Source organism: Enterobacter sp. PTB (genome assembly GCF_051130085.1).
GTDB classification, from domain to species: Bacteria; Pseudomonadota; Gammaproteobacteria; order Enterobacterales; family Enterobacteriaceae; genus Enterobacter; species Enterobacter ludwigii.
Map to the genome: position 1 here is coordinate 1 of NZ_JBDKEE010000029.1, position 47,663 is coordinate 47,663.

General features: G+C 52.2%; 35 protein-coding genes and 2 pseudogenes. 35 read left to right on the plus strand and 2 right to left on the minus strand.

Features of this window, described 5'->3' with window-relative positions; genetic code table 11:
• The 29 genes from AAIR21_RS23575 to AAIR21_RS23715 form a co-directional block, all read left to right on the plus strand.
• The coding region (locus AAIR21_RS23575; RefSeq protein ID WP_434682361.1) for a type VI secretion system contractile sheath small subunit at window positions 1-263 on the plus strand (263 nt) is incomplete at its 5' end.
• 29 nt (window positions 264-292) lie between these two features.
• Complete coding sequence (gene tssC, locus AAIR21_RS23580; protein WP_434682362.1) at window positions 293-1,834, plus strand: type VI secretion system contractile sheath large subunit; 1,542 nt, start codon at window positions 293-295, stop codon at window positions 1,832-1,834.
• A 12-nt stretch (window positions 1,835-1,846) separates the two neighbouring features.
• Entirely contained in the window at window positions 1,847-3,181 is a 1,335-nt protein-coding gene (gene tssK, locus AAIR21_RS23585) for a type VI secretion system baseplate subunit TssK (RefSeq protein ID WP_434682363.1), read from the plus strand.
• Window positions 3,178-3,831 carry a type VI secretion system protein TssL, short form gene (gene tssL / locus AAIR21_RS23590; RefSeq protein ID WP_434682364.1) on the plus strand — a complete coding sequence of 218 codons (654 nt, stop codon included), beginning with the start codon at window positions 3,178-3,180 and terminating at the stop codon, window positions 3,829-3,831. The genes tssK and tssL overlap by 4 nt, the downstream gene beginning before the upstream one ends.
• Window positions 3,832-3,836: 5 nt before the next feature.
• The gene (locus tag AAIR21_RS23595; protein WP_434682365.1) at window positions 3,837-5,555 is read left to right on the plus strand and encodes an OmpA family protein; all 1,719 of its coding nucleotides are present in this window, start codon (window positions 3,837-3,839) and stop codon (window positions 5,553-5,555) included.
• Between the two features lie 13 nt (window positions 5,556-5,568).
• Window positions 5,569-6,060, plus strand: coding sequence for an Hcp family type VI secretion system effector (locus AAIR21_RS23600; RefSeq protein ID WP_434682366.1), 492 nt, complete (start codon window positions 5,569-5,571; stop codon window positions 6,058-6,060).
• 180 nt (window positions 6,061-6,240) lie between these two features.
• Entirely contained in the window at window positions 6,241-8,946 is a 2,706-nt protein-coding gene (gene tssH / locus AAIR21_RS23605) for a type VI secretion system ATPase TssH (RefSeq protein ID WP_434682367.1), read from the plus strand.
• Window positions 8,943-11,534: a type VI secretion system Vgr family protein gene (locus AAIR21_RS23610; protein WP_434682368.1), complete on the plus strand. Its 2,592-nt coding sequence runs from the start codon at window positions 8,943-8,945 to the stop codon at window positions 11,532-11,534. The genes tssH and AAIR21_RS23610 overlap by 4 nt, the downstream gene beginning before the upstream one ends.
• A complete protein-coding gene (locus tag AAIR21_RS23615) occupies window positions 11,527-12,066 on the plus strand; it encodes a hypothetical protein (RefSeq protein WP_434682369.1) in 540 nt (179 codons plus the stop codon). The genes AAIR21_RS23610 and AAIR21_RS23615 overlap by 8 nt, the downstream gene beginning before the upstream one ends.
• Window positions 12,067-12,074: 8 nt before the next feature.
• Entirely contained in the window at window positions 12,075-13,979 is a 1,905-nt protein-coding gene (locus AAIR21_RS23620) for a LysM peptidoglycan-binding domain-containing protein (protein WP_434682370.1), read from the plus strand.
• Entirely contained in the window at window positions 13,976-14,644 is a 669-nt protein-coding gene (locus AAIR21_RS23625) for a hypothetical protein (protein ID WP_434682371.1), read from the plus strand. The genes AAIR21_RS23620 and AAIR21_RS23625 overlap by 4 nt, the downstream gene beginning before the upstream one ends.
• 50 nt (window positions 14,645-14,694) lie before the next feature.
• Window positions 14,695-15,378, plus strand: coding sequence for a hypothetical protein (locus tag AAIR21_RS23630; RefSeq protein WP_434682372.1), 684 nt, complete (start codon window positions 14,695-14,697; stop codon window positions 15,376-15,378).
• A gap of 29 nt (window positions 15,379-15,407) precedes the next feature.
• On the plus strand, window positions 15,408-15,674 hold the full coding sequence (locus AAIR21_RS23635; protein WP_434682373.1) for a PAAR domain-containing protein: 267 nt from the start codon (window positions 15,408-15,410) through the stop codon (window positions 15,672-15,674).
• 3 nt (window positions 15,675-15,677) lie between these two features.
• The gene (locus AAIR21_RS23640) at window positions 15,678-16,838 is read left to right on the plus strand and encodes a hypothetical protein (protein WP_434682374.1); all 1,161 of its coding nucleotides are present in this window, start codon (window positions 15,678-15,680) and stop codon (window positions 16,836-16,838) included.
• Entirely contained in the window at window positions 16,825-20,238 is a 3,414-nt protein-coding gene (locus AAIR21_RS23645) for an ImcF-related family protein (protein ID WP_434682375.1), read from the plus strand. Before AAIR21_RS23640 ends, AAIR21_RS23645 begins: the two co-directional genes overlap by 14 nt.
• Window positions 20,238-21,830: a type VI secretion system protein TssA gene (gene tssA, locus AAIR21_RS23650; RefSeq protein WP_434682376.1), complete on the plus strand. Its 1,593-nt coding sequence runs from the start codon at window positions 20,238-20,240 to the stop codon at window positions 21,828-21,830. Before AAIR21_RS23645 ends, tssA begins: the two co-directional genes overlap by 1 nt.
• 50 nt (window positions 21,831-21,880) lie before the next feature.
• Window positions 21,881-22,564, plus strand: a complete 684-nt coding sequence (locus AAIR21_RS23655; protein ID WP_434682377.1) for a CDP-alcohol phosphatidyltransferase family protein — start codon at window positions 21,881-21,883, stop codon at window positions 22,562-22,564.
• Window positions 22,557-23,210, plus strand: a complete 654-nt coding sequence (locus AAIR21_RS23660) for a lysophospholipid acyltransferase family protein (protein ID WP_434682378.1) — start codon at window positions 22,557-22,559, stop codon at window positions 23,208-23,210. The genes AAIR21_RS23655 and AAIR21_RS23660 overlap by 8 nt, the downstream gene beginning before the upstream one ends.
• Entirely contained in the window at window positions 23,207-24,142 is a 936-nt protein-coding gene (locus AAIR21_RS23665) for a phosphatidate cytidylyltransferase (RefSeq protein WP_434682379.1), read from the plus strand. The genes AAIR21_RS23660 and AAIR21_RS23665 overlap by 4 nt, the downstream gene beginning before the upstream one ends.
• 33 nt (window positions 24,143-24,175) lie before the next feature.
• The gene (tssF, locus tag AAIR21_RS23670; RefSeq protein ID WP_434682380.1) at window positions 24,176-25,915 is read left to right on the plus strand and encodes a type VI secretion system baseplate subunit TssF; all 1,740 of its coding nucleotides are present in this window, start codon (window positions 24,176-24,178) and stop codon (window positions 25,913-25,915) included.
• Window positions 25,870-26,970, plus strand: coding sequence for a type VI secretion system baseplate subunit TssG (gene tssG, locus AAIR21_RS23675; RefSeq protein WP_434682381.1), 1,101 nt, complete (start codon window positions 25,870-25,872; stop codon window positions 26,968-26,970). Before tssF ends, tssG begins: the two co-directional genes overlap by 46 nt.
• The gene (tssJ, locus tag AAIR21_RS23680) at window positions 26,951-27,487 is read left to right on the plus strand and encodes a type VI secretion system lipoprotein TssJ (RefSeq protein ID WP_434682394.1); all 537 of its coding nucleotides are present in this window, start codon (window positions 26,951-26,953) and stop codon (window positions 27,485-27,487) included. Before tssG ends, tssJ begins: the two co-directional genes overlap by 20 nt.
• Window position 27,488: 1 nt before the next feature.
• Window positions 27,489-27,920: a type VI secretion system baseplate subunit TssE gene (gene tssE, locus AAIR21_RS23685; RefSeq protein ID WP_434682382.1), complete on the plus strand. Its 432-nt coding sequence runs from the start codon at window positions 27,489-27,491 to the stop codon at window positions 27,918-27,920.
• A gap of 17 nt (window positions 27,921-27,937) precedes the next feature.
• Window positions 27,938-29,311 carry a VasL domain-containing protein gene (locus tag AAIR21_RS23690; protein WP_434682383.1) on the plus strand — a complete coding sequence of 458 codons (1,374 nt, stop codon included), beginning with the start codon at window positions 27,938-27,940 and terminating at the stop codon, window positions 29,309-29,311.
• Window positions 29,308-29,979, plus strand: a complete 672-nt coding sequence (locus AAIR21_RS23695) for a hypothetical protein (RefSeq protein WP_434682384.1) — start codon at window positions 29,308-29,310, stop codon at window positions 29,977-29,979. The genes AAIR21_RS23690 and AAIR21_RS23695 overlap by 4 nt, the downstream gene beginning before the upstream one ends.
• A gap of 251 nt (window positions 29,980-30,230) precedes the next feature.
• A complete protein-coding gene (locus AAIR21_RS23700) occupies window positions 30,231-30,398 on the plus strand; it encodes a hypothetical protein (protein ID WP_434682385.1) in 168 nt (55 codons plus the stop codon).
• Between the two features lie 592 nt (window positions 30,399-30,990).
• A complete protein-coding gene (locus AAIR21_RS23705; protein ID WP_434682386.1) occupies window positions 30,991-32,676 on the plus strand; it encodes a dynamin family protein in 1,686 nt (561 codons plus the stop codon).
• Between the two features lie 13 nt (window positions 32,677-32,689).
• Complete coding sequence (locus AAIR21_RS23710) at window positions 32,690-34,924, plus strand: dynamin family protein (protein ID WP_434682387.1); 2,235 nt, start codon at window positions 32,690-32,692, stop codon at window positions 34,922-34,924.
• The gene (locus AAIR21_RS23715) at window positions 34,921-36,639 is read left to right on the plus strand and encodes a dynamin family protein (RefSeq protein WP_434682388.1); all 1,719 of its coding nucleotides are present in this window, start codon (window positions 34,921-34,923) and stop codon (window positions 36,637-36,639) included. The genes AAIR21_RS23710 and AAIR21_RS23715 overlap by 4 nt, the downstream gene beginning before the upstream one ends.
• 24 nt (window positions 36,640-36,663) lie before the next feature.
• Here the strand turns inward: AAIR21_RS23715 and AAIR21_RS23720 are convergent.
• Window positions 36,664-36,801: pseudogene (locus AAIR21_RS23720) on the minus strand (hypothetical protein); the annotation flags it as partial.
• 436 nt (window positions 36,802-37,237) lie between these two features.
• Between AAIR21_RS23720 and AAIR21_RS23725 the strand changes: the two are divergent.
• From AAIR21_RS23725 to AAIR21_RS23750, 6 genes and pseudogenes are all read left to right on the plus strand, one after another.
• The gene (locus tag AAIR21_RS23725) at window positions 37,238-38,983 is read left to right on the plus strand and encodes a VasL domain-containing protein (RefSeq protein WP_434682395.1); all 1,746 of its coding nucleotides are present in this window, start codon (window positions 37,238-37,240) and stop codon (window positions 38,981-38,983) included.
• Between the two features lie 168 nt (window positions 38,984-39,151).
• Window positions 39,152-44,107, plus strand: a complete 4,956-nt coding sequence (locus tag AAIR21_RS23730) for an AAA domain-containing protein (RefSeq protein WP_434682389.1) — start codon at window positions 39,152-39,154, stop codon at window positions 44,105-44,107.
• Window positions 44,104-45,537, plus strand: coding sequence for a hypothetical protein (locus AAIR21_RS23735; RefSeq protein WP_434682390.1), 1,434 nt, complete (start codon window positions 44,104-44,106; stop codon window positions 45,535-45,537). Before AAIR21_RS23730 ends, AAIR21_RS23735 begins: the two co-directional genes overlap by 4 nt.
• Before the next feature lie 52 nt (window positions 45,538-45,589).
• Window positions 45,590-45,805 carry a hypothetical protein gene (locus AAIR21_RS23740; protein WP_434682391.1) on the plus strand — a complete coding sequence of 72 codons (216 nt, stop codon included), beginning with the start codon at window positions 45,590-45,592 and terminating at the stop codon, window positions 45,803-45,805.
• 77 nt (window positions 45,806-45,882) lie between these two features.
• Entirely contained in the window at window positions 45,883-46,185 is a 303-nt protein-coding gene (locus tag AAIR21_RS23745; RefSeq protein ID WP_434682392.1) for a Dabb family protein, read from the plus strand.
• 177 nt (window positions 46,186-46,362) lie between these two features.
• Window positions 46,363-46,488, plus strand: a pseudogene (locus AAIR21_RS23750) (winged helix-turn-helix transcriptional regulator); the annotation flags it as partial.
• 548 nt (window positions 46,489-47,036) lie between these two features.
• On the opposite strand, the gene AAIR21_RS23755 reads toward AAIR21_RS23750, so the two are convergent.
• Window positions 47,037-47,663: IS30 family transposase (locus tag AAIR21_RS23755; RefSeq protein ID WP_434682393.1), on the minus strand; the 627-nt coding region annotated here is incomplete at its 5' end.

Below are 47,663 nucleotides of genomic sequence, written 5' to 3' on the forward strand. Positions count from 1 at the left end.
AGCATACAGACGGTGATGAAGAAACGGAAGAGAAGATTAACCTCACGTTCCGTCACATGAAAGATTTTACCCCTGAGTGCGTTGCACAGCAAGTGCCGCGACTGCAGGCGATGCTCACGATGCGCAATCTCCTGCGCGATCTGCGGGCTAATCTGCTGGATGATGCCAGTTTCCGCCGTGAATTACTGGAAATCCTGCGTAACCCCGACCTGAGCGATGAGCTTCGCGCTGAAATTGCCGCGCTGGCCCCTCAGGACGTCTGAGCCTCCCCTACTTTCACGAGATGAATATCATGTCAGCAGAACAGAATACCACCGCCGCGACGGCTGAAGTCCTGGAGCAGGAACCGTCTGCCGGGGTCTATGCGTCATTACTTAAAAAAATCAACCTGTCCCCCGTGGAGCAGCTCAACGATATCAGCGCCTGGAAAGATGAAGCCGATATGGCGGAGGCCGGTGCAAACCAGCGCGTGACCGCTGCCCTGGGTGTCTTTCTGGAGCAGTTGCGCCAGTCGGGTACCCGTAAAGTCGATAAGCTGGATAAAGCCCTGCTGGATCAGATGATCGGTGAACTGGATCGTCAGCTCAGCCAGGACCTGGACAAAATTCTGCACCATCCTGAGTTTCAGAAGGTGGAAAGTCTCTGGCGCGGCGTGGAACACCTGGTCGATAAATCGGATTTCAGAAAAAATATTCGCGTAGAATTACTTGATTTGTCCAAGGACGCGTTGCGGGAAGATTTTGAGGATGCGCCGGAAATTATCCAGAGTGGATTATACCAGCACGCGTATGTTAATGAGTATGATACTCCGGGCGGAGAGCCTATTGCAGCATTAATCTCTGCCTACGAGTTTGATGCCTCTTCGCAGGATATCGCGCTGCTGCGTAATATTTCCAAAGTGGCAGCCGCCGCGCATATGCCGTTCATTGGCTCGGTGGGCCCGGCGTTCTTCATGAAAAGCACGATCGATGAAGTGGCCGCGATCAAAGATGTTACCAACTACTTCGATCGCGCAGAATATATCAAATGGAAGAGCTTCCGGGATAGTGATGATTCGCGCTACATCGGCCTGACGATGCCGCGCGTGCTGGGGCGCCTGCCGTATGGCCCGGACACCGTACCGGTGCGCAGTTTTAACTATGTGGAAGAAGTCAAAGGCCCGGACCACGACAAATACCTGTGGACCAGTGCGTCCTTCGCCTTTGCGGCCAACATGGTGCGCAGCTTTGAGAACAATGGCTGGTGCGTGCAAATTCGCGGTCCGCAGGCCGGTGGCGCAGTGGAAGACCTGCCAATCCATCTGTATGACCTCGGTACCGGCAGCCAGGTCAAAATCCCGTCCGAAATCATGATCTCCGAAACCCGCGAGTTTGATTTTTCAAACCTCGGGTTGATCCCACTATCCTACTACAAGGGTCGTGACTACAGCTGCTTCTTCTCGGCCAACTCCACCCAGAAACCGGCGCTGTATGACACCCCGGACGCCACGGCCAACAGCCGCATCAACGCCCGTCTGCCGTATATCTTCCTGATGTCGCGCATTGCGCATTACCTGAAGGTTATTCAGCGCGAGAACATCGGCACCACCAAAGACCGCCGCGTACTGGAGCAGGAGCTAAACCGCTGGCTGAGCGGCCTGGTGACGGAGATGACCGACCCGGGCGATGCGCTGCAGGCCTCTCATCCGCTGCGCGAAGGTAAAGTGGTGGTGGAAGACATTGATGACAACCCGGGGTTCTTCCGCGTGAGGCTGTTTGCGGTGCCGCATTTCCAGGTGGAGGGGATGGACGTCAATCTGTCTCTGGTCAGCAAGATGCCGAAGGCCAAAGCATAACGGGTTGGTACCATGAAGATTTATCGTCCGTTATGGGAAGACGGGGCTTTTCTGGCCCCACAACAGTTTCAGCAGCAGGCACTGTGGGATGCCCACGTGTCGGAGACGGTAGCCCGGATGGCGCTGGCCAGTCCGTGGGGCGTGGTTACGGCGGAGTTTGATGACGGGGCGCTTGCACTTTCCCGTCTTAATGCCACCCGTCTGACAGTGCGTTTTCAGGACGGTACGCTGGTGGATACCGATCTCAGCGAGAACCTGCCGCCCGTGTGCGATCTTCAGGGGATCACCGGCGAGTCTGTCGGGGTGGTACTGGCGCTGCCGCTTCTGAACGCCAACGGCGGGAATCTGGATGATGGCAGAGACAGCGAACGTCCTCACCGCTGGAAGTCGGACAGGGTGACGGTGCAGGAGCTGGCGGGTCATGAACAGACTGCCATTCCGGTACTTCGGCATGCGCTGACGTTGCGCCTTGCCCATCAGGAGAATACCGCCTGGCTGACCTGCCCGGTGGCCCGTCTGGTGCGTAATGCGCAAGGGCAATGGGTACGTGATACCGGCTTTATCCCACCGATGCTGGCACTGTCGGCAGCGCCGTCGTTGCTTACCCGTCTACGTGACTTATTACACCGTCTGCAGGCCCGGCGTCTGCGGCTGATGAGCATGCGCCGTGAAAGCAATGCCCGTCTGGCGGATTTTGCCGTGGCAGACGTATCGTTGTTCTGGCTGCTCAGCGCCCTCAATAGCGCCGAACCGGTGCTGACCGAACTGCTGGAGAACCCTCACCGTCATCCTGAACTGGTGTACCGGGAACTGGTCAGGCTGACCGGGAGTCTGCTGACGTTTTCCCTGGAGCACGACGCCCGGGATATTCCCGCGTACCGGCATGACACCCCTGAACAGGTTTTTAACCCCATGCTGACGCTACTCGATCAACTGCTGGAAGCCAGTTTACCTTCCCGGGTCGTGGCCATTGAACTGAAACAGGACGGGGTGATGTGGAAAGGGGCGCTGCACGATGCCCGCCTGCGCGAGGGGGCCGATTTTTGGCTGTCAGTACGTTCATCGATGCCGGCACATGAGTTGCAGACACGTTTCCCTCAGTTGTGTAAGGCGGGCAGCTTCGATGATGTGTCGGAGGTGGTGAACGTGGCGATGAGCGGGATGGCGATAAAGCCCGTCAGCCATGTCCCTGCCGCTATTCCGGTGCGTCTGGAGAATCTCTATTTCGCGCTGGATCTGAACACCGATGCCGCCCGGGCGATGCTGGACGCGGGCAACTGCACGTTCTATACCCCTGAGTCGCTGGGGGACGTGAAGCTGGAACTGTTTGCGGTGTTACGCTCATGACACAGACCCCCGTGACCCGAACTGAACAGATATTTTATCCCGGCTGGCTGATGGCCTGCCAGTTACGTAACGGACATCCGATCCCCGACGGTCAGGCGCTTTACCGGCGCGCCCGTCAGAGGGTCACTGATATGCGCAGCCAACTGTCTGAAGCGGGGTTCAGCGAGTCAGCCAGTGAACAGATGCTGTTTGCCCTGTGCGCCCTGCTGGATGAGAGCGTACTTAACCGGGGGCAGGATGATGACGCGTACCGGACCTGGCAGAAAGATCCGCTTCAGGCACATTTCTTTTCCCGTCTCGATGCCGGTGAGGCCCTCTGGGTGCAAATCCGTGAGTTGCTTAAATCCCCTGCGCCGGATGCCGCGGTGTTGACCTGCCTGTACCGTACCCTGCAGCTTGGTTTTGTCGGTCAGTACCGTGAGCAGGACGACGAGCGCCGCGAGGATGTGGTGCGTGCGCTGGCGGAGCGGGTACCGCCCTTTACCCTGAGCCAGGACAGCCCTGTGGTGGTACGGCCCTCAACGCTGCGTGGTGGCCGGTGGTGGTACTGGCTGTCATGGGGTGCGGGTCTGGTGGCGCTGGTCGCGCTGTGGTTCGTGTTCTCCACGCTCCTGGATGGTCAGGTGGCGCAGATTATCGGACCGGGATAATGCCCATGCGCTCTATGTTCCTCCATGCGTGGGGGTTGCTGACCTTTATCCTGTCCCTCTGGCTGGTCAACGGCTTTTTGATGGTGTCACTCAGCACGCAACGGCTGCTCAGCCTGCTTGTTCTGCTTTCCACTGGCGGGCTGTTATGGCGTCAGTGGCAACGTCGTCCATCAGCGGGTGAGGCCCATGAACAGTTGGCTGATGATGTCCTTCCGCCGGATACCTTTACCGGTGCGGTTATCCTGGTTGCCGGGGATACCGTGTCCCTGTTTTTACCGGAACAACGCTTTCGTGAAACGTCTCAGGGCTGGTATCTGCGAACTGATACCCCGGAGCAGTTGCCCCGGCTGGCTGAGCAGCTTGCGCATACGCGTCCTGCACTGCTGCCCCGCGTGGCTGTGTTACTGGCGGTCACGCCGGAGCAGCATACCCGTGAAGAGGCTTTTCAGCAGACGTTGCGCAGCTGGCAGCGTGCCATTGTGCAGTGCCATGAGTGGCTACCTGGGCCGCCTGCCTTACTGAGTGCGGTCTGGCTTTCGCCGCCCGATGTTTCTGCACTGGCGGAAGCCCGCTGGTTTACCGCGATCCCCGGCCCTTCAGGGCTGCGGGCCCATCTCCCCGGTGAAGGTGTACTGACGCTGGCGGACTGGCAGCGGGAAGCGGCGCCAGCGGTACGTCTGTCCCGACTCAGCCAGAGTCTCTGGCTCGATAGCCTGCAGTCATGGTATCAGCGCGTGGTGGTTCCGGTATTGCAGAACGCCACCCATGGTCAGAACGGCCTGCGCCCTGCGGCACTGGGGTACTGCCTGACGTCCGTTAACGGGGAGCACGATAATCTGTGGCAACAGCAGGGGGCAACACTGACCACGATGATGCCTGCCGCTATTCCACAAGCGTCATTGTTACCGCTACCGGATGTGCTGCTCAGCTCGCTCTCCCGTCACCGTGGCGTCAGTCGCCGGATGCAGCACTGGCGGATCGCCGGGCTGATAAGCAGCGTGTTTCTGCTGCTGGCGATGACGTGCTCCTTTGTGAATAACCAGCGCCTTATTCGCACCCTCAGTGACCACCTGACGTTGTATGCCCGTCTGGGTGAGCAATCCACCGGTCCCCGTCTGCAGGCACAGGCTACCCTGCGTAATGACCTGCAACATCTGAATGACTGGCAGCGCAGGGGCGTTCCGCAGCACTACGGGCTGGGACTTTATCAGGGCATGCGTCTGATAGCCCCGGTGAACGCGGCGGTCAACGGCTGGACGCCTGAGGTGTCGGCCGTGAAACAGCCTGTGGTTAAAGCCACGCCTTCCACCATTCGCCTCGACAGCCTGTCGCTGTTCGACACCGGCAGCGCCACCCTGAAATCCGGCTCCACAAAAGTGCTGGTGAATGCGCTGGTCGGCATCAGGGCTAAACCGGGCTGGCTGATTGTGGTCAGCGGGCACACCGACAACACCGGCAACGCACAGCTCAATCAGACACTTTCCCTCAAACGCGCTGGCGCGGTACGGGACTGGATGCGCGACACCGGCGGCGTGCCGGAAAGCTGTTTTGCGGTGCAGGGCTACGGGGCCACCCGTCCCCTGCAGACGAATGACACGACGGCGGGCCGGGCGGCCAACCGTCGGGTTGAAATCAGTCTGGTACCGCAGGCGGATGCCTGCCGGATACCGGGCGTAACCCCTGCGTCATCACAGGATGATGGCGCGTCTCAACATCATGAATAAAGGAAGCAATCCAATGGCAATTCCGGTTTATCTGTGGCTGAAAGACGACGGCGGTGCGGACATCAAGGGCTCTGTGGACGTCAAGGACCGCGAGGGCAGCATCGAAGTGGTCGCACAGGAGCACAAGCTTTACATCCCGACCGACAACAACACCGGCAAGCTGACCGGTACCCGTATCCACACGCCATTCATGCTCACCAAGGAAATCGACGCCTCCAGCCCGTACCTGTACAAGGCAGTGACCACCGGTCAGACCCTGAAGTCTGCCGAATTTAAGTGGTACAAAATCAACGACGCCGGTCAGGAAGTGGAGTACTTCAACACCCTGCTTGAGAACGTCAAGGTAGTGAAGGTCAATCCGGTGATGCACGACATCAAGGACCCTGCCAAAGAGAAACACAACCACCTGGAGCAGCTTGAGCTGCGCTACGAAAAAATCACCTGGACCTACAAGGACGGCAACATCATTCATTCCGACTCCTGGAACGAACGCGCCACCGCGTAAGCCTTCTGGCGGACAGCCCTTTCTGTCCGCCTTTTTTGTTCAGTTTCTGCCTGGCGGGTGCTGAGCAAAAAAAACACCACAATCCGGACCTCTGACCTCATGCGCTTACAGGCTCCTTATCCCCAGGAAACAGCGACGGGCGGTAGCGTGTCTCAAATCCCCGACTGCGAGTAAATGAACATGGAAAATCCCGCTGTACTGTTACGTCGTCTCAACCCGTTCTGCGCCCGGGCGCTGGAGAGTGCGGCCACGCTGTGCCAGACCCGCGCCCACGCGGAAATTCATCCCGAGCACTGGCTGCTGAAACTGCTGGAGCAGGGAGAGGGCGACCTCACCGTGCTGGCCCGCCGTTATGCGTGGGACATGGATGCCGTCTGGCAGGATTTACTGGCATACCTGGACCGTCTTCCCCGGTCGGTCAGAAGCCGCCCGCAGCTGTCCGCGCAGTTTAACGAACTGCTGCGTCAGGCCTGGCTGTGTGCGTCGATGGCGGGAGAGGAGCAGATACGCAGTATCCATTTACTGATGGCGTTTCGCAGTCATCCCTCGCTTCTGCTCTGTGATGGTCTCTGGCCACTGCTCTCCCTGACGGCCGGACAGATAACACAGCTGCGCCCGCTGCTGGATATGCACTCCGATGAACGCCCGGCGGTTCAGCAGGAAGAAGCCGCACTGATGGCTGATGAGAGCCATGAGACCGGCAACGGTAACGTGACCTTTGTCGGTCGTCCGGTCGGTGCTGACGGGGCAGCAGCCTCAGCCACAAAAGAAGGTAAACCCACCACCGCCCTGCTGGCGGTGCTTGACCGCTTCACCACAGACGTGACCGCCAGAGCCCGCGACGGGAAAATCGACCCGGTATTCGGGCGTGACACTGAAATTCGCCAGATGGTGGACATTCTCTCCCGTCGTCGCAAGAACAACCCGATACTGGTGGGGGAGCCGGGCGTGGGTAAAACCGCCCTGGTCGAAGGGCTGGCGCTGCGTATCGCTGAGGGCAATGTCCCGGCGAGCCTGAAACCGGTCATCCTGCGCACCCTCGACCTCGGTCTGCTGCAGGCCGGTGCGGGCGTTAAGGGTGAGTTTGAGCAGCGCCTGAAAAACATCATTGATGCCGTCCAGCAGTCGGACCATCCGGTGCTGCTGTTTATCGACGAGGCCCACACCATCATTGGCGCGGGTAACCAGGCAGGCGGGGCCGACGCGGCCAACCTCCTCAAGCCCGCTCTGGCCCGGGGCGAACTGCGCACCATTGCCGCCACCACCTGGTCGGAATACAAACAGTACTTTGAGCGCGACGCTGCCCTGGAGCGCAGGTTCCAGATGGTGAAAGTGGATGAGCCGGATGACGACACGGCCTGCCTGATGCTCAGGGGCCTCAAGTCCCGCTACGCCGAACACCACGGGGTGCACATCTCCGACGAGGCGGTGCGCGCGGCGGTCACGCTCTCCCGTCGCTACATTACCGGGCGCCAGTTGCCGGACAAGGCGGTGGACCTGCTGGACACGGCGGCGGCTCGCGTGCGCATGAGTCTCGACACGGTACCGGAGGCCCTCACCCGGCTGGCGGCGCAGGAGAATGCGCTGGTGCTGGAAGAAGCGGCCCTGCTGGAAGACCAGGCGGTGGGCCAGTCCGTGCCCGATACCCGACTGACGGAGATTGCACGGCAGACCCGCCAGCTCACTGCCGAACAGCAGCGGCTTGAAGCCCGTTATCACCAGGAGAAGCAACTGGTCACGCAACTGCTGGACAGCCGCAAGACCTCCGGGCAGCAGGCCGAAACCGCTGCCCTTGTGCAACAGCTACACACCCTGCAGCAGAACAACCCGCTGCTGTGCCCGGATGTGGATGTCCGCACGGTGGCAGAGGTTATCGCCGACTGGACCGGCGTGCCGCTCTCATCACTTCTGAAAGACGAACAGACGGAACTCCTGCATCTGGAGACGCTTTTGCAGCAGCGTGTGGTGGGGCAGGAGACTGCACTCACTGCCATTGCACAACGCCTGAGGGCATCAAAAACCGGACTGACGCCGGAGAACGGCCCGCAGGGCGTGTTCCTGCTGGCAGGCCCGAGCGGCACCGGCAAGACCGAAACAGCCCATGCCCTGGCCGATGCGCTGTTCGGCGGCGAAAAGTCGCTGATTACCATCAACCTCTCCGAATACCAGGAGCCGCATACCGTTTCGCAGCTCAAAGGCTCACCGCCGGGCTACGTGGGTTACGGGCAGGGCGGCATTCTGACCGAGGCGGTGCGCAAACGTCCCTACAGCGTGGTGCTGCTCGACGAGGTGGAAAAAGCCCATCGAGACGTGATGAACCTGTTCTATCAGGTGTTTGACCGGGGTGTGATGCGCGATGGCGAAGGACGGGAAATCGATTTTCGCAACACCGTCATCCTGATGACCTCGAACCTGGGCAGCGAATACATCATGCAGCAATTAACGGAAAACCCGGAGACCACCGACGGCGAACTGCACGCGCTCGTCAGGCCGCTGCTTCGCGACCACTTCCAGCCTGCACTGCTGGCACGTTTTCAGACCGTGCTGTACCTCCCGCTCGGTGAAGCGCCACTGCGCACCATCGTGGCAATGAAGCTGGAGAAAGTGACGCAGCGGCTGACGCGCCACTACGGTATCACCACCCTGATTGATGAAAGTCTTTACGACACGCTGGCATCCGCTTGCCTGCTGCCGGACACCGGGGCGCGCAACATCGACAGCCTGCTTAACCAGCAGATACTCCCGGTGCTGAGCCAGCAGCTGTTGCATCACCTCGCCGCAGGGCAGAAGCCGCAGCACCTGACGCTGGGCTGGCACGACGAGGAAGGGATAGTGATGGAGTTTGGCAAGACACAGCATGACGCGACGGAGAATAAATCAGCATGAATAACACCCTGAACCGTTACCGACTCAATGTGGACACCTGTCCATCCCCGCTGGACGTGGAAGATTTTACCGGCGCAGAGAAGCTGAGCGGGACGTACCGGTATGTCATCCATTTTACCAGCCCGGATAAGGACATTCCGGCAGACCAGATGTTACGCAAACCCGCCAGCCTGACGATGGCCGGGGGACTGCTGAAGCTGCTGACGGAGCAAAAGCGGGTGCATGGTGTGGTGACGCAGTTTGAACGCCTGACCCGCTCTGCCGACCAGGCAGAATACCGCATTACGCTGGAGCCTAAGCTGGTGCTGCTGGACAGACAGTTTCGTACCCACCGCTTTTTTATCAACAAGTCGGTCCCGGAAGTGGTCACGCAGATTCTGCAGGAGCATGGCCTGAAGAACTGGGAGTATGCGTTTTCGCTCAGACGTACTTACCCTAAGCGTGAGCAAATCAACCAGTACCAGGAAAATGACCTGCAGTTTATTCAGCGGTTGCTGGCCGAAGTGGGCATTTTTTACGGGTTTACCCTGCAGCAGGATACGCAGACGGAAGTGGTCAACTTTGGCGACACGCAGTATGCGCTGACGGCCCGCCATACCCTGATGCTGAACAGTCCGTCCGGCATGAATGACAACGCTACCGATTCAGTGTGGGGACTGGGGCTTACCCACAACGTGGTGGAAGCATCCGTCTCCACCAAGGATTACAACCACCGGGAAGCCCAGTTCCGCCTGGAGTCCACGCCGGCAGACATGACCCGCGGCGATGGGGAAGGGGTGACGTACGGGGAGGTGTACCACTATAAGCCGCGTCATCTTGAACTGGGTGAGCGGATTCACTCAGAAACCGAAAGTGCCAACTTCTACGCCCGCCTGGACCATGAGCGTTTTCTGGTAAACCAGACGCACATCACCGGGACCAGCACCGATGCCACCCTTTCACCGGGACAGGTGGTTACTATTACCGGGGACAGTCACAACTCGCTCCCTGAACTACTGCAGGGTGAAATTCTGCTGACCGGCGCACAATACCGTGCCAGCCGGAAAGAAGCCCTGCTGGTGAGCCTGCACGCGGTACCGTACAGCGACACCCTCTGCTGGCGCCCGGCACTGTTACCCCGTCCTCAGGTGACGGGCACAATGACCGCCTGGGTCACCAGTGCAAAAGCTCATGATATCTACGCCTGGCAGGATGCATCAGGCCTCTACCGCGTGAAGTTTGATGCCGACATGGACGATAAGGACGCGGGGCTGGAGAGTATGCCGGTGCGTCTGGCGAAACCCTACGGCGGGGACAGGTACGGTTTTCACTTCCCGCTGATCCAGGGTACTGAGGTAGCGATTGCGTTTCATGAAGGTGATCCGGACCGCCCTTACATTGCCCACGTGATGCATAACTCCCGTTCGCACGACCACGTGACCGACAAAAACGGCACGCGCAACGTCATCCGTACCGCCGGACTGAATAAGCTGCGGATGGAAGATAAGCGCGGCGAAGAGCATGTCAAGCTCAGCACCGAGTACGGCGGCAAGACGCAGCTGAATCTGGGTCACAATGTCAACGCGGCTCGCGAATTACGTGGCGAAGGGGCTGAACTTCGTACTGACCGACATGTATCTGTGCGCGGTGGTGATGGTGTCTTCATCACTGCCGACAAACAGCCTTCGGCTGGCGACAAGATGCTCTCAATGCAGGAGGCCATTGCTCAGTTGGAAAATGCGCTGAGCATTGCCCGAAGTATGTCTAATGCAGCAGAGGCTGCAAATGCACTACCTTCCGATATCCAGAATCAGGTGAAGTTAACGGATGCACTAAAAGACCTGGTTCAGCCCGGGATGGTGTTAAATGCTCCGGAAGGTGTAAGTATCACCAGCCCTCAGGCCGTCCGGGTCGCTTCAGGTAGTGCCAGCGTGGGCATTATGTCCCAGCAGAATACTGATATCAGCGCGCTTAAACGATTTACAGTGGCGGCAGGTGAAGCGGTCAGTTTACTGGCCCGGAAGGCCGGTATGAAGCTGTTTGCGGCACAGGGCAAAGTGGAAATCCAGGCTCAGGACGATGCACTGGAAGCGATAGCCAAAAAAGATGTCACTGTGACCAGTACGGAAGGGCGGGTTGAAATCACGGCAGCGAAAGATGTCGTGCTGAAAAACCTGGATGGATCGTTCATTCAGTTGCAGGGTAAAAATATTATTCTGGGCTGTGAAGGCAACATCCTGTGGAAATGTGCCAATGCGCAGAAAATGGGTAGTGTAAGCATGAGTAGTGTTATGCCCCAGTTTCCATCTGGATATAGCGGGAAATTTACGGCGTCGTCTGATGCCGGAGTTCCAGTTGCAGCTGCGGCATACATGTTGACATCGAGTAATGGGCAGAAATTATTTGGTAGAACAGACGAGAACGGTGAAACAGTCCCGGTTTACTCATCAAACCCGAATGAGCCTTTTGAACTTGAAATGATTCAAAGTGATTATTGGTACGATAGTGAGAATATTGTGGATAGAGTACATTGTTCATCATTTTCAGATATGTCATTCCAGGACGATGGTTGTCAATGTAGTGATTGTGAGGGGAATAAAGGTGCGTGATATTACTTTTAAGTTTAAATTTTTGTTATGCATGTTGCTGGCTCCATTTTTTTCTTTTGCAAGTGGCATATGGAATGCTAAATCAGCACAAATGCAATGTGGTTCGGCTTTGATAAAGGTCAGTGCTCAATGCCAGGTGAATCAAAAAAGTCCAACGGAGAATATATGCAAAAATTACCACTTGGAAATAAAGAGCGGCACGAATAATAAAGAGTTTTCTTTACCATATATCCCAGTCAACCAAAAAACTCTCCTGGAAGGACAGGGTTATTCCTTTAATAATGTAGTTAAGCCTGGTGATTGGGCTCCCTCCACAATGAAATGCTATGATAATGAAAATATTGTCATCGGATACCATCTTGGGTTGGATGAAGAGGAGAGCGTTAAGGGTTCATTATTGTCTTATGTTGACGCCCCATTCATTGATCTTTCAGGGAGTTTTATTACAGGCAAGAAGCTTTCTGAGCTTAGAACTCGAGAAATAAAAAAACCATACGACAATACAAATATAGACTTTATTAGCAATCGCTGAGGTAGGGTATGTCTGATTTATATGAGTATTTAAATGCCAAGAAGGGAAAAGCATATTTTGATGACCAGATTAAGCCATTTTCGTTAATCGCAATCTATCCGGATATAGATACATCCCGAAAGCTAAGAGGTAACAGCCGTACAACAGGAGATGCTGATAAAGATGTCCAGGATGCTATTATAGATATGATAATTACCATAGCGGTCCGCTATGGATTAAGTTATAAAGAAATATCATATATATTATTAACCACTAAGGTTGAGTCTGGATTTAACCCCGATGCGGCAGCGGGGACTACTAGTGCAGCTGGTTTAGCACAAGGAACAGTTGGTTTTATCAAAGACGCATTGGCACAATCTGAAGACATTCTTGGTTTTCAGCTAGATCTTCGTAATGAAGAAGTTTTTGACGCTGAAAAAGGATGTTACGCGGTAATTTATTCATTCTTACTTAACAAGTCTAAAGTGATGGAGAGCTACACATCAGATCAAAGTGAATACTGGGAATGGCTTTACTTGTTGCATCATGATGGTGCCTATAGTTTAGGGAAATATCTTGATGGTACGCGTGAGAAAAGTGCAGATGGCAAGAAGTGGGCTCTTTATATAACTAACCATTTATCAGTTGTGGAAGGGTTACTCAAAAATACTGAAGTTGATACTAAATTTAAATTATCAACGGGAAATAATACGGCATTCAAAAATAAAAATTATATTGCTACAATTTCGCCATTTCCAAGTTTAACATGCCCAAATTTAGTGTCAGACTATGAGAAACCTCTTGTTTTTATCAAAGGGGTGACTGATGCAAACGGGATGACTGAATCAGTTAATGCTATCGCAGGTTCAGAAATTGTATTCACTATTCTTTCAGATAATTATAAAGAGTTAGCTAAGGCGGCTAGTGAAAAAAATACAAATGAAAAGCCTGAAACTCTAACTTATATTGTTAAAAAAGGTGACACCTTATCGGCAATAGCGAAGAAACATAGTGTATCAGTGGAGAAATTGGCAAGAATTAATAAGATCCATAACGTAAACATGTTGCGCATTGGTGCGAAATTGAAAATGCCTGATGGTAATCAAAATCATGGGTATGTTAGCCGCTATGTTTCTGAGCAGACCAAGAAAGAGATACTCAAAAATGTTGGAATTGAAAATGCTAATGCTAATGCAGCCATAGAGTATTCAAAAAGTCATATTGTGTTGCCTAAAGGAAGTAAGTCTGCGGACTCAGAAAAGAAAAGCAATGTAATTCATATTAAAACTACGACGACGGATAAGTCTGTTGCTGGTCGAAGTAAAAATGAACCAGAGAAGCATCAGACTACTTCCGAGGGGAAAGCTAAAAATGTTTCTGTTGATAAAGACTTTGAGCCGGTGGTGGATTTTTCTAAAGATATTCCTCTCAGCTTGAAAAATCTGGTAACTAATCATTCTCTTGATATTATAAAAGGAATAATGAAATCGTCAGGGGTGCATAAAATCATGATAACTAGTACGTTACGTTCTGTTGAAAAGCAAGTGAATGCTATGTACGGTAATATGCAAAGCAATGGGATAGATTCACAGTTAGCATATTATGCGAAAGCTGGGAGAGAGGTCATTAAAGCAGCCATAGATGCTGGTGGGAATGATCATAGCAAAACAGCTGCAGTTAAAGCAGCTATGACAGAAAAAGTAATTCAACTTCAAAGTGAGGGGCGATTAGTATCACGTCACTGTGTTTCAGAAGAAATGTATGCTGAGAGAAATGTATTTGATATTAGTAAAAACCTATCAAGTAAAAGAAGTGTGTTATTAGCCTTTGATAAGGCTCTTACGGAATATGCTGCCAATAATGATGGCTTTAAATACATCAGCCCTTTTTTGCATAGCGGTGAGCCGGCGTTCCATGTGGAGGTTGTACAATGAAAATATTTTTAGTGATTTTTCTGTTTCTTTTACCTTTTTTTTCAAATGCAAGTACTCTTTCTTTAGAACCTGGATTATACCATCTTGAATGGGCATATGGACCTAATGATAATTATAAAACTGTAGCTGGCGTTGTTGGTGATATTGATGAGGTTGACGGGGTTTTTTATTTAAAAAATAAAATTGACGACCAGTCCAACGATGAAGTTTACATTGTAATAAGTAAGTACTCTGATGTTGTTTTCTTCAAGCATGAAGAAATTGAAGGTGGGCCAACTATTGGGTGGGCAAACATTCAATTGAATGATAAAACGATAGTAATTAATACCCCAATCACAAAAAATTTTTATGATAATACCGATGGTGATAGTGATCGCGACGTAAAGTATAAGGTAGGCATTAAATTTCCCGGAAATAATAAATCTAAAAACACTCCTGAAATTGCTCCTATAGAAATTTTAAAAAATGATGTTTTCAAAATTGACTGTTCTGAATATTTTAAATCAAACGAAGATTATGGAAGTAAAGAGAAAAAAAATGATTCTATGCAAGACTATAGTAGTAGTGTTTTATTGAGTAGTGATGGCTTGTGTAACTCCACTTTAAATAAGAGTAATAAAGTTGAAATTTTAAATGGATGGATGCTTTTTAAAAGGATTGGCTAAATTATCTATCTGGAAAGCCTGCACAACTCATTCTGTATTGAGATGATTTTATGTTTAAAACAGCGATCTTTCTCGCTCTATTTTTACCTGCTATTGCATTCAGTAATGGTATCAAAATAAAAGATGGTTTGTATTATGGTTATTGGGTTTATAAAGATCATGGTGCTATGAAAGAGTATGGTGTTTTAGCTAACGACCCCAGAAAAATTATGGGTAAATATATCTTAAGTCCTGTACCTAAGTTTACTGATGATAATGAAATATATATTAAAGTTAAGGGTGGTGTCCCGACTGTATATTTTTATCAGAAAAGTGTTGAGTCTGATTTGAATACGGTTGGATGGGCTGGCGCTAGATTTGCTGAGGGGAATATAGTTATTTCTTCAAGCACTATTCGAATGGTCACAGAGGATACCACAGAAAATATATTTGTTGGTGAGAAAATTCTAGGGAAAAAGATAAGGTTTGAAAAGGATGAATTGGTCCCGTTGTCATTAATTGATGAGAGTAATTTTAACGTAAACTGCAATCAATACTTGGATGTTAATGCTTATAGAGAGAATGGCCTTCCTTATTACTCTGAGCCTGACCCTGAGGGGCGAAAGGGAATAGAAATAGGTTACCCTACAACGATTTTCGCAGTCGGTGAACTCGGCATTTGTTCTGCATTTCTCGATGATGATATTGTTCCACAAATCAAAAAAGGGTGGATTCAATTTCGTCGCCTCAATTAAAGCGTGTAAACTAATTTGTTAGGTGTGATATGTCCAAAGGATTTGTATTGCTCGGTGATAAAACTACTCACGGCGGTGAGGTTATATCTGCATCTTCGACCATGATTGTGAACGGTAAGAAAGTAGCTCTCGTTGGCGACGAAATTAATTGTCCTGTCGAGGGACATGGTGTCAATGCCATTATCGAAGGGTCATCTGAGTGGATCTCTGATGGGAAATCCGTGGTTGTGGATGGCTGCGAATGTGAATGTGGTTGCCATGTTATCTCCAGTGCGCCGGATTGTTCAGTAGGATAAGTTATGAGCTGGGAGCGTCAGAAAGCCACAATTGCTGCAGAACCGGATGAGCCGTCACTGGTCATTTGGCTGATTGCAGGCCTTGTTGCTGTTATTGCGGGAGTGTTGCTCTTTGTACTCCACGCCAATCAGTTTCTGGGTGAATTGCAAAAATTTAACCTCTGGATTGTTTCCGGAGGCCCTCTCTTTCTCTGGTTCGTAACGATTTGTATTCGCGGCTGGATGTATAACCACGCAATGGACCGTCATCAGTTTGAATCCGATGAGGCAGACTATGCACAGCAGCAATGGACTTCCTGGGCCGGGCGTTATCTGGCTGTTCTGTATAGCCGGGTTATCCTGCCGGATGAATTGACACCATCCACATTTCTGCAGGCCCCCAAAGATCTCGAGCAGAGTAACTCTCTTTCTCGGGGAATAACGTTACCTGCGGGTGAAGATGCTTTTTCAGTATTGATTGGGGGTCTGGGCATATCAGAACTACAGCGCTTATCTGACCTCCCTTTCCACGCAACCTTACTGACTGATTCACACAATCCTGATGAGACATTACAGAGAGAATTTTCAGCGTGCTGGCTCCAGTTTGTTGGACAGGCGTATCCCGTACCGTTACTGACGATTCTTAAAGACCGGGCCTTCGATTGGGTGGGTGAACGCCTTAAAGCCCCGATTCTGGATGTTGAGCTTTTGTTGGTTCACCAGACTCAGGGAGGAAATGAGTACAGTGATTCGCTCTCGGCTTTAATGCTGACCTCTGACGATGTAGCAACGAAATATCAGCTAAACCATCACGCTCGCCTGCTTCGGCCTATGTCGCTTGAATCAACCCAAATGCTGAGTGAAGAGCTCGATACCTTTTTCTCAACCCAGTCACAGGCTATTGCTGTGCGTGCGATTGTGGGCGACAGCATGGAGTGGGGTGATGATTTTTCCAGTCTTCTGGGCAGTGCAAAACAATATGAAGGCAGCTGGAAACCCCAGCAGTGCCATTGGCTGGAGAAATATGCCGGACTCAGCGGTCCTTTCTCACCGTGGATTATGGCCGCCGTCGTTAGTGATATAGCCATGCTCACAAAAGAAGATTGCCTGATGCTTTCGGGTGACAAAGAGCAGCGATTTGTAAACACCGTAACTACAGGGAATCTGATGAATGGCGAAGGATAACTCAGTGTGGCGTGGTAACTGGGGACGTATCAGTATTACTGCGCTGATTGCTGCCGCGATCGGATTGGCCATCTGGAAAAAAGGTGATGCGTTCGGACTGACCAGTAATGGCCTTAAGCTGCTGGTATTTGTGGCGGTGATAATCCTTCTGCTGCTTGTCCGCCATGGCAAAACTATTAGCCTTGCGATTAAACAACAGTGGTCACGTTTTCAGGCAAAGCATAAAAATGTGCTGCCCGCCGATGAAGGGCGTGTCGAACAGATCGCACCACGCAGTGTCACCGTTGATACCATCCGTGCAGCCATGCGTAACCTCTATGGTCGACGCTGGGGGAGTAAAATGCGCATCCTGCTGGTAACCGGCACCGTCGCTGAGGTGGAGCAGTTAACCCCTGGTCTTACGGCCCAGCTCTGGCAGGAAGACCGCGGTACACTGTTGCTGTGGGGCGGTGACCTCAATACGCCAGCAGACAATACTTGGTTGAGAGCGCTGCGCAAACTGCGCCGTCGTCCGGTGGACGGCCTGGTGTGGGTCACCTCGGCTTTCGATCAACTGTCAGCACCTGGCATGGAACAGCCGCTGCCAGTGCCCTCTGAAAGCACCATGGATACGCTGGCGCATGCCCTCAGCGACCGCATGGATGTACTGGGCTGGAAACTCCCGTTGTATGTCTGGTCCCTGCACCCGCGCGCTGGTAAACCGGAAGGGCGCATCACGCAGGCAACCGGATGTCTTCTGCCTGCTGGGTGTCATGTCGAAGCGCTGATGCAACAGCTTCAGACGCTATCACCGGATCTGGTTGCTCAGGGGATCCAGCAAGTCTGCCATTCAATGCAGCACAACTTCCTGCTGATGCTGGCCGAGCAACTGCTGCACGAGCCGCAAAGCCTGGTCGCCCCTCTGTCGGTGATGCTCAACCCGTACCGCCCTCTGCCACTGGCGGGAATGGTGTTCAGCCAGATTTCTGAGGATGCGGGACGCAGCGTGCTGCATCATTGGGGGCTGGATAAACGTTGGGATGTCCTGCCTGATTCTGTTCGTACGCTGCCTGCCGCACTGCGCCCGCGTAAACTGGGTTTGCCCTGTCGTAAAGTGACGCTCTCTGCCGTTGCGGCCCTAATGATTCTTTGGGGAAGCTGGATGGTTCTCTCCTTTATCAGCAACTGCAATACGATTCAGGAAGCTCAGGAGCATGCTGCTCTCGCCGTAGAGCAGAAGCAGCCGCTGGCTGAGCGGCTTCGTGCCTTGCTGGCGTTGCAGAAAACCCTGGCCCGTCTGCAGTACCGTGCTGAGCACGGTGTGCCGTGGTATGAGCAGGCCGGGTTGAGCCAGAACAATGCCCTACTGGCCGCACTCTGGCCACGTTATCAGGATAGCGCGCTGCCGCTGGTCCGGGATGCTGCTGCCGGGCATTTGCGCTCGCAGCTTGAGGCGTTTGTACAACTGCCGCCGGACAGTCCGCAGCGGGCTCGACTGGCAAAACCGGCCTACAACCAGCTGAAGCTCTGGCTGATGCTGACCCGTCCCGACAAAATGGACCCGGCCTGGTTTCACGACACGCTGATGCAGGACTGGCCGACACGCGAGGGGATGGCGCCGGGAGCGTGGCAGGGGGACGGGCCAGCCCTGCTGGCTTTTTATGCCGCCGCCTTACCTTCGCATCCGCAGTGGCGCTTAAATAACGATGATGAACTGGTCAGCACCACCCGTGGGCTGCTGGTCCGCCTGACGGGGATGCGCAACAGTGAATCTGGCCTGTACCAGAAGGTGCTGAAACAGGTATCCCACCTCTACGCCGATATGCGTCTGGAGGACATGACCGGTGAGACGGACGTGGCGCGGCTCTACACCACAAAAGCTGTGGTGCCGGGCATGTTCACCCGCCAGGCCTGGGAAAATGCCGTGCAGCCTGCGATTGAAAAGGTGGTGAAAGAGCGCCGGGATGAGATGGACTGGGTGCTGACCGACAGTAAGAAGTCCGCCTCGCAGCAGGTCTCCCCTGAGACCCTGAAACAACAGCTGACTGACCGCTATTTTGCCGATTTCAGCGGTGCCTGGCTGGCGTTTCTCAACAGCATCCGGCTGCAACCCGCGCCGACGCTCTCTGATGTCATTGATCAGCTTACCCTGATGGCGGATGTGCGTCAGTCGCCGCTGATTGCGCTGATGAACACCCTGAATATTCAGGGGCGTACTGGCGAGACAAGAGAAGCCATCACCGATTCACTGGTGAAATCCGCGAAGGATCTGCTCTCCCGTGAGAGCGTTCCGGCCATTGACCAGCGCGCTGCCACGCACGGCCCGCTGGATGACACCTTCGGTCCGGTACTGGCGCTGACGGGCAAACAGACCGACGGCAACAGCGACAGCCGCCAGAGTCTGCAGACCTTCCTTACCCGGGTTACCCAGGTACGCTTGCACCTGCAGCAGGTCACCGATGCCTCGGACCCGCAGGCGATGATGCAGGCGCTGGCGCAGGCCGTGTTTCAGGGGAAGAGCGTAGATTTAACGGACACCCAGAACTATGGCAGTCTGGTGGCGGCAGAGCTGGGTCAGGAGTGGCGCAGCTTTGGGCAGACCCTGTTTGTTCGCCCGATGGCACAGTCCTGGCAGCAGGTCCTGACGCCGGCTGCTGAAAGTCTGAACGCACAGTGGCGCGCCTCTGTGGTGAACGACTGGAACCGCGCCTTTGGCGGGCGCTATCCGTTTAAGGACACCGACAGCGACGCGTCGCTGACGCTGCTGGCAAAATACCTCGATGCGGACTCCGGAAGGGTGGCCGCGTTTATGAAGACCAGCCTGAACGGCGTGCTGCATCAGGAGGGCAGCCGCTGGGTGCCGGACGCGCTCAACAGTCAGGGGCTGACCTTTAACCCCGCATTTCTGGATGCGATTAACACGCTGAGCCATGTTTCTGATGTGGCGTTCACGACGGATACGGCCCGCCTGCAGTTTGACCTGCGTCCGGGGACGGCGGCAGGGGTGGTGGAGACCGATTTTCGCTCCGACGGTCAGACGCTCAATTATGTGAACCAGATGCCGGTCTGGAAACACTTCACCTGGCCGGGTGATACCACCTCACCGGGGGCTTCGTTAAGCTGGATAAGCGTGCAGGCCGGTACCCGCGCGTATGCTGAGTTACCCGGAGAATGGGGGCTTATCCGTCTGCTGGATAAAGCGGAGGTTAAGGGGTATCCCGGACTGAACAGCAGTTACCGGCTGCGCTGGGACGCTCAGGACGGGCGGGCGCTGAATTACACCCTGCGAACGCAATCCGGTGAGGGACCACTGGTGCTGCTGAAATTGCGGCACTTTACCCTGCCGGACACCGTCTTCGTTGTCAAAGATACACACGCGGACCGGACAACGGCGGATGAGCAGGCGGAGGACTCGGACTGATGGCGACGCTGCATTCCCTGCTGGCGGCCTGTCAGGCCGAACAGAATACGCTGACTGAACAGACTCAGCAGCGCCTGACGCTGTGGGAGAACTGGTTGTTACCGGTTTCGGAACAGGCCCCCACCGGCGATGATCCCGGCTACGACGATGATTTTCAGCAACTGCGCGAGGAAATGGACAGACTGTCCGGCATCGACCCGGAGCAGATTTGTCGTCTGTGTGAAAAACTGCTGACCTCCGTCACCAAAGATATTCGCATTGTGACCTGGTACACCTGGGCGAGGCTTGCGATGGATGGTGAATCCGGTCTGGCCGACGGACTGGAGTTACTCGCGGCCCTCCTGCTGCGTTTTGGTTCGCAGCTTCACCCTCAGCGTGAGCGTCCCCGCACGGCGGCGCTGGACTGGCTGGCCGGTACGCGGATGCTGGACAGCCTGGCGCTGTACCCGGAAGTGTCGGTGGAAGATTCACGGCGTATCGCCGGGGCGTTGCTGGTCATCGGGCAGGCAACCACGGCTGAAGATGGAGAGCCCCGGATACAGGCTGGTGCGCTGTATGCGGCGCTGGAATCCCGGCTGATGACCTCCGGAGGGCCGGAAGCCGTGGTGTCGCAGAACGCGTCAGACAATTCATCGACCTTTTCCGCGACAGCCACTGCACATCCTGGCGGTGCTGCCATTGCTTCCGGTCGTGACCTGCTGGACCAGGCCCGAAAAATGGCCGCCTGGCTGAATGAGCAGCCGGATGGCTGGCTAGCCGCACATCGTCTGATGAAGACGCTGCGTCATGACACGTTGCAGCAGTTGCCGCCTTCGGACGGCGATGGCCGGACCCGTATCGAGCCCCCCAAAGCGGATGCCCGTGCACTCCTGAAACGGCTTTACCAGCAGCAACGCTGGAGCGAACTGCCGGAACAGGCGGACAGTCTGTTCTCACGTGGGGCCGGCCATCTGTGGCTGGATGTGCAGTGGTATATCCATCAGGCGTTACTGAAACTGGGCCGTGAGACGGAAGCCGCCATTATCCAGGACGACCTGAAAGGGCTGCTCAGTCGCCTGCCCGGTCTTGAAACGCTGGCCTTTAATGACGGGTCCCCCTTTGCCGATGCGGTGACGCTGAACTGGATACGCCAGCAGGTACTGAACGACGCGACAGACTGGCAGGAACCCGCCATCAGCACGGTCAGCACCCCCGAAAACGCTATTCTGGCGCTGGAAGGCGAGGCACAGGAAAAAGCCGACGCCGATGGCGTGGAAGCGGCGCTGACCTGGTTACAGCAGCGCCCCGGCGTGGTCTCCCGTCGCGAGCGCTGGCTGTTGAGGCTGCTGATGGCCCGCATTGCTGAACAGTACGGTAAAAATGAACTGGCGGTGCATCTGCTGGGGGAGTTGGATACGCAGGCGGGTAACCTGACGCTGCAACAGTGGGAGCCGGAGCTGCTGTTTGAGGTGAAGGCTCGAAAACTGAAGCTACTGCGAATACTTGCCGGGCGCAGCGAAAGCGAAAGAGCGCGGCTGCAGCCGGAAATAGCGACACTGCTTTCTGGGCTGATCTCACTCGATCCTGCTCGTGCGGCAGTGCTGTGCGGATGATCCGCAGCCCTCTCTCTATCACAACATAAACTTGTAACGAGAATGGAATTATGGCGTTAAAAATTAACGATCGTCGGCCTGTTACGACGCGTGATAAAACCTGGGCAAAAGAAAGCGCATATTGGCTAAAAAACAGAGGGGTTACCCCAAATCAAATTTCACTGGCAAGTACTTTTTTTGCACTGTTTTCCGGCCTTTGCTTTTTATTTGCCTTTTACTTTGCATCCTGGCTAATCCGGGACGGCTTATTGCTGTTGGCTGCTGTTCTCATTCAGGGAAGGCTTATCTGTAATTTGCTTGATGGCATGGTAGCTGTAGAGGGTGGTCTGGCAACACCTGCGGGACCGGTCTACAACGAATTACCCGACCGGGTGTCAGATACGCTGATTTTTGTCGGTGTCGGATATGGACTGAGCGCTTTTTCGTTCGCCGGAACGCTGGGTTGGGTAGCGTCACTGCTGGCGTTGATGACCGCTTATCTGCGCCTATTGGGTGGAGCCTGTGGTTTGCGTCAGCACTTTTTTGGGCCAATGGCAAAACAGCATCGTATGGCGCTACTGTGTGGATGTACTGTGCTTGCGCTTTTTTTGCCGACATTCTACGGGCAAACTCTGCTTTTTCTATGTCTGGTGGTCATCAGTCTCGGTTCGCTTTTCACCTGCTGGCGGCGTGGGAAACGCATTCTGGATGAGTTGTATCAGAATGCGGCGGCACAGGAGAAGACCAATGAATAATGCTGTGAGGTCCCCCATGGACAGCCGACTGGTTGCCAGATGTCTGATTCGGATCTGCCGCTTACTCACGGGTATTCGCGCCCGTTGGCTATCTCCGGTACCGGAGAACACCCAGGTCAGAATTTATTATGCCAATCACTCCAGTCACCTTGATGGTATTGTGATTTGGGCAAGTATGCCTCCTCAACTTCGGCCTTCTGTTCGTCCGGTTGCCGCGGCCGATTACTGGCTAGCCTCATCGCTGCGTCGCTATATTGCCCGTCGTATTTTTAATGCAGTGCTGATTAAGCGCCGTCCCTCAGCTGAGGAAGGCAGTCAGCCGAATAATGCGTTGGCACTGATGAGTGAGGCGCTTAATAACTCGCAGTCGCTGATTATTTTTCCTGAGGGTACCCGAGGAAATGGCGATGAAATTTCATCGTTCAAAAGTGGCCTCTGGCATCTTGCCCGTATGAATCCCGACGTTCAACTGGTGCCTGTATATCTTGAAAATCTTAACCGTGTTCTGCCTAAAGGTTCCCGTCTGGTGGTGCCGATATTGTGCTCCGCGACTTTTGGTGAACCCATCAACTCGCCGCAGGAAAAGGAAGAAAAAAACGCATTTTTGCAACGTGCCTGGGAAGCTCTAGAGGGACTCAAATCATGAATTTTCAGGATCAATCCCTGGTTTATTTACTGGTGGGTTTATTTGGCTTACTGGTATTTGCCAGCATTGTGGGTTTCATTATTGAAAAAGCCAAAGGTAGTTCACCGGTTATTGTGAATCTTAATGCCCGTATTCGCGCCTGGTGGATGATGTGTCTGCTTTCGGTGGCGGCGATGTGGTTTGGACCCATCGGTTCAACATTGCTATTCGCGATAATGTCTCTGCTGGCTCTAAGGGAATGTGTCACGCTGACACCGACTCTCCGTGGGGACCATGAAGCGCTTTTCTGGTGTTTCTTTATTCTTCTGCCGCTGCAATATGTGCTGGTTGGCATGCAGTGGTACGGCACCTTTGCCATTTTTATTCCGGTTTATGCATTCTTATTTATTCCCACCCGAATGGCTCTGGCCGGGGATCCGAATAACTTTCTGGAAAGAAGCGCCAAGATACAGTGGAGCATGATGATCGCGGTGTATTGCATCAGCTATGTACCCGCCTTATTGATGCTACCCATACCGGGATATGAGCATCAGAATATCAAGCTGTTGCTGTTCCTGATGATTGTCGTGCAGATTTCAGACGTTTTACAGTATGTGTTTGGGAAGCTGACAGGCAAGCGTCCTGTCGCACCGCGCCTGAGCCCCAATAAAACGGTTGAAGGATTTGTCGGCGGAATAGCGTCGGCAACGCTTGTCGGGACATTGCTTTGGTGGGTAACACCTTTCGCTCCGTGGCAGGCCGCATTGATTTCACTGGTGATAACGCTTCTGGGATTCGCGGGAGGGCTATGTATGTCAGCCATTAAACGAGACCGTGGCGTAAAAGATTTTGGTGCAATGATTGAAGGTCACGGCGGCATGATGGACCGGATTGATTCCCTTTGCTTTGCTGCACCTATTTTTTTCCATCTCGTCCGGTTCTGGTTCACCTGATCCCCGAGACATTAAGCCCCACACAGAGGAATTATGGAAGATTTAACCCTGCGCTATTTTGACGCCGAAATGCGCTACCTGCGCGAAGCCGCGAAGGAGTTCGCTCAGACCCACCCGGACCGGGCGATGATGCTGGATCTCGATAAGGCAGGAACGCCGGATCCGTACGTCGAGCGCCTGTTTGAAGGCTTTGCCTTTTCCATGGGACGCCTGCGGCAAAAAATCGATGATGACCTGCCGGAGCTGACGGAAGGGCTGGTCAGCATGCTCTGGCCGCACTATATGCGTACCATTCCATCCCTGTCAGTGGTGGGCTTCACGCCGGAACTGCGGGAGATGAAGATTGCCGAAGAGGTTCCCGACGGGCTGGAGGTGTACTCTCGCCCTGTAGGCATAAAAAACACCGTCTGTCGCTATCGTACCACCCGGTCCATGATGCTTAATCCACTCACGGTGCGAAACGTCTCCCTGATCGCTGAGCCGGACGGGCGCTCTAAGCTCATTACGCGATTTGCCTGCGCCCCCCAGATTGACTGGGCGCAGACTGACCTGAAGCGCCTGTGCCTGTATCTGGCCGATGATGCCCCGGTCAGCAGTTCGCTGCACCTGTGGCTGACAAAGCGGCTGGATGCGCTGTATCTGCGTCTGCCGGATTCCGGGGAGCGTATCCGGCTGGACGGCGGGTTCTCACCCGGGGGTTTTACGGATGAGGACCGCCTGTGGCCGAAGGGGGACAGCGCCTTCAGTGGCTATCAGCTTCTGCTGGAGTATTTCACCTTCCGCGAAAAGTTTATGTTTGTGCACCTCAACGGTCTGGAAAACATCACGCTCCCGCCGGGTATCACACATTTCGATATTGAGGCGGTTTTCAGCCGGGTATGGCCGTCCGATTTGCCGGTTGCCACCGATGCCCTGCGGTTGCACTGCGTGCCGGTGATAAATCTGTTCACGCTGGACGCGGACCCGCTGAGGGTGAACGGCCTGGAAAGCGAGTACCTGCTGCGCCCGAAACTGCTTCAGGACGGTCATACCGAAATTTACTCCGTGGATGAAGTGACCGGCACCGGTACGACCTACGTCCCGTTCAGCAGCTTCCGCCATCAGGGGGGCATGCTGCGCCGCCAGGCCCCGGAACGCTACTTTCATACCCGGGTGAAGCGGAGCGTCACCGGCATGTATGACACCTGGATAATCCTGGGCGGAGAGCAGAATGCACCGCAGCAGGACACACTCTCTCTGGGTATCACCGGCACCAACGGTCAGCTACCGCGCCAGTCGCTGCAGAGCACGCTGCTGGAGCGCTGCGAGCAAAGGCTCAAGACCCCCGTGACCCTGCGTAACCTGTGCAAGCCGACGCTGCCGGTGTATCCGCCTGACGAGGATAGTTTCCACTGGCGCATCATGAGCCATCTGGGGACCCGCTTTCTGAACATGATGAGCAGCCCGGAAGTGCTCAGTGGCACGCTGAAACTGTATAACTGGACGGACGATGACCTGAATAATCGTCGTCTGTCGGCCATTCAGGATGTACGGCATCACCGCATTCAGCGCTTTGAGGACGGTTTTCTGCTGCGCGGGCTGGATATCGAGGTCACCCTCGACAGCAATGGCTTTACTGGTGAAGGGGATATCCACCTGTTCGGGGAGATGCTTAACCGCTTCTTCGCGCTCTATGCCGACATGAACCAGTTTAACCAGCTCTCCCTTATCGTTCAGCCAGAAGGAAAATGCATCCGGTGGAAAGAGAATCACAGTCCGCGACTGCCCGGCTGATAACGCAGCTTCAGGAGTCGCTTCCCCGCACCAACTTTTATCGGCTGTGCCAGATAGTGGAAAAACGCCATCCGGAGGCGCCCGTGGCGGGCAGCGACTGGCAGGTGCGTCAGGAACCGGTGCGCTTTCGCCCGCATCCCGGCATGGGCTTTCCGGTTGGAGAAATTAAAGGTGCTGAAATCCCGGAGCCGCCGCACCTGCCGCCCACGGTGCGGGTCACCTTTATGGGTCTGTATGGCGTGGAATCACCCCTGCCGACCATCTACTCCGACGATATTACACAGCGTCAGGAAGGCTATGAAGCCGTCTGTGATTTTCTTGATATTTTCAATCACCGTCTGATCACCCAGTATTACCGCATCTGGCGCAAGTATTCCTATCCTGCGACCTTTGAGCCCGGTGGTCGGGACCGTACCTCACAGTATCTGCTGGGGATGGCAGGACTGGGCATACCCGGCTGTGCGCAAAATATTGCCACCCCGGTCTCGCGTTTTCTGGCGTTGTTGCCGGTGATGCTGCTCCCGGGGCGAACCGCCGAAGGGTTGGGCTCGCTGGTCACACTGCTGGCGCCGGATACCCGTGCCACCGTCTGGCATCACGACCGCTACCATGTACTGCTGACGTCGCCGGCAACCATGAGTACCCGCAACCCGGTCAGCCTGCGACAGCGCCCGGTTATGGGTGACCACGGTACAGACGTGAACAGTCAGGTGCTGCTGCAGCTCACCACGGATAATCCGGAGGAGGTACAGGGCTGGTTACCGGGTAATCAACTGCATACCGACCTGCTGGCCCTGCTGCATGTTTACCTCGGCAGTGCACTGGATGTGCGTCTGCAGTTGTGTGTGAACCGTACCCTGCTGCCGGATGCGCAGGCACATTGCCATCCTGAGCATGGCGGCGTGCAACTGGGGCGTACTGCCGTGCTGCGGTCGCTGCGCCCACCCTCATCCGACAAACACCGGATACTCACTATTCCCCTGGGGCGCTGGCAGTGCATCAGGGAAAATGTTAACCGCAAGGAGACCGATGAAGATGGTGATTACCGCGCGTAAGACCGTGACGGTATGTGCTGCGCTGACAGCAGCCGTATTACTCACTGGATGTGGCCTGACGCAGAAAGTGTCAGAGGGTACGAAAGCCGTCGCCACGTCCATTTTTTACAAGCAGGTGAGGACGTTACATCTTGATATCCGGGCCCGCGCAGCGCTGAACGTCAACGACGACGGCATCCCCCTGCCCACGATGATACGTATCTACCAGTTGAAAGACCGTAAGGCATTTGATGGTGCGGACTATAAGGTGCTCTCTGCCGGTGACGCTCTGGTGATAAAGGCTGACCTGCTGGCGGAAAAGGATATTCGCCTGAAACCCGGCGAAGCCGTACAGATTGATATGCCAATGGAGGAGACCGCGCAGTACGTGGCGGTGGTCGCTATGTTCCTGTCACCGGACCAGACCCGTAATACCTGGCGGGTAGTCATTCCCCGCAAAGACCTCGACCCTGATAAAGCGCGTCTGATTGAAGCGGGTGATAACCGGCTGACGCTGCTGCCCGCGAAGGAGAAATAACATGCGCCGTCCGTCTCTGTACGAAAAACTCTATGGACATTTTGCCGGTGGTCTGCCCCTGGAGCAGGTCAGCGAAGAAAACCAGTACATTCTGTCGGTGCTGGATAACCTGCAGCGGGTGCTCAATACCCGGGCCGGTTCGGTGGCGCATCTGCCGGACTATGGTCTACCGGATATGACACAAATCCTGCAGGGGATGCCCGGCACCAGCCATGAGCTGAAAACCACCCTGGCCACCGTGCTGCTAAAATACGAGCCGCGGATTCAGGATATTCATGTTGTGATGCTGGAGCAGACCCAGCCCGGTGAACTGCGCTACGCCATCGAGGCTGAGATGCCGGACGGTGAACTGGTCCGCTTTGGCACCGAATTTATGCCGGAAGGCAAAGTCCTGCTCCGCCACCTGAAGCAACAACGAATACTCCCCTCCTGATTAAAGGTACTGACGCTATGTTTTCCCGACACCTGCCCCTGCATGCGGGCCAGGACCCACGTGCATGGACTGAATACACGCAACTGCGCGATGAACTGAGCAAGCTGACGCACCCTGCGAGACCTGATGTGGATTGGAGCAGGGTAGAGCAGCTGTGCGTGACCCTGTTTCGTCACAACGGCACCGACCTGCAGACCGCTGCGTGGTTCTGCTGTGCCCGTTTGCAGCGCTCCGGTTTACCCGGCCTGTCGGAAGGGCTGGAGCTGGTGGACTCGCTGATAACACACCAGTGGAGTGTCATGTGGCCGCCCCAGATACCGGTGCGTAAGGACATTCTGGTGTGGCTTAGTGACCATCTGATGCTGAGCCTGCGCAGGTTTACGCTCAGTCACCAGGAGCTGCCGGCGGTGTACCGTCTGGAGCAGCAGTTCCGGCACCTGTGCGACCTGCTGCAGCGCTTGGAGCTGCGCCAGGTGAGTAAAATGGATGCGCTGCTGCACTGGATGCACGCGGCGGTGGTGAGGCTGGAGAACGCAAAAGATGCCCCCTTGCCCACAGCCGTTGAGTCCTCATACCTGCATACCCCCCGGGCGATACCGGAGAGTACAGGGCAATCCTATGGCAACAGTGAACCGGTGGTACTGGTGGTGCGGGATGACGGTACGCAGCACATCACGCAGACCTCTATCCTGAAGCGGCATCGTCGCGGCGTGTGGTCGGGATTTGCCGGTGGTGTCGGCGTAACACTGTTGCTCACGGCGCTGAGCGCCTGGGGCTGGCAGCACTGGCAGGGCAATCAGCCGGAAACCCTCATAGCCACCTCGCTCTCTCCGCTGCCGGTGGTGCTCTCTGCCTCCGAACAGGGAGCAATGATTGAAGAAAACGCCGCCGCATTGCAGGCGCAGGGACGGATGGCGACTGAACGTACCCGCGACCAGCTGGATAAACTGGGGCAGTTGTCACCGACATGGGCGCAGGACTACGGATTTGCGCTGGTGGCACAGACGCAGCGCCTGTGGCCGCATCAGCCGGAAACCGCCACGCTGGTGAAACAGTGGCAGCAGCAGGTGGAGGCTAATGCCCTGCCGGAAGCCCGCCTTCAGGGCTGGCACCAGGCGATGGTTCAACTGCAGTCGCTGACGGAGAAACTCAACAGCACCGATACACAGCGAGGAAAATACCTCACGGTCTCGGAGCTGAAATCCTCGGTGTTTGCTATCACGCAGACGCTGAGCCAGAACGTGCCGCTGGAAGAACAGTTACGCCAGTTGTCACAGCAAAAAAACGACAACGGCAGTCAGACTGCGACGGAACAGCAGGCCGCGCAGCATCTTCTGCAGTTGCAGAACCGTTATGCACTGACCGTACAGTCTGGAAAGTTAACCCCATGACACACGACGATAAAACACAACCCGATAATCATTTATTACTGTGGACGGTGAAGGATTTATCCTTTCTGGAAAATAACTACGGCACGATGTCCGTGGCGGAGCTTGCCACCATTCTGAAACGTACCCCGGGAGCGGTAGGAGTGATGGCCGATAAGCTGGGCTGTCGCAGAAAGAAAATTCGCCCCTGGAGCGAGGCGGAGATGGAGATTATCCGCCATCACTATTCGCAGGGGGTTGAGGCTGAAGCGTTGTCCCGACTGCTGCCGGGCAGAAGCGTCAGTGCAATATTTGCACGGGCCATCCTTTTAGGCGTTCAGAGCGGGCGATTCTGGCGTGAAGACGAACTTCGTATTCTGAAAGCACAGTACCCGGTGGTAGGCACTGCAGTCATGCATCAGCTGCCGGGCAGGAATGAGGTGGCCGTCAGGGTGATGGCGAGAAGGCTGGGGCTGAAGAAATCCCGTGAAAGTCAGGTCGGGTTTCGCCCATGGAGCGATGAGGAATGGACGTTGCTGGAGAAAAATATGCATCTCAGTGTTGCAGAACAACAGTCCACTTTATTTCCCGACAGAACCAACAGGGCAGTAGAAAAAGCCCGGGGGAGACTGTTACGTAAAAAAAGTCAGGGAAAGAATAACCCCGCGTTGTCATTGCCGATCAGCAGCTGAGCGTTACCTTCTCAGTCCGTCATTGTGTCATGCCTGAAATACCCGGACGGATGCGGTAAATCGTGTCTGAATAAATGCTGCCCGGTATGCTTTTCTGTATTGGATTTTTTATTGCCGGTGTTTTCGTGACAAAAATAGTGTCTTTGAATGATGCCAGGTGTGGCAATGTCCTTATTTTACCTGTGTGAATATATTTCTCTCGAACCGGAGGTGCCGGTGCGGTGTTATATCATTTTTTTAAATGGGTTTTTATGGCTAATTTATTTTCAGTTGAGTTTTTGCTGAGCTTCTGGATATTCTTCAGTATTTACTGGGTCGTGAGCCCCTGGGGCCGAATTCAGAATGTGATGTTATTACTGGCCGGCTATTATATTGTCTGGCTGGCGGGTATTTATCCCTTACTGGGCGTTGTTGAATAAATAGATATTATGCTGCGAGTCCATGAAAGCGGTGGACTCCCTCTACCTAAAATCAGTAGGTTACAACCCGAATCAGGTAATGCATGCTGGAGTGATAAGCATTTTATTCCAAAACAGGCATATCAAGACAGCATAACTCCCTATTATTCAACAAAGCCGCCATATTCATGAATTCCTGCGGAAATTAACATACCGCAGAGTATAAAACGGTATGCTGGTCATGAATCCCATCGGAACGGAGAAGCCGTGACTCTCACCCTATAGGGGCGCTACGTTCAATCCGCCGAAACAGTGAAATAAGGAGTCAGAATGCCCGTAAGACCTGCACCGCGACGTTTTGAATGCCCTGAATGCCGATGGCATAAAGTCACTGCGCCTCGCAGTGATGCACTCATTTGTGGCGTCGATTTTTTTGATTCATGCCCGCGCTGTAAAAATGAGCACCTAGTAGTGAAGCCTTTAAGTTTTACTCAGGAGTGGCTTCACCGCCTGCTGCCTGGACACTGATTGCCGTTGCCCGTGTTATTACCTTGATTAATTAACAGGATAAACCTGTTTTCCAGATGAATTAACTGAAAGGGACAAGACAGTAATGCTAAAGAATCAGCAGCAATTTGCAGAATATTTGAAAAAAATCAGCACGCTTCTGCAAGAGTCACAGATTTCTTGGGATCGCAATTTACTCACTCAGGTTGAAAATACTCAACTTCTTCTCCCAGTTATTGGCGCGTTTAGTGCCGGGAAAAGCTCACTGCTCAATATGTTTATGGGTACGGCGGTGTTACCTGTGGGTATTGCCCCGGAGACGGAACTGGCAACAGAGCTACATTTTGCCAAAGAGCCGTGGTTGCAGGCTATCCGCCACGACGGCAGCGAAGAGCGTCTGGCACCCGAAGAGCTCCCGCAGGTGAATAAAAAGTCCGCTGAGTATTCCCATTTAAGCCTTTATATCAACAGCCCGGCGCTGGAGGCCATTGCGCCCCTGATCCTGGTGGATATGCCCGGCTATGGCTCCTCATTAGAAAACCATAACAAAGCGCTGTCTTATTATCTGCCGCGCGGGGTGCATTTTATTGTGGTGACAAGCGTGGAAGATGGAACAGTCACCCAGTCTATGCTGCGCAATCTCGATAATATTAAGACCTACGAAAGTGATTTCTCATTTATTCTCAGCAAGACCAATTTGCGTGCGCCGGAACAGGTACAGGAAATTTCGACGTATATCGATGAACAGCTCCAGCTTTACTTCGGGACTGAAAAACAGATTATTGCGTTGGGTAACCAGTCTGCGAACGGACTGAGCGACTTACTGGGAGCGGTTGATCCTGAGCATCTCTTTCATAATCTGTTTATCAACCGTCTGAAGGATCAACATTTCGATCTGATCAATCAGGTTAATTTCGCCAGCAATATCGTTAAAAACAGCGAAAACAGTAATGCCGATGCCCTGCGCGCCCTTGAAGGTGCATTAGCGGAGCTGGTTGCACAGCGCGATAAAACAGAACGCGAAATGAATTATCGCTTCTCTGCCCCGCTCGTCACACGTTGTATTAACGCCATCGAACATGATCTCACTAATCAGGTTGACCGACTTGCCCAACTCTCTACGGCGCAAAATGCCGCTCCGGCACTGGAGCGCGAGATCTCCGATATTATTCGTGGCAATTTAACCGAAAAAATAAAACGTGAAATGGATCAAATCTCGTCTGAGTTGATCGATGAACTGTCGCTGAGCCTGGCGAAAAATAACGCCATGATGGTCACACTGGATCCAAACTGGGTGACTAATATTGCTGAAAAAACAGAAGGAAAACTGAAAGCAGTCAGCAGTTTCCTGGAAAACATGAGCAGCAATTTTGCGGCGAAAGAAAATGCAGGAAAATATTACCGCCTGCTCTCTACCGTTCTGGCCGTTACGACAAATGTGCTTAACCCGTTGCTGGAACTGGTTATTGTCTTTTTACCCGATATTCTTCGCCTGTTCTCTGCGTCCAGTGTCCAGGAGCGCGCACGCGCTAATCTGTTAAACACGGTCTTCCCTAGCATAAAAAGTGAGATGAGAAAGGCGCTACCCGCCATTGTAGACGAACAGTTAACCATCCTGTTGAACAACGTCAGCAACGAATTTGAAGGCCAGATTAACCAGCAAAAAACACTGATTGCAGGCTATCAACACGAACAGGCCCAGCAGCAGGACGTGATTAACCAGCAACTGGAAACGCTCCAGGTGCTCTTGGTCGAAATAAAAGCGTTAGCAACAACCTATTTATACCGTTAAACAGGGCAAGAATATGGACTATCACTCTCTGATCGTTAAGACACGCAGGCTCGAAGCCCTGTTTCCTGATGTACATGACCTTTTCGAGCAGGAAATTCAGCTGCTAAAGAATAAGCACCTGCTTGATACCAGCACGTCACTGGAAGCCGCGTATACGAATCTGAATAAAGAAGGTCGCCAGCTGAACATTGGTGTCGTTGGGCGCGTTAAGGCTGGAAAATCATCGCTGTTGAACGCCCTGTTTTTCGACGGGGAAAATATTCTGCCGAAAGCGGCAACGCCTATGACGGCAGCTTTAACCACGCTCTCCTGGGGGGAAACGTTTCACGCCACCATTGAGTTCTTTACCCCGGAAGATATTAAGCAGATCGAACTCAATGCGAATACCTACCGCTATGAGCTGAAAAGAATAAAGGATCGGAAATACGAAGACTTTGCGGCAAGAGCGACGACATCTCAACCGCTTGATGAACAGAAAATAGCCAGTCTCATTCACAAACAGGCTCTTTCTGAGATCCAGAATACCCTGCCAGACTTGTGCGCTGCCTTTGATCAATCTGAACGCATGCAGCAGTCAGGACTGAGCCATAGCGATCTAGAACATTCCGGGGTTATTGAGCCAGAAAGCCGGGAAGCCCTCTCCGCAGAATTGCTCAATTATGTCGGTGCAAGCGGAAAATATATGCCTTTTACCAAAGTCGTGCATATTGCCATGCCGCTTGATTCGCTTAAGGATATTCGCGTCATCGATACACCGGGGATGAACGACCCCGTCCAGTCTCGCGAAGCGCGTACGGTTGACCTGCTAAAAACCTGTGACGTGGTCTTTATTGTCAGCCCCACCGGCCAGTTTTTAAATGAAAACGATCTGGAACTGATGGGGAGAATTACGGCTAAGGAGGGTGTTCAGGAGCTGGTGTTGCTGGCAAGCCAGGTCGACACGCAACTTTACGGCAGTGAAAAACGTCCTCGTATCAGCGACGCACTCGATAATATTAATAAATTACTCTCTCAGCGGGCATCCACCACGTTGAGCAGCCTTAAGCGCAGCAACCCGGAGATCGGTACTGTCTTTAATGCCATTATTCGCTCACCCGAGCAGCATTTGATGCATTGCTCTGGGGTCGCGCATGGGCTTTCACAACGGCTTGAGGATCCTGCCCGCTGGGATGCCAATGAAAAAACCACCTGGGATAATCTTACACAGGATTACGCTGATTTTTTCATCGCCGGTAATCAGGAATTAACACGTAACAGCCTGGCGGCACTGGCGAACACCGACAATATTCTTGAAAGACTTGAAGCGGTACGACAGAAAAAAGATGTAATTATCGAGCAGAAAATGCAGGCATTATTGACGCGTAAGGAACAGACATTTAACGCATTTGTGGCAGAACTGCAAAACCAGATTGAACAGCGTATTACGCTCATCAACAGCACTGATCTTGGCGCGCTGGCGAAACAGCGTAAACAATTACAGTTAAAACGTAACGTGCTGGATAAAAAACTTAATGTCACCTACCTCAACTGTTTAAATCAGTATTATTACGGAGTCACCACCGGTTTAAATAACGAAGCAGACAAGCTCTTTACGCAGGCCACTAATTCAATCGACGAACAGACATCCAGCGAAACCACGCAGGTTACCCGGGATAAATCCGGCGCAGGAAACTGGCTGGCGCGTAAGTTATGGGGCGGCGGTACGGAGATGATTACCCGCACTAGTAAAGTGGTTTTTACTGCTCAGGTTTATGCCGCGCTGCAAGGCGTGACGAATGATTTTGCCAGCAAATTAATGCATGCGTACCATAAACAAACCACCGATTTAGACAGAAAAATCAGTGCGGAAATTACGCCGCTTGTTGATAAAACACTGGAAGGTGAATGTGATCCTAATATGATTGCAGACACGGTGCTGGCTGTTCTTTCAAAACTCGAACCTGCCTCTTTCTCCCCTGAAATTGAGATACCACCGGAGTTACAACCGCGCGGGAAATTAAAAGGCGCGCCTGCCGAAGAGTATATTGATTTTGCCAGTAATTTTTCGGCCAGATTCCGTGTCGATGTTTATGGAAGTATTGATCGCTTTTTTGAGAAGGCGAAAAAGTCGATGTCGATACCGGTTTCCGATGTTTTCGTCAGTGAACTGGATTTAAAAATTCAGCAGATCACCAACCAGGTCGAAAACGGTACCCAGACCATTGAACGCCTCCGGCGTTTTTCTGCACAGTTGCAGGAGAAAGCATGATGACGAAACCTCTGCAGATCAATCAGTCGGTCTATACAGACCTTCAGACCCTCAGCCATTTCTGGTGTTTTAAGCGCAAACCGGTGGCGTCGGCCATTTCGCAGGTGTTGAGTGATTTTGAATCGCAGGTGAATGAGCAGATTTCAGACCTGGCACTGGGCCACCAGGAAAGGCTGGCATTGCTGGAAACGGAGCACAGCGACCAGATTACCGACCTTACGCATCGGCATCAGCAGGCGCAGGAAGCACAAAAGCGCAGTTTAACCGCCAGAATAGATGACCTTGAGGCACAGCACACTGAACAGGCCAGTCGTAATGCGCAGTTAACAGAGCAGGTCGCTTCGCTGAATGAAAGTGTTATCGAAGCGGAAGCATTGCTTTCAAAAAACAGTACCAATATGCAGGTTTTACAAGAGTTAAAACAGGAACTGGACACCACGCATCAGCAGCTACAGCAGGATTATACCCAGCTTCATCATGATAACCTGACGCTGAATGAACGCTTCACGCTGGTGCAATCCATCCTGGCGGCAAGCCCCGCCAACAATCCTGGCCTTGATACGTTCCGCACCCTGCTCCACGAGGATTACGCGGAATTCGCCGCGGAAGAGTCATCCCTAGCCAATGAAGCGGGAGCCTTGCTGGCGCTGCAAAAAATCGCCAGCGAACTCGAACAGGCCAATGCGTTCCCACCCGCTTCAGGCAAAACGCTTATTGGGGTGGCCGGGGGGTTCAGTAGTGGAAAATCGGAGTTTATAAACAGCTTTATTAAAGACAGCAGCATCAGGCTGGCGACCGGAATGAACCCCGTAACGGTGATCCCAAGCTTTGTTGTTTGCGCCCCCTACTCGCGGATTTGCGGCTATGCCCACAATGGTGGCAGCGTAACGCTAAGCAATAAGATTTACAAAGCGCTCTCACATGATTATGTCGCTGCGTTTGGTTTTGATCTTCGCAGCATTATGCCAACCATCAGCCTGCAAGCACCGATGGATGAATCCCTGTTCGAGAATATCTGTCTTATTGACACACCCGGATATAATCCCGGCAAAGGCAACCAGGCCGAAGCTTCCGACAGGGAAACTACCGTGAAATTCCTCGAACCCTGCTCAGCAATGATTTGGGTGATTGGTCTGGATCCTGCCGGAACGATTTCACAGACAGATATTGAGTTTATTCGCCAGTTGCCATTCCAGGGCGAAGATCTCTACCTCATTTTGAACAAAGCTGACGTGAAATCCCAGGAAGATACTGAAGCCATTATGGAAACAGTATCCGATGAACTGACTCTGGCGGGCATCCACTGTGCCGGGATGACCGCATACTCATCAACGCGAAAGCGGCATTATGCAACGTCCGGCCTTACGTTTGATGACTTCTTAGCCTCCAAAAATAAGCGGCATAACATTACCTCAAGCTATACAGACAAGATCGCCAGCGTCTTTAACCTGTATGACAAAGCGCTGAAAGATGACCTTGAGCGTGTTCAGCAACTGCGCGTGAAGATTAAAGATCTACAGTTGAGAACCCTGAAAGAGTCCGGCTCCAGTGGATTAAAAGAAATAAACCATGTCACCGACTTCTTAAGCCAGCAACTCGGCAATGAAAAACTATTGGCAAAACTTATCGCGCAGTCGAAACAGCTAAATGCGGCGTTCTCTGCGGCTGCAAGACAGGTTATTTCTGTTATTCAGCAAGGTGAGGCAGTGCAATAAACGGCTGAGAGACCACACATCCACGGGCAAAGCAATGTGCCGGGGGTAATTCTCAGCACAGCCTATTACACGGGGTTTATCCCAGACTGGCATGCGCATGGCCTAGGCTTTATAAAACTCAGAGTTCTGAAATGCTGCCAGCCGGATCAGTCGGTTGGCCAGCGCTGATCTGGTTGAATTAACAGGACACAAAACTGTCAGTCATGATGGAGGTGTTCAGTGGAACAAAAATGATATTTTACAGCCGAGTTTAAAAGTGAAGCTGTGGCTCTGGTTCTCGAACAAAACTATACCCTGATCCAGGCAACCGTTTCGCTGGGTGTTAACCCAAAAACAGGCGTTGTTGAATAAATAGATATTATGCTGCGAGTCCATGAAAGCGGTGGACTCCCTCTACCTAAAATCAGTAGGTTACAACCCGAATCAGGTAATGCATGCTGGAGTGATAAGCATTTTATTCCAAAACAGGCATATCAAGACAGCATAACTCCCTATTATTCAACAAAGCCCCTCGGGAGGCAAGGTCGAGCTGCTAATCACCACCGCATTAGCTGAGTTACCTGAGAAAATACGCCATCAGTTGTCGGCATTGTCAGCGATGCCGGGTAACACGTTATGCATCCGTCCTATCACTGAGAGCCAGCTTGCACAGGGTAAAGGCCACTGGTTGGCGCAAATTATTGGTGATGATCATTGCCTACAGTGGGCAGCAGGCAATGATGCCATTACCATCCCTGGTGAAAGCTGGGGACAGAGTGCAACGACTCCTGTTGTATCTTGTCAGGTGCATGTTGCGAAAGTGCTTTCTGGAAATGCGCTCTCCCCGGAAGAACTGCTACCTGAGTTGCCCGCAGGAGCTGTTCGAATCAATTTGTCCCACCAACTTGATGGCCCATTGGAAGGTTTCGGGTCACGTTTCTGGGCGCTTATAAGTAGTCAGCATCCATTCTGGAAGCGTGTTTTCAACGAAAAACGTGAAATAGCTCAGGTGCAATACAGCGATCGCTACGTTAATAGCCCTTTCACTGCACGTCTGCTGGGTGAACAGGGAAAGATCACGGTGTGCCTACGGCACACCGTAATCTTTCCCTGGGTAGAGCAGCTGTGCGTGACCCTGTTTCGTCACAACGGCACCGACCTGCAGACCGCCGCGTGGTTCTGCTGTGCCCGTTTGCAGCGTTCCGGTTTACCCGGCCTGTCGGAAGGGCTGGAGCTGGTGGACTCGCTGATAACACACCAGTGGAGTGTCATGTGGCCGCCCCAGATACCGGTGCGTAAGGACATTCTGATGTGGCTCAGTGGCCATCTGATGCTGAGCCTGCGCCGGTTTACGCTCAGTCACCAGGACCTGCCGGCGGTGTACCGTCTGGAGCAGCAGTTCCGGCACCTGTGTGACCAGCTGCAACGCATGGAGCTGCGTCAGGTCAGTAAAATGGATGCGCTGCTGCACTGGATGCATGCGGCGGTCGTGCGGCTGGAGAATGCAAAAGACGCCCCCTTGCCCGCCGCCGTTGAGCCTTCGTACCTGCACACGGCTACACCTCTGGTACCGGACAGCGCAGGGCAGGCGTATGGCACCAGTGAACCGGTGGTGCTGGTGGTGCGGGATGACGGCACGCAGCGAATAACACCGACCTCCATCCTGAAGCGGCATCGTCGTGGCGTGTGGGCGGGATTTGGAGGGGGGGTTGCCGCCACGTTGTTGTTCACGGCGATTGGCACCTGGATCTGGCAGCAGTGGCACGACCGCCTGCCGGAAACCTTGATAGCCACCTCGCTCTCTCCGTTGCCGGTGGTGCTCTCTTCTTCTGAGCAGGGGGCGATGATAGAGGGGGATGCGGGCGCGCTACAGTCACAGGGGCGTGTTATCACGGAACGTACCCGACAGCAGCTGGATGTGGTTGCCCACCTTTCCCCGTCATGGGCGCAGGACTACGGCTTTACGCTGGTGGCACAGACACAGCGCCTGTGGCCGCATCAGCCGGAAACGGAGGCCCTGGCAAAACAGTGGCAGCAGCAGGTGGCGGCAAATGCCCTGCCGGAAGCCCGGCTACAGGGTTGGCATAAGGCCATGGAACAACTGCAGTCGCTGACGAACAAACTCAACAGCACCGATGTACAGCGGGGGAAATATCTCACGGTCTCTGAGCTGAAATCCTCGGTGTTTGCCATCACGCAGACCCTGAGTCAGAACGTGCCGCTGGAAGAGCAATTGCGTCAGCTGGTACAACAAAAAAACGACAATGGCAGTCAGAGCGCCACGGAACAGCAAGCCGAACAGCATCTTCGCCAGTTGCAGAACCGTTATGCGCTGATGACTCACACTGATTTACTGACTGAATAATGAGAAAGAAAGCTAATTAATCGTCAGCGGATACTGGCGCTGCGGGAAATACGGGAAAGAGGATAGTGTTAACATAGAAACAGAATCTGTCTGGAGATAGCGGGTCAAGAGCTGCATGACCGACCTAACTATCTTGATAAACTAGATTGAAATATAAGGGGAATTCAGTTGGAAGTAGAAATATGGGATGGTGGCTTACAAGAGCAAGAAGTGGTAGCTATTGAGAAAATAAAGGCTGCTTTTTCGGCTAACATATCTAAGCCTGTACGTGGAGGCTCAATTGGAGAGCAGTTGAAAAGCCATGGTTATACCGGCAACGGAATGTTCCCCTGGAAAGGTTATGCAGGTTTTCGTTTTGTTGAGGCAAAAAAAGAAGGTGAATTCGATTTAGTCATTGTTACGCATTGCAATGTGATCATTGTTGAACTGAAGGACTGGAACCATCAGCCTGTAACCGCGCGCGGAGATACCTGGTATAAGGGTGGCAAGAACATGGGTCGCTCGCCCGTAAGCGTGACCCGTGGCAAAAAGTTCATGCTGGACAACAAACTCAAGCGGCTGGCAGACCATTTTACGAACAAAGGCTATGCCCCATTTGTTCATTTCTTTGTTGTGATGACTGGAAATTCGGACTTTAGTGAGTTACCTGAGGAACAACTTCACCATACGATCTCGTTAACAGATTTTCTTAAATTTGCTGATCGCAACACTTTCAACAACTACTTCAGACCCCATCCAGACTCCCAGGTTCTGAACAAAGATTTTCCCCTTTTTGATAACTTGTTCTTAGGGACTCAGACAGCACCAAAAGCCCTGAGAGTTAATGGCTACGAAGCTAAGGATATGATTTTCGAACATCCTAAAAAGGTGTATCGGGAATACCTGGCAAAATCAGAGATATCAGCAAATAGCGAAGCATTACTCAGAGTATGGAGTTTCCGGAATATCCCGGGGACGAAAGCGTACACGCCAGAAGGAAGAGCTGAGGTCGTTTCACGTGAACGTGAAGTATTACAGCACATCAATCACCAGAATAGGGACCTTTATAACCACTGCCTAAGGTCACTAACCAGTTTTCAGAAAGACGAGGTGACGGCCGAGTACAGCGAAGTCTATGAGCTTCCGCCGGGTCATGTTCGGTTTAACGAATTCATCGGGAAGTATGGTAAGGCGTTTTCTGACTTGGACCGTTTGAATGTGGTCAAACTGCTCATTGCAAAGTTTAGCGATCTCCATGAGATGAAAATTGCTCACAGGGATATAGCCGATCACAGTCTGTGGATTTCACCTTCAAAAGAAGTAGCCCTGTCAAACTTTATTTCGGCATACCATCGACCAGTTGGAACGGTCGGAGATTATCGTAAGCTTTTATCAGTGGGTGCTGTTGAGGTAAAAGACATGCTTGATGGGGGCGAGCTTACGCCTTTTCAGCAGGATGTTCATGCCCTGGGCCTTGTAGCCTGGCACTTATTAAGCGGTAAGCGCATGTCGCCAAAGAGTCTGGAGACAGTACAGGAGAGTATGTTAAACAGTCAGCACCGGTATTCAGATGTGTTACTGGATGCTGTTGCTGCAAAATTTGCTTCCGCGACTGATTTCTTTGATGCCCTTAAACAAGCCGAACCAGCAGGCAAGGCGATCCCAACATTTGATGATACTGAGCTTGCCCCTTACAGGCATGCTATTAACCACTCTCGTCAGTATCGGGAAGATGATGACTTTCTGGTAGAAACATCCGATAAAGAAGTCTATATCTCAGGTGGAAGGCTCGTGAAGGCGTGGCTGAATGTTGGTGGGCAAGGAGACGATTCGTCAATAAACTTCCAGGTTTTGAAGTTTTTAAAACAGGTGGAGCAGCTTTCTTTAGTTAAACCAACGTATCTGCCTGAAATTCGTGAATTTGGTATCGCATCTAAATCATCGAGTCTGTACATGGTCACGGATCAGGTACAAGGAGAGATCTGGGACAAAATGGTGGTCTCAGATGATGAAAAAATCGATCTCATTGATAAGTTTGTCGCTGCAGTTGAGCATTTGCACGGTCTTGGTGTTTCTCACGGGGACATCCACCCTGGCAATGTGATGCTTGGGACTGAGGGGCACTCGCTTTTCCTCATCGATATCCCCGATTTTTCACCGTCGGGTGACGAACCTAAAAACCACAGCTACAGCCCTGAATACATTGATAATTGTACTTCCTTTGAACGCGACAACTATGCAGTGATGAAGATGTCCTGCGAGTTGTTAGGTTTGTCCTGGGGGCATGAATCAGACCTTTACCCGACTATTGCGAATGCCATCCGGGCTGAACTGGAAGATCCGATTTTTGGGTTTAAGGATTTAGGCCGGTTTAAAAAAGCGGTAGACAATTATGACCTGGCGTCAAAACAAGCTCTGATAGAGATTACAGCAGGAAACGCCGATGAAATAATCTCTGTTCTGCCTGATAACGGGCATCTGTATGTCAAAGTTGAGCCAAATCGTAAAGAGCCAGCTGAAGTAAAAGTCACTTTCACCGGGATTGGTGGTAGTTTTTCTGCAATGTTCAGCAAAGAACAGAAGACGCTGCTTTATGGCTTTAAGCCAAGGGTTCGCTCATCAATTCGTAAGCAAGATATTGATGAAAGCCAGTTCGAAATTGGTACCGGTATTAGGATTACTCCCGGCAGCCCGCAGGATATGTCGGCGTTGGCAGTATTGCTTAATGAAGAAGAATCTTTTGCCCGGGCAATCGAATTGATTGCTGCATCTGAAGACGTTCAGGCACAGGAGCCGCTTACTCTTCAGTTAAAAGATGCCTTTGCAAGACTTGATAAGCAGGCTCTGGAGCCTGCTTTAAAAGAAGTGCTGGAAATCCCGACGGTGAAGTTGTGGCGCGCCATTCTGGATACTGAAACAGAATCGTATCCAAACATTGAGGTCAGTGGTGAGGTAGTCCCTGTTGCAGATGCTTATGGAGAGTTGCTCATCCCTTACTCTGCAGATGTTGATCCTCTTGGCGCTTTCAGAAGTAGCGATGAAGTTGAAGCCTTACAGGTCGATCAGGAAGGGGTTGAGCGATTTATTGGTGAGGTGTCACTTAAGAAGTCAGAGCTCAAAGAGATTCGACTGGTCAAAGTGCGTTCAGCAGCCTACAGGTTGAAAGATTCTGATATTGTCTTCTTCCGTACAAAGCAGGATCGAGCTTCTTATCAGAAGCGTAAACGAGCGCTGGAACGACTCCTCGATCGAGAAAGTGTGCTGCCTGACTTAATTGATTTGTTCGATCCATCCTGCAAACAGGTTGCTCAAAATTATGGTGTCACTGTCAGCGATGCCGATTTTGCCAGGTACGACCGTGAAGACCAGCACGGAAACAAGATCAGTCTGAATGACCAGCAAAGAAAGGCGTTTAACATACTGGTTAATAATGGTCCTCTATCCCTGCTACAGGGGCCACCGGGGACCGGTAAAACCGAGTTTATTGCGGCCTTTGTCCACTACCTGATTGAGAAGCAGAACACTAAACGCATTTTATTGGTTAGCCAGTCACACGAGGCTGTGAATACAGCGGCCGAGCGCATCAGAAAGCACTGTTCCCGACTTGGTACAGAGCTGGATGTCGTCAGGTTCAGTAACCGTGAAGGGGCCGTTTCTCCCGGCCTGAAAGATGTGTATTCAAACGCAATCACAACGGAGAAGCGCGAACTGTTCAATGCTGAAATTAAGTACCGCGTTGAAGCGTTGAGTGAAGCCATTGGTCTGGAGCCGGGGTTTATTTCGGGTGTCGTGCTTGCGGAGCTCAGGTTGTTCAAGCAAATAGATCACCTTGAGAAATTGCTCTATCAGGTTAACGATTTAACCGCTCCAAAAGAGATCAATGAACTGAAAGATATTGCAGTCGAACTCGACTTTTCCATCCGCTCCAGGCTGAGTCAGGAGCATGGGATTAACCTGGACAAAGACGCTAAGATCTCTGCAGCAAAAGACATTCTGATCTCAAGGCTGTGTACGGAGTATGGTGTCAGACCTGATGAGGTACGACGAGTAAAGGCATTAGCTAAAATATCCCGGGATATGCAGGATGCTATGTCGGGAGAGCGAGTGAACCTTGATGAGTTTTATTCACGCTCCAGGCAGTTAGTGGCTGGCACATGCGTCGGTATTGGACAGGGGCACATTGGTATCCAGGAGAATATCTACGATTGGGTGATTATTGATGAAGCTGCGCGCTCGATTGCGAGTGAGCTGGCCATTGCGATGCAGTCGGCCAGACGCGTCCTGTTAGTGGGTGACCATCTGCAGCTTCCACCATTGTACTCAGATGCTCACAAGGCGGCATTAGCGAGAAAACTGGGTATCAATAATTCTCGTACTGAAATTGATGAGGTGTTACGAAGTGACTTTGCTCGTGCCTTCAACTCTGCTTATGGTGCGCAAGCGAGTGCAGCTCTGCTGACTCAATATCGTATGGCTCCCCCAATTGGCGATCTCATATCGAAGACCTTCTATGACAGGAAGCTTCTGAATGGAGAGCGAGCAATTCCGGATGTCTATCAGCATGCACCAGAAGCTTTACGTAGCGTAGTGACCTGGCTGGATACTGCTACTCTGGGCCATAGGGCCCACCATCTTGAAGACCGTGGAACAAGTATTTACAACCGAAGTGAAGCTGACGAGATTATTTCTGTACTTAAACAGGTGTCAGAGAATGAAGAATTTATTGCTCAGCTTTCAAAGCTCGTTAACAAAGATGAAGCCGCTATCGGAGTAATTTGTATGTATGCCGAACAAAAGCGGTTGCTACGTCAGAAATTCAATCAGGAAATCTGGAGCGACGGCTTTAAGGATATTGTTAAAATTGACACGGTTGACAGTTATCAGGGCAAGGAAAATCGGATCATCATTTTATCTCTGACGCGTTCGGATAAGCAACATAGCCCAGGTTTCTTACGCGCTCCAAACCGTGTCAATGTAGCAATGTCACGAGCAATGGATCGCTTATTAATCGTTGGCAATGCTGATGTATGGAAGGGAAACAATAAAGAGCTGCCATTAGGCTCCGTTGTTCACTATATGGCTGAACGAGGTCAGGGCGCTGGATATGCGTTCCTCTCGGCTCAGCAGGGAGGGAAAAAGAAATGACATCTGATCATAAAGCAACCTACCACGAGGTTGACTTCTTGCTGCCTGCACAGAGGTTTAACATTCAGTTTTCATATGTTTCCCAGAAAGGGCTGCCATTTATCCGGGAATTTGTACTGAGGCTTGTTCATGTAGCCTCAATGAGCAAAGCACAAATATCAACCTATTTCGGCCTGAGCCATCGTGAGACAGAGGAGGCTATCTCAGATCTTGTGCAGCGTGGCGAACTTACGCTCTCCTCAGACGGCAGACTGACCTTAACCGACAAATCAAATGGATATTTTTCTGAGGTTGGAGAGATGCCGCACCTTTCAACTGTCCAAGATAGTGGGGGTACCTTATCATTTGATTTAGCCACTTTTAGTTGCTTCAGCAACCAAAATGTCCAGGACCACTGGAGGGGAGGGGTATCATTAAAGGTTGATGACAATAATATTTCTCAAAGTGAGAGGTTGGTTGAGAAACACTTTCAGTACCAGTTTAATCAGATCCTGGATAAAGGCTATCTGTCTCACTTACAAGTTCAGGGTGGCAAAGAACAGCCTTCTATTTATACAGTTAATTCTGTTAATAAACTCCGGCAATTGCCGCTACGTTTAACAACTGAGTTTAAAATGGATAACGATGGTAAGGCTGTCGAACGTGAAGACTATGAGCACTTAAATAGCTCTGAAGGTGTTCATGAGTTAATTTCTATTGAAATATCAAGGCTATTACGACTTAACAATACCATGAGTATATTTAAGGCAATGGTATCACTCAACGATGAAAATACGCTTAAGTTATTTGACTCAAAAACTAATCAGCTTAATCCAACTTTTATTAAGGATATGCAGGCCCTGGAAGAATACTCTGCCTCAGGCAGAACGACTTTCTTAGGTCCAATATACGCTAAAAATAATTGGGAAAAGCTGCAGAAAGTTTTGGCACCGGTGATTGGACGGCGTATCAAAGACAAAGCTGAACATGGCGGTAGTCATTTCATGTGGATCGCACCATCAGATCCATACTGGTCAAAGAGCGAATGCTTTATCTCTAGCTTGAGTGATTTTATTCATAAGTCGAGTACGAAAGATAAGCAGTTATATAAACCTGTATTATACGTGCCAGTCTCATATGATGATTCTAGAGGAGCCAAACAATGGAAGTATGCACTTGGGCAATTCCACGAGTACGCTAAAGGGCTTACTGAAGGATTGTTAGATGGTAATGTTGAGATCCTTCATCTCGATAATGAATTATCTGTTGTTATCTATCATATTTCTCAACCAGAAACTTTGCCAGTGACTATGCCATTGGGTTTTATAACAACTAACAAAGAGTCGGTAAAAATTATTGGGACGCTGATTGCTGAATATATTAAAAGTAGCTCTGCTTTTGATAAACCACATGATTGTGGTTCTATTTCATCAATAGTTCGAAATCGTTGAACGGCTGGCATCAGAAGTAACAATAATCCTCCTGAATTAAGGACGTTTGATTATGTTTTCCCGAAACCTGCCCGTTCATGCGGGCCTGGATCCCCGCGCATGGCCTGAATACACGCAGGTGTGCGACGAGCTGAGCAAGCTGACCCACCCGGCCAGACCCGACGTGGACTGGTGGATAGTGGCACAACTGTGTGCTCCCTGTTTCGCCATAACGGCAGCGACCTGCAGACCGCCGCCTGGTTCTGTTGCGCTCCGGTTTACCTGGTGAGAGCATTATTCGCGTCACACCAGACGACCTTGAACATGTGGTTTTTACACTACCACCAGTATCGACTGGAGTTAACCATGATCAGACATATTCTGTTTATCACGTTCATTGACGAGGCGTCAGTGGAACAAATACTGGCCGTCAGATCAGCATTTCTGGAGATCCCCGATCGGATTGAAGGCGTTATAAGCGTGGAATGGGGTATCAATGATAGCCCCGAAGAGAAGAATGCAGGCTATACGCACTGCGTGCTCATGACGTTTGCGGATGAGGCAGCCCGCCAGCGCTATCTGCCGCATTCGGCGCATGATGATTTGAAAGCGATATTTCGACCGATTCTGCAGGATATCATCGTGCTGGATTATACCCTTGCTCCCTGATTAATTTTTTCTGTAGATTGATAACCCCAGGGATTTAAGTGAAATGACTATGACGGATGATGCCAGAAGCGTGATCAGGGCGTTCAGTGACGGACCGGTCATGACGTTACAGGCAATTATCACGCTGACAGGTCTGAGCGAGCACATCACCCGATTTTCCTGGAGCAACTGCGATAGCTGGAAACCGACGACATTGTGTCGCGTATGGTGTATCCCCAAGTGCCACCGAATGTTGAATATCGGCTCACTGAATGGGGGCCGTCGCTGTGCCCGGCTCTCTATACACTGCTAAAATGGGCGGAAAATGCAAGGTTTAGGTATCACAGGTGCATTTTGTCTCTGACCGCGAAGCGGAAGTGCGAGATGGTATTCTCTCTAAAGGCTTCCCTGCCATACAGTTGCCGATATTCTCAATGAATCGGTAGGTTTCATGTTACGGCGGTTAGATCTGCATCACCTGTGTATTTTCTCGCATGTTAACGTAGCAGTAGTACAACATCATTCTGAGGCGAATTGACTCGCCACACCTTAAAAATCCACTGCTTGTTAAGCAAACTGTTAAATTATTTTTATCATTTAAATCAGCTAGTTAATTTTGATTGTGATTTGCTTTTAACCCTCGCAATTTAGAAGTGTTATTTTGAGATTATTCCACTTGCCCTGCTTTTTCTCACCATTCTTTCGGTGTATGTGAAAAGTCATTTTTAAGGTTACTGTTCATGGAGTTATGGATATTTTTAGCGGCGATTTATGTTATTTATTTGTTGTTTTTCAAAAAGAAAAAGCATAAATCTGCTGGGTCTTCTGTTTCCAGAACCGTCAAAGGGCGGATTCAACTATTAAGTGCAACGCTAAGCCGCATGTCTTAGCTCTGCAAAGACCACTGAAGGTTGCCGGAACCCCAGGCATTTTCGTGGCCTGCTATTCAGTGCTCCCTGATACCTGCGTAGCTCGTCATCCGTAACCGCCGTCAGATCAGTCCCTTTCGGGATAAACTGCCTCAACAGCCCATTAGTATTCTCGTTTAGCCCGCGCTCCCATGAGGCATACGGGTGAGCAAAGTAGGTTTCCGCTTCCAGCGCAGCAGCGATTTCCTTGTGCCGGGTAAACTCCCTGCCGTTGTCGAACGTGATGGTATGGCAGACATCCTTATAGCCACTCAGCATCGAGATAATGGCTGCTGCCACTTCGGTTGAGTCTTTAGAAAACACCTTTTTCGTCAGGTAAATACGGCTTTTACGCTCGGCCAGCGTAACGATGGCGCCGGTGCCTCGCTTACCCAGAACAAGGTCGGCTTCCCAGTCCCCAACTCGGCTGCGTTCATCAACCACCGCTGGCCGTTGCTCGATGGAGACGGCGTCAGGTATCGAACTTCGTTTTTTACCGTAGCCTTTGCGATAGCGGCGCTTACCCTGCCGGAGGAATTTGTACAGCTCTCCGCCGAAGGCTTTATCGGTGGCCACGTGCTGGTAGATCCA

Excerpts from the sequence above, each read along its gene's own strand:
- AAIR21_RS23600 (WP_434682366.1), top strand. The coding sequence starts at position 5,569 with ATGGCAATTCCGGTTTATCTGTGGCTGAAAGACGACGGCGGTGCGGAC.
- AAIR21_RS23625 (WP_434682371.1), top strand. The coding sequence starts at position 13,976 with ATGAAAATATTTTTAGTGATTTTTCTGTTTCTTTTACCTTTTTTTTCA.
- AAIR21_RS23735 (WP_434682390.1), top strand. The coding sequence starts at position 44,104 with ATGACATCTGATCATAAAGCAACCTACCACGAGGTTGACTTCTTGCTG.
- AAIR21_RS23705 (WP_434682386.1), top strand. The coding sequence starts at position 30,991 with ATGCTAAAGAATCAGCAGCAATTTGCAGAATATTTGAAAAAAATCAGC.
- AAIR21_RS23745 (WP_434682392.1), top strand. The coding sequence starts at position 45,883 with ATGATCAGACATATTCTGTTTATCACGTTCATTGACGAGGCGTCAGTG.
- tssG (WP_434682381.1), top strand. The coding sequence starts at position 25,870 with ATGCATCCGGTGGAAAGAGAATCACAGTCCGCGACTGCCCGGCTGATA.
- AAIR21_RS23635 (WP_434682373.1), top strand. The coding sequence starts at position 15,408 with ATGTCCAAAGGATTTGTATTGCTCGGTGATAAAACTACTCACGGCGGT.
- AAIR21_RS23645 (WP_434682375.1), top strand. The coding sequence starts at position 16,825 with ATGGCGAAGGATAACTCAGTGTGGCGTGGTAACTGGGGACGTATCAGT.
- AAIR21_RS23725 (WP_434682395.1), top strand. The coding sequence starts at position 37,238 with ATGCCGGGTAACACGTTATGCATCCGTCCTATCACTGAGAGCCAGCTT.
- tssC (WP_434682362.1), top strand. The coding sequence starts at position 293 with ATGTCAGCAGAACAGAATACCACCGCCGCGACGGCTGAAGTCCTGGAG.
- AAIR21_RS23715 (WP_434682388.1), top strand. The coding sequence starts at position 34,921 with ATGATGACGAAACCTCTGCAGATCAATCAGTCGGTCTATACAGACCTT.
- AAIR21_RS23620 (WP_434682370.1), top strand. The coding sequence starts at position 12,075 with ATGTCTGATTTATATGAGTATTTAAATGCCAAGAAGGGAAAAGCATAT.
- AAIR21_RS23655 (WP_434682377.1), top strand. The coding sequence starts at position 21,881 with ATGGCGTTAAAAATTAACGATCGTCGGCCTGTTACGACGCGTGATAAA.
- AAIR21_RS23740 (WP_434682391.1), top strand. The coding sequence starts at position 45,590 with ATGTTTTCCCGAAACCTGCCCGTTCATGCGGGCCTGGATCCCCGCGCA.
- tssL (WP_434682364.1), top strand. The coding sequence starts at position 3,178 with ATGACACAGACCCCCGTGACCCGAACTGAACAGATATTTTATCCCGGC.
- AAIR21_RS23695 (WP_434682384.1), top strand. The coding sequence starts at position 29,308 with ATGACACACGACGATAAAACACAACCCGATAATCATTTATTACTGTGG.
- tssA (WP_434682376.1), top strand. The coding sequence starts at position 20,238 with ATGGCGACGCTGCATTCCCTGCTGGCGGCCTGTCAGGCCGAACAGAAT.
- tssF (WP_434682380.1), top strand. The coding sequence starts at position 24,176 with ATGGAAGATTTAACCCTGCGCTATTTTGACGCCGAAATGCGCTACCTG.
- AAIR21_RS23700 (WP_434682385.1), top strand. The coding sequence starts at position 30,231 with ATGGCTAATTTATTTTCAGTTGAGTTTTTGCTGAGCTTCTGGATATTC.
- AAIR21_RS23630 (WP_434682372.1), top strand. The coding sequence starts at position 14,695 with ATGTTTAAAACAGCGATCTTTCTCGCTCTATTTTTACCTGCTATTGCA.
- tssK (WP_434682363.1), top strand. The coding sequence starts at position 1,847 with ATGAAGATTTATCGTCCGTTATGGGAAGACGGGGCTTTTCTGGCCCCA.
- AAIR21_RS23710 (WP_434682387.1), top strand. The coding sequence starts at position 32,690 with ATGGACTATCACTCTCTGATCGTTAAGACACGCAGGCTCGAAGCCCTG.
- AAIR21_RS23690 (WP_434682383.1), top strand. The coding sequence starts at position 27,938 with ATGTTTTCCCGACACCTGCCCCTGCATGCGGGCCAGGACCCACGTGCA.
- tssJ (WP_434682394.1), top strand. The coding sequence starts at position 26,951 with ATGGTGATTACCGCGCGTAAGACCGTGACGGTATGTGCTGCGCTGACA.
- AAIR21_RS23610 (WP_434682368.1), top strand. The coding sequence starts at position 8,943 with ATGAATAACACCCTGAACCGTTACCGACTCAATGTGGACACCTGTCCA.
- AAIR21_RS23665 (WP_434682379.1), top strand. The coding sequence starts at position 23,207 with ATGAATTTTCAGGATCAATCCCTGGTTTATTTACTGGTGGGTTTATTT.
- tssE (WP_434682382.1), top strand. The coding sequence starts at position 27,489 with ATGCGCCGTCCGTCTCTGTACGAAAAACTCTATGGACATTTTGCCGGT.
- AAIR21_RS23640 (WP_434682374.1), top strand. The coding sequence starts at position 15,678 with ATGAGCTGGGAGCGTCAGAAAGCCACAATTGCTGCAGAACCGGATGAG.
- AAIR21_RS23595 (WP_434682365.1), top strand. The coding sequence starts at position 3,837 with ATGCGCTCTATGTTCCTCCATGCGTGGGGGTTGCTGACCTTTATCCTG.
- AAIR21_RS23660 (WP_434682378.1), top strand. The coding sequence starts at position 22,557 with ATGAATAATGCTGTGAGGTCCCCCATGGACAGCCGACTGGTTGCCAGA.
- tssH (WP_434682367.1), top strand. The coding sequence starts at position 6,241 with ATGGAAAATCCCGCTGTACTGTTACGTCGTCTCAACCCGTTCTGCGCC.